Annotated in this window: 52 protein-coding genes, 2 pseudogenes and 1 riboswitch (2 of these 55 running past the window's edge); of the genes and pseudogenes, 24 read left to right on the top strand and 30 right to left on the bottom strand. The window is 71.3% G+C overall.

Features of this window, described 5'->3' with window-relative positions:
• Nucleotides 1–561, bottom strand: partial view of a CehA/McbA family metallohydrolase gene (locus tag ADK52_RS24915; RefSeq protein WP_053692088.1) — the start only. 897 nt of this gene lie to the left of the window's left edge; 561 of the gene's 1458 nt are visible here — the first part of the coding sequence; the start codon lies at nt 559–561; its stop codon lies off the left edge, out of view.
• 472 nt (nt 562–1033) lie between these two features.
• Here ADK52_RS24915 and ADK52_RS44600 point away from each other — a divergent pair, with 472 nt between their 5' ends.
• Complete coding sequence (locus ADK52_RS44600; protein ID WP_063783933.1) at nt 1034–2068, top strand: helix-turn-helix transcriptional regulator; 1035 nt, start codon at nt 1034–1036, stop codon at nt 2066–2068.
• Here ADK52_RS44600 and ADK52_RS24905 read toward each other — a convergent pair.
• Nucleotides 2017–3072, bottom strand: coding sequence for a LysR family transcriptional regulator (locus tag ADK52_RS24905; RefSeq protein WP_234344218.1), 1056 nt, complete (start codon nt 3070–3072; stop codon nt 2017–2019). The genes ADK52_RS44600 and ADK52_RS24905 overlap by 52 nt on opposite strands.
• Before the next feature lie 63 nt (nt 3073–3135).
• Here ADK52_RS24905 and ADK52_RS24900 point away from each other — a divergent pair, with 63 nt between their 5' ends.
• The 3 genes from ADK52_RS24900 (at nt 3136) to ADK52_RS24890 (ending at nt 6383) form a co-directional block, all read left to right on the top strand.
• Entirely contained in the window at nt 3136–4419 is a 1284-nt protein-coding gene (locus tag ADK52_RS24900; RefSeq protein WP_053692062.1) for an MFS transporter, read from the top strand.
• Between the two features lie 179 nt (nt 4420–4598).
• Nucleotides 4599–5294, top strand: coding sequence for a L,D-transpeptidase family protein (locus ADK52_RS24895; RefSeq protein ID WP_107090169.1), 696 nt, complete (start codon nt 4599–4601; stop codon nt 5292–5294).
• Nucleotides 5295–5369: 75 nt separating this feature from the next.
• Nucleotides 5370–6383 (top strand): sigma-70 family RNA polymerase sigma factor, encoded by a 1014-nt coding sequence (locus ADK52_RS24890; RefSeq protein ID WP_053692061.1) that lies wholly within the window; start codon nt 5370–5372, stop codon nt 6381–6383.
• Here ADK52_RS24890 and ADK52_RS40470 read toward each other — a convergent pair.
• The 12 genes and pseudogenes from ADK52_RS40470 to ADK52_RS24835 all read right to left on the bottom strand — a co-directional run bounded on the left by ADK52_RS40470 (nt 6270) and on the right by ADK52_RS24835 (nt 20091).
• Entirely contained in the window at nt 6270–6596 is a 327-nt protein-coding gene (locus ADK52_RS40470) for an STAS domain-containing protein (protein ID WP_234344215.1), read from the bottom strand. The two genes, ADK52_RS24890 and ADK52_RS40470, sit on opposite strands and share 114 nt — an antisense overlap.
• Nucleotides 6597–6733: 137 nt before the next feature.
• On the bottom strand, nt 6734–8011 hold the full coding sequence (locus ADK52_RS24885; protein WP_053692060.1) for a thymidine phosphorylase: 1278 nt from the start codon (nt 8009–8011) through the stop codon (nt 6734–6736).
• Between the two features lie 101 nt (nt 8012–8112).
• Entirely contained in the window at nt 8113–8511 is a 399-nt protein-coding gene (locus ADK52_RS24880; RefSeq protein WP_078988578.1) for a cytidine deaminase, read from the bottom strand.
• Nucleotides 8508–9773 carry an ABC transporter permease gene (locus tag ADK52_RS24875; RefSeq protein ID WP_053692059.1) on the bottom strand — a complete coding sequence of 422 codons (1266 nt, stop codon included), beginning with the start codon at nt 9771–9773 and terminating at the stop codon, nt 8508–8510. The genes ADK52_RS24880 and ADK52_RS24875 overlap by 4 nt, the downstream gene beginning before the upstream one ends.
• A complete protein-coding gene (locus tag ADK52_RS24870) occupies nt 9770–10885 on the bottom strand; it encodes an ABC transporter permease (protein WP_053692058.1) in 1116 nt (371 codons plus the stop codon). Before ADK52_RS24870 ends, ADK52_RS24875 begins: the two co-directional genes overlap by 4 nt.
• Nucleotides 10882–12588: an ABC transporter ATP-binding protein gene (locus ADK52_RS24865; RefSeq protein WP_420714931.1), complete on the bottom strand. Its 1707-nt coding sequence runs from the start codon at nt 12586–12588 to the stop codon at nt 10882–10884. Before ADK52_RS24865 ends, ADK52_RS24870 begins: the two co-directional genes overlap by 4 nt.
• Nucleotides 12589–12798: 210 nt before the next feature.
• Nucleotides 12799–13866, bottom strand: coding sequence for a BMP family lipoprotein (locus ADK52_RS24860; protein WP_053692057.1), 1068 nt, complete (start codon nt 13864–13866; stop codon nt 12799–12801).
• A 229-nt stretch (nt 13867–14095) separates the two neighbouring features.
• Nucleotides 14096–15340 (bottom strand): amidohydrolase, encoded by a 1245-nt coding sequence (locus ADK52_RS24855; protein ID WP_053692056.1) that lies wholly within the window; start codon nt 15338–15340, stop codon nt 14096–14098.
• Nucleotides 15341–15477: 137 nt separating this feature from the next.
• The gene (locus ADK52_RS24850; protein WP_053692055.1) at nt 15478–16680 is read right to left on the bottom strand and encodes a hypothetical protein; all 1203 of its coding nucleotides are present in this window, start codon (nt 16678–16680) and stop codon (nt 15478–15480) included.
• Nucleotides 16681–16898: 218 nt separating this feature from the next.
• Nucleotides 16899–17810, bottom strand: coding sequence for an N-acetylneuraminate synthase family protein (locus tag ADK52_RS24845; protein WP_053692054.1), 912 nt, complete (start codon nt 17808–17810; stop codon nt 16899–16901).
• Nucleotides 17811–17839: 29 nt separating this feature from the next.
• Nucleotides 17840–18574 (bottom strand): annotated as a pseudogene (locus ADK52_RS24840) (cytidylyltransferase domain-containing protein); the annotation flags it as partial.
• Entirely contained in the window at nt 18571–20091 is a 1521-nt protein-coding gene (locus ADK52_RS24835) for a DUF6716 putative glycosyltransferase (protein WP_078988576.1), read from the bottom strand. The gene ADK52_RS24835 and the pseudogene ADK52_RS24840, both read right to left, overlap by 4 nt.
• Nucleotides 20092–20267: 176 nt before the next feature.
• Here ADK52_RS24835 and ADK52_RS24830 point away from each other — a divergent pair, with 176 nt between their 5' ends.
• The 3 genes from ADK52_RS24830 to ADK52_RS24820 all read left to right on the top strand — a co-directional run bounded on the left by ADK52_RS24830 (nt 20268) and on the right by ADK52_RS24820 (nt 23763).
• On the top strand, nt 20268–21245 hold the full coding sequence (locus ADK52_RS24830) for a glycosyltransferase family 2 protein (RefSeq protein WP_053692053.1): 978 nt from the start codon (nt 20268–20270) through the stop codon (nt 21243–21245).
• Nucleotides 21245–22633 (top strand): polysialyltransferase family glycosyltransferase, encoded by a 1389-nt coding sequence (locus ADK52_RS24825; protein WP_053692052.1) that lies wholly within the window; start codon nt 21245–21247, stop codon nt 22631–22633. Before ADK52_RS24830 ends, ADK52_RS24825 begins: the two co-directional genes overlap by 1 nt.
• Before the next feature lie 134 nt (nt 22634–22767).
• Entirely contained in the window at nt 22768–23763 is a 996-nt protein-coding gene (locus tag ADK52_RS24820) for an acyltransferase family protein (RefSeq protein WP_420714930.1), read from the top strand.
• Nucleotides 23764–23805: 42 nt separating this feature from the next.
• Here ADK52_RS24820 and leuE read toward each other — a convergent pair whose 3' ends face one another.
• Together leuE and ADK52_RS24810 are read right to left on the bottom strand one after the other, a co-directional pair.
• Nucleotides 23806–24468 carry a leucine efflux protein LeuE gene (gene leuE / locus ADK52_RS24815; protein WP_053692050.1) on the bottom strand — a complete coding sequence of 221 codons (663 nt, stop codon included), beginning with the start codon at nt 24466–24468 and terminating at the stop codon, nt 23806–23808.
• A 44-nt stretch (nt 24469–24512) separates the two neighbouring features.
• A complete protein-coding gene (locus tag ADK52_RS24810) occupies nt 24513–26093 on the bottom strand; it encodes an acyl-CoA mutase large subunit family protein (RefSeq protein ID WP_053692049.1) in 1581 nt (526 codons plus the stop codon).
• Between the two features lie 176 nt (nt 26094–26269).
• On the opposite strand from ADK52_RS24810, the gene ADK52_RS24800 reads away from it, so the two are divergent.
• Nucleotides 26270–27148, top strand: a complete 879-nt coding sequence (locus tag ADK52_RS24800) for a L,D-transpeptidase family protein (protein ID WP_078988575.1) — start codon at nt 26270–26272, stop codon at nt 27146–27148.
• A gap of 332 nt (nt 27149–27480) precedes the next feature.
• Here the strand turns inward: ADK52_RS24800 and ADK52_RS24795 are convergent, their stop codons facing one another.
• Complete coding sequence (locus tag ADK52_RS24795) at nt 27481–28527, bottom strand: hypothetical protein (protein WP_053692046.1); 1047 nt, start codon at nt 28525–28527, stop codon at nt 27481–27483.
• Complete coding sequence (locus ADK52_RS24790; protein ID WP_053692045.1) at nt 28527–29270, bottom strand: RNA polymerase sigma factor; 744 nt, start codon at nt 29268–29270, stop codon at nt 28527–28529. Before ADK52_RS24790 ends, ADK52_RS24795 begins: the two co-directional genes overlap by 1 nt.
• Before the next feature lie 333 nt (nt 29271–29603).
• On the opposite strand from ADK52_RS24790, the gene ADK52_RS24785 reads away from it, so the two are divergent.
• The 7 genes from ADK52_RS24785 (at nt 29604) to ADK52_RS24755 (ending at nt 35196) form a co-directional block, all read left to right on the top strand.
• Entirely contained in the window at nt 29604–30209 is a 606-nt protein-coding gene (locus ADK52_RS24785; protein ID WP_063783932.1) for a 2-oxo-4-hydroxy-4-carboxy-5-ureidoimidazoline decarboxylase, read from the top strand.
• Between the two features lie 152 nt (nt 30210–30361).
• Nucleotides 30362–30742, top strand: coding sequence for a succinate dehydrogenase, cytochrome b556 subunit (gene sdhC / locus ADK52_RS24780; protein WP_078988574.1), 381 nt, complete (start codon nt 30362–30364; stop codon nt 30740–30742).
• A 5-nt stretch (nt 30743–30747) separates the two neighbouring features.
• Nucleotides 30748–31230, top strand: coding sequence for a succinate dehydrogenase hydrophobic membrane anchor subunit (locus ADK52_RS24775; protein ID WP_053692043.1), 483 nt, complete (start codon nt 30748–30750; stop codon nt 31228–31230).
• A gap of 23 nt (nt 31231–31253) precedes the next feature.
• Nucleotides 31254–33008, top strand: coding sequence for a succinate dehydrogenase flavoprotein subunit (gene sdhA, locus ADK52_RS24770; RefSeq protein WP_030865239.1), 1755 nt, complete (start codon nt 31254–31256; stop codon nt 33006–33008).
• Entirely contained in the window at nt 33008–33766 is a 759-nt protein-coding gene (locus ADK52_RS24765; RefSeq protein ID WP_053692042.1) for a succinate dehydrogenase iron-sulfur subunit, read from the top strand. Before sdhA ends, ADK52_RS24765 begins: the two co-directional genes overlap by 1 nt.
• Nucleotides 33767–33970: 204 nt before the next feature.
• Nucleotides 33971–34576, top strand: a complete 606-nt coding sequence (locus ADK52_RS24760) for a Uma2 family endonuclease (RefSeq protein ID WP_053692041.1) — start codon at nt 33971–33973, stop codon at nt 34574–34576.
• Between the two features lie 56 nt (nt 34577–34632).
• Nucleotides 34633–35196: a hypothetical protein gene (locus tag ADK52_RS24755; RefSeq protein ID WP_053692040.1), complete on the top strand. Its 564-nt coding sequence runs from the start codon at nt 34633–34635 to the stop codon at nt 35194–35196.
• Here ADK52_RS24755 and ADK52_RS24750 read toward each other — a convergent pair.
• The 3 genes from ADK52_RS24750 to ADK52_RS24740 all read right to left on the bottom strand — a co-directional run bounded on the left by ADK52_RS24750 (nt 35172) and on the right by ADK52_RS24740 (nt 38927).
• A complete protein-coding gene (locus tag ADK52_RS24750) occupies nt 35172–37721 on the bottom strand; it encodes a DUF4132 domain-containing protein (RefSeq protein ID WP_053692039.1) in 2550 nt (849 codons plus the stop codon). The genes ADK52_RS24755 and ADK52_RS24750 overlap by 25 nt on opposite strands.
• Before the next feature lies 1 nt (nt 37722).
• Nucleotides 37723–38055, bottom strand: a complete 333-nt coding sequence (locus ADK52_RS24745; protein WP_053692038.1) for a hypothetical protein — start codon at nt 38053–38055, stop codon at nt 37723–37725.
• A gap of 260 nt (nt 38056–38315) precedes the next feature.
• The gene (locus ADK52_RS24740) at nt 38316–38927 is read right to left on the bottom strand and encodes a CAP domain-containing protein (RefSeq protein WP_234344212.1); all 612 of its coding nucleotides are present in this window, start codon (nt 38925–38927) and stop codon (nt 38316–38318) included.
• A gap of 244 nt (nt 38928–39171) precedes the next feature.
• On the opposite strand from ADK52_RS24740, the gene ADK52_RS24735 reads away from it, so the two are divergent.
• Nucleotides 39172–41172 (top strand): bifunctional metallophosphatase/5'-nucleotidase, encoded by a 2001-nt coding sequence (locus ADK52_RS24735; protein WP_053692037.1) that lies wholly within the window; start codon nt 39172–39174, stop codon nt 41170–41172.
• A 4-nt stretch (nt 41173–41176) separates the two neighbouring features.
• Here ADK52_RS24735 and ADK52_RS24730 read toward each other — a convergent pair whose 3' ends face one another.
• A complete protein-coding gene (locus ADK52_RS24730) occupies nt 41177–41470 on the bottom strand; it encodes a DUF397 domain-containing protein (RefSeq protein WP_053692036.1) in 294 nt (97 codons plus the stop codon).
• Between the two features lie 79 nt (nt 41471–41549).
• Between ADK52_RS24730 and ADK52_RS40465 the strand changes: the two genes are divergently transcribed.
• Together ADK52_RS40465 and ADK52_RS44595 are read left to right on the top strand one after the other, a co-directional pair.
• A protein-coding gene (locus tag ADK52_RS40465; protein WP_234344211.1) for an IS5 family transposase occupies nt 41550–42408 on the top strand; the annotation gives its coding sequence in 2 pieces (ribosomal slippage) (nt 41550–41902 and nt 41901–42408; 861 coding nt in all).
• A gap of 72 nt (nt 42409–42480) precedes the next feature.
• Nucleotides 42481–42696 (top strand): annotated as a pseudogene (locus ADK52_RS44595) (ribosomal protein L7/L12); the annotation flags it as partial.
• Nucleotides 42697–42739: 43 nt separating this feature from the next.
• Here the strand turns inward: ADK52_RS44595 and ADK52_RS43925 are convergent.
• Nucleotides 42740–43639 (bottom strand): helix-turn-helix domain-containing protein, encoded by a 900-nt coding sequence (locus tag ADK52_RS43925; RefSeq protein WP_267887288.1) that lies wholly within the window; start codon nt 43637–43639, stop codon nt 42740–42742.
• Between the two features lie 94 nt (nt 43640–43733).
• Here ADK52_RS43925 and ADK52_RS24715 point away from each other — a divergent pair, with 94 nt between their 5' ends.
• The 4 genes from ADK52_RS24715 (at nt 43734) to ADK52_RS24700 (ending at nt 45867) form a co-directional block, all read left to right on the top strand.
• A complete protein-coding gene (locus tag ADK52_RS24715; protein ID WP_053692033.1) occupies nt 43734–44150 on the top strand; it encodes a hypothetical protein in 417 nt (138 codons plus the stop codon).
• A 68-nt stretch (nt 44151–44218) separates the two neighbouring features.
• Nucleotides 44219–44623, top strand: a complete 405-nt coding sequence (locus ADK52_RS24710) for a hypothetical protein (RefSeq protein ID WP_030154882.1) — start codon at nt 44219–44221, stop codon at nt 44621–44623.
• Nucleotides 44624–44626: 3 nt separating this feature from the next.
• Nucleotides 44627–45076, top strand: coding sequence for a thiol-disulfide oxidoreductase DCC family protein (locus tag ADK52_RS24705; protein WP_053692032.1), 450 nt, complete (start codon nt 44627–44629; stop codon nt 45074–45076).
• A gap of 11 nt (nt 45077–45087) precedes the next feature.
• The gene (locus ADK52_RS24700; protein ID WP_078988571.1) at nt 45088–45867 is read left to right on the top strand and encodes a TetR/AcrR family transcriptional regulator; all 780 of its coding nucleotides are present in this window, start codon (nt 45088–45090) and stop codon (nt 45865–45867) included.
• A gap of 19 nt (nt 45868–45886) precedes the next feature.
• On the opposite strand, the gene ADK52_RS24695 is transcribed toward ADK52_RS24700, so the two are convergent.
• From ADK52_RS24695 to ADK52_RS24685, 3 genes are all read right to left on the bottom strand, one after another.
• Nucleotides 45887–47449 carry an ABC transporter substrate-binding protein gene (locus ADK52_RS24695; protein ID WP_053692031.1) on the bottom strand — a complete coding sequence of 521 codons (1563 nt, stop codon included), beginning with the start codon at nt 47447–47449 and terminating at the stop codon, nt 45887–45889.
• A gap of 140 nt (nt 47450–47589) precedes the next feature.
• Complete coding sequence (locus ADK52_RS24690) at nt 47590–49050, bottom strand: metallophosphoesterase (protein WP_053692080.1); 1461 nt, start codon at nt 49048–49050, stop codon at nt 47590–47592.
• Nucleotides 49051–49055: 5 nt separating this feature from the next.
• On the bottom strand, nt 49056–49316 hold the full coding sequence (locus ADK52_RS24685) for an SCO4848 family membrane protein (protein WP_053692030.1): 261 nt from the start codon (nt 49314–49316) through the stop codon (nt 49056–49058).
• A 121-nt stretch (nt 49317–49437) separates the two neighbouring features.
• Between ADK52_RS24685 and ADK52_RS24680 the strand changes: the two genes are divergently transcribed.
• Entirely contained in the window at nt 49438–50709 is a 1272-nt protein-coding gene (locus tag ADK52_RS24680; protein ID WP_063783931.1) for a D-alanyl-D-alanine carboxypeptidase family protein, read from the top strand.
• A 26-nt stretch (nt 50710–50735) separates the two neighbouring features.
• On the opposite strand, the gene ADK52_RS24675 is transcribed toward ADK52_RS24680, so the two are convergent.
• The 4 genes from ADK52_RS24675 to glyA form a co-directional block, all read right to left on the bottom strand.
• Nucleotides 50736–51692: a YihY/virulence factor BrkB family protein gene (locus ADK52_RS24675; RefSeq protein WP_053692029.1), complete on the bottom strand. Its 957-nt coding sequence runs from the start codon at nt 51690–51692 to the stop codon at nt 50736–50738.
• 166 nt (nt 51693–51858) lie between these two features.
• A complete protein-coding gene (locus ADK52_RS24670; RefSeq protein WP_053692028.1) occupies nt 51859–52479 on the bottom strand; it encodes a 2'-5' RNA ligase family protein in 621 nt (206 codons plus the stop codon).
• A gap of 98 nt (nt 52480–52577) precedes the next feature.
• Nucleotides 52578–53591 (bottom strand): tryptophan--tRNA ligase, encoded by a 1014-nt coding sequence (gene trpS, locus ADK52_RS24665; RefSeq protein WP_053692027.1) that lies wholly within the window; start codon nt 53589–53591, stop codon nt 52578–52580.
• Nucleotides 53592–53722: 131 nt separating this feature from the next.
• Nucleotides 53723–54991, bottom strand: a complete 1269-nt coding sequence (gene glyA, locus ADK52_RS24660; protein ID WP_053692026.1) for a serine hydroxymethyltransferase — start codon at nt 54989–54991, stop codon at nt 53723–53725.
• A gap of 35 nt (nt 54992–55026) precedes the next feature.
• A riboswitch (ZMP/ZTP riboswitch) is annotated at nt 55027–55117 on the bottom strand.
• Between the two features lie 159 nt (nt 55118–55276).
• On the opposite strand from glyA, the gene rocD reads away from it, so the two are divergent.
• Nucleotides 55277–56388 carry the 5' portion of an ornithine--oxo-acid transaminase gene (gene rocD / locus ADK52_RS24655; protein ID WP_053692025.1) on the top strand. It continues 91 nt past the right edge of the window, so 1112 of the gene's 1203 nt are visible here — the first part of the coding sequence; the start codon lies at nt 55277–55279; its stop codon lies off the right edge, out of view.

Genomic DNA, 56388 nt, shown 5'->3' with positions numbered 1-56388 from the left:
GGAGTGCACCGAGTGGATGTGGCAGTCGCCGCGGTACCAGGCCCGGCCGCGGCCCCGGGCGCGCTGGGGCGGGTAGAGCGGGCGCGGCGTGGGGCCCGGCTCGCCGAAGGCGAAGCGTGCGGTGATCTCGTACGGGAGCCCCTGCGGGGCGACGGTGTACGGGCCGAGCACGAGGTGCCAGCGGCCGGCGCCGATCGGGCCGGGCAGGTAGCCGGGGGTCGCCTCGTCGGCGCGCAGGAAGAACTCGCTGCGGGCCCCGCCGGACCAGCCGCGGAAGCCGCGGCCGCCGAGGGCGGTGCCGTGCTGGTCGAAGATGCCGATGTCGAGGGCGTTGCCGGGCGTGCCGGGCGGTACGGGTGGCTTGCCGTACGTGTACGCCACTCTTAACTCGCGTACGCCGCGCGGGACGTCGAGGGGTATCTCCACGAAGTCCGGGGCGCCCGGGGGGATCGTGCCGGTCAGGATCCGGGTGTCCGGCGAGGGCGCGGACAGGTGCGGGGTGGTGACTGCGGCGGCGCCGGACACACCGGTCGCCAGAACTTCACGCCTCGTGAGGGCCATGCCCCCACGGTGGCGGCGGTACGTGAATCCCGTGTGAATCCGGGGTGAGAGGTCCCGGTCTGCCGAGCGGGCCCGCGGCCCGGTCCAGGACGCGGGCCCGCCCGTGCCGGACGTCGGCCGGCCGACAGCGCCGACCGGGCGGCTGTGGTCGCGCCGGTCAGCCGGTACCCGCCGCTCCGCCCCCTCACGGTCGGACGGCACCGGCGGACCCGGCGCGACCACCACGGTGCGCGCGCCTGCCCGTCGGGCGGCGGCCACCACGGCGGGGCGCGGGCCCAGCAGGACCGCCATGGGCCCCCGCCCGGTCCCGCGTACCCGCTCCCGCTCCCCCGTCACCGCGTTTCCCCCTTCACCCGGTGTGACCACTGTGCCGGTTCGGCATATGTGCACGGCGCCCGATCGGGCGTCGTCTTGCCGCCTTGCGGGAACACGAGGGGTTTATAAACATCCGCAAGCCGGGACGAATATGCACATGCCAGCCGACGAAGCCGAACCGCCGTCCGGAGGCGACCTGAGCCGCGCCGCCCGGCGGCTGTACGCGTACGCCGTGGAGCGGCACTCGTTCGCCGAGGCCGAGGCGACCGGGGACCTCGGGGCGCGGGCGGCCGCGGCGATCACCGAGCTGGCGGCGGCGCACCTGCTCCAGCGGGCCCCCGGCAGCGGCCCGGACCGGTGGAGCGCGGTCGCGCCGCGGGCGGCGGCGGCCCGGGCGCTGGCCCCGCTGGCCCTGCTCGTACGGGAGACCCACGACGAGATGGACCGGCTGCGCGGGCGGCTGGAGGCGCTGGTCCCGGCGTACGAGGCGGGGGCGGCGCACCTCGAACGGAACGGGTCGGGGCGGGCGGAGCTGGAGCTGGTCACGGACCTGGGGGCGGCGCGGGGGCTGATCGCGGAGCTGGTCGCGGAGTGCGGGCGGGAGCTGCTGGCCTCGCAGCCGGGCGGGGCCCGGCCGTTGGAGACGCTGGAAGAGGCCATCGGGCGGGACGAGTCGCTGCTGACGCGCGGGGTGCGGATGCGCACGATCTACCAGCACACGGCGCGCTACTCGCGGCCCACGGCGGCCTACGTGGAGCGGGTGACGGCGCTGGGCGCGCAGGTGCGGACGCTGGGCGACGGGCTGATGCGGATGCTGGTCTTCGACGGGCACACGGGGCTGATGTCGGTGCCGGACCGCGCCGGGGCGGCGCTGGTGGTGCGGGAGCCGGCGGTGGTGCACTTCATGACGGCGGCGTTCGAGCGCTCGTGGGTGGCGGCGGAGCCCTTCCCGACGACGGTGGGCCCGGAGGCGGCGCGCTCGCTCTCGGACGAGCTGCGGCAGCTGATCGTACGGCTGCTCGCGGAGGGACTGGAGGACAAGGTGATCGCGCGCAGGCTGGGCATGTCGGAGCGCACCTGCCAGCGCCACATCGCCGAGATCATGCGGGCGGTGGGCGCCAAGTCCCGATTCCAGGCGGGCTACTTGCTCTCCCCGGCCCCGCCGGATCCCGAGGTCGGCGCCGGATCCTGAACGGGGCTCCCTGGGCTCCCGGGCGTCCCGAGGTGCCCACCGTGCAGCTCCGGGATGAGGCGGCCGCGGCGGGAGAGGAGGAAGCGCTTGAACTCGGCCACCGGGCGGGTGTCGGGGTGGCCGTCCAGCCAGGCGACTCCGATCTCGCGGACCGCCCGGGGGGCCGTCACCGTCAGCTCGACCACGCCGGGGCGGGCCACGGCCGGGGGCGGCAGCAGGGCCACGCCGAGACCCGCCGCGACCAGGCCGCGCAGGGTCTCGGCCTCCTCTCCCTCGAAGGCCACCCGCGGGGTGAACCCGGCCTCCGCGCAGAGGTCGTCGGTGATGCGGCGCAGGCCGTAGCCGGCCTCCAGGGTGACGAAGGTTTCCTCGGCCGCCTCGGCGAGGCGGATGCGCTTGCGGCCGGCGAGGCGGTGGTCGTCGGGGACGACGAGGCGCAGCCGCTGCTCGTCGAGGCGGCGGGCGACGAGGTCGGGCGCGTCCGGGAGCGGTGAGGTCAGGCAGAGGTCGAGCTCGCCGGCCCGCAGTTTCTCCAGCATGGCCTCGCCGTAGTTCTGCACCAGGGAGAAGCGCACGCGCGGGTGGTCGGCGCGGAAGGCGCGGATCAGGCCGGGTACGGTCTCGGGGCCGAGGGTGTGCAGGAAGCCGAACGCCACCTTGCCGAGGGCCGGATCGGCGTCCAGCTGCACCGACTCGGCGGCGCGGGCGATCTCGGCGAGGGCCCGCTCGGCCGAGGCGAGGAAGGTCCGGCCGGCCGTGGTGAGGGCGACGGTGCGGCCCTTGCGGGCGAACAGCGTGACGCCGAGGTCCTGTTCGAGCCGGACCATGGCCCGGGAGAGGGTGGACTGCGGGACGCCCAGCTCGTGCGCGGCGCGGGTGACGTGCTCGTGGCGGGCGACGGCGGCGAAGTACGCGAGGCGGGGTGCCAGCAAACCTGTCACTGCCATGTCTTCTTCGTAACGGTTCATTGACAGGCACCCTTCTGAGCTGCGGTCATGCACCAGTGGATTGATTATCGCGATTCTGTGCATTGGACGCATGAAACGGGGCGGGTCTACGGTCTTTGCATGCCTCCCGTTCATACCGGGGCACCTGTCACCACGGGTGCCTCCACCCCGTCGTCTCCTGCCGCACCGGAAGCCCACGCCCCCGGCCGCCCCGGCTACCGCCGCATGAGCCTCGCGCTCTTCGCCGCGGGCCTCGCGACCTTCGCCCTCCTCTACTCCACCCAGGCGCTGCTGCCCGCGATCTCCGACGGGTTCGGGGTGACGGCGGGTCAGGCCAGCTGGACCGTGTCCGCGGCCACCGGCGCCCTCGCCCTGTTCGTCCTGCCGCTCAGCGCGCTCTCCGAGCGCTTCGGGCGGACGCGGATGATGACGGTCTCGATGGTGGTCGCCGTCGGCGTCGGCCTGCTCGTACCGTTCGCGCCGAACCTGGAGTGGCTGGTGGCGCTGCGCGCCGTCCAGGGCGCGGCGATCGCCGGCATCCCGGCCTCCGCGATGGCGTACCTGGCGGAGGAGGTCAAGCCGAAGGCGCTGGTGGGCGCGATCGGCCTGTTCGTGGCGGGCAACTCCATCGGCGGCATGAGCGGCCGCCTCGTCACCGGCTGGGCGGCCCAGGCGTGGGGCTGGCGCGGCGGGCTGCTGGCCGTCGGGGTCATGGCGCTGGCCTGCGCGGCGGCGTTCCTCGTCCTGCTCCCCCGGGCCCGGTTCTTCCGCGCGGCCTCGCTGAACCCGCGCGCGGTCGGCCGCACCGTCGCCGGGCACCTGCGGGATCCGCTGCTGCTGCGCCTGTACGGGATCGGCGCGCTGTTCATGACCGTCTTCGGGGCCGTCTACACCGTCATCGGCTACCGGCTGGTCGACGAGCCGTTCTCCCTCGGGCAGGGCGTGATCGGGTCGATCTTCCTGATCTACCTGGTCGGTACGGTGTCCTCGGCGGCCGCCGGGCAGCTGGTGGCCCGGGCGGGGCGGCGCGGGGCGCTGTACCTGGCGGTGACCACGACCGCGCTGGGCCTGCTGCTGTCGCTGGCGGACTCGCTGGCCGCGATCCTCGTCGGACTGGTCCTGATCACCGCCGGCTTCTTCGCGGGCCACGCGGTGGCGTCCGCCGCGGTGAGCCGGACCGCGACGTCGGGCCGCGCGCAGGCCTCGGCGCTGTACCAGTCGGCGTACTACCTGGGTTCCAGCGCGGGCGGCACGCTCGGCGCGCTCGCCTACCACTCGGCGGGCTGGGCGGCGACGGTGGGCATCGCGCTGCTGGCCGTGCTCGGCGTCGTGTCGATCACCCTGTACGGCTCGCACGCGGCGCGCGCCGAGCGGCGTCACGGCTCGCTGGCCGCCGCACGCTGATACGGCGGTGTACGGATCGGTGCATACGGCATCGGTATGAGCGGAATTACGGAGCCCGGAGGCGCAAGCCGCCCCGGGCTCCGGCGCGTTGCCCCTCCCCGCCGGGAAGGAGTGGGGGTGGGAGGGAGTCCGACATGACATGGATGCGGATGCGTACGGGACGGATGCGTACGGGGTGGATGCGTACGGGACGACGTGCGGCGGCGGTGGTCGGCGGGGCGGTGGTGCTCGCGGTCCCGCTGGTGGTCGGCGGGGGCGGGGCGGCGCAGGCCGCCGGCTCGTGCAACGTGACCACGGGGCCGTACCAGCGGCAGGTGGAGCAGTTCCTGGGGCGGCCGGTCGACGGGACGCAGTCCGCGGCCGACTGCCAGGCGATCAAGGCGTTCCAGGCGCAGCACGGGATCACCCCGACCGCGGGGTACGCCGGGCCGCTCACCTGGCAGACGATGAGCACCATGCTGGCGCAGCGGGCGGCCGGCACGACCCCGAACAAGGACGGGAACTGCCCGGTGGACCTGGGCCGGATCGCCTGCGTCGACCTGACCCGCCAGCTGAGCTGGATCCAGGACGGCGCCGCCCTGAAGTACGGCCCGGTGCCGGTGCGCACGGGGAAGGACGGCACCGAGACCCGGACCGGCCTGAAGCGGATCTACTACCGCAGCATCGACCACTGGTCGACGATCTACGACGTGTCGATGCCGTACGCGCAGTTCTTCGACGGCGGGATCGCCTTCCACTCGGTGGACAAGAGCATGTGGAACCCGCCGGGGTCGGGCGGCTGCGTGAACATGCGGCTCGCGGACGCCAAGGCGTACTGGAACCTGCTGGCCAAGGGGGACGACGTGTACGTCTACGGCCGCAAGCCGGGTACGTAGCGGGCGGCGTCCGGCTGCCGTTGTCAGACCCCTCGGGTAGCTTCGGGATATCGGACCTACTGGGGGAAGACAGCCATGAGTGACGTCGCCACGCGTATCGAATCCGACCTGGACGCGGCGATGGACCGCTACCGGGTCGAGCTCACCGGCTACTGCTACCGCATGCTCGGCTCCTCCTTCGACGCCGAGGACGCGGTGCAGGACACGTACGTCCGTGCCTGGCGCAGCTTCGAGAAGTTCGAGGGCAGGTCCTCACTGCGCTCGTGGCTCTACCGGATCGCCACGAACGTCTGCCTGGACCTGCTGAGCGCGGGGAAGAAGCGGGCCCGCCCGATGGACCTCAGCGCCCCGCAGCACCAGGCGTCCGCGGTGCTCAACGAGCGGCCGGAGGTGACGTGGCTGGAGCCGGTGCCGGACGGGCGGGTGCTGCCGCAGACCGCCGATCCGGCGGAGATGGCGCTGGCGAAGGAGTCCGTACGGCTGGCGTTCGTGGCGGCGCTCCAGCACCTGCCGGCGAAGCAGCGGGCGGTGCTGATCCTGCGCGAGGTCCTGGCGTGGAAGGCGGACGAGGTCGCGACCCTGCTGGACACGACGGTGGCGTCGGTGAACAGCGCCCTCCAGCGGGCCCGCGCGACGCTCTCGGCGAGCCGGATGCGCGAGAGCGACGCGGCGGACCCGCTGGACGCGGAGCAGGTGAAGCTGCTGGAGCAGTACCTGTCCGCCTTCGAGGCCTACGACATCTCGCGGCTGACCACGCTGCTGCACGAGGACGCGGTGCTGTCGATGCCGCCGTTCGACCTGTGGCTCCAGGGGCCCGCGGACATCGCGGCCTGGCATCTGAACCAGGGCATCGGCTGCAAGGGCTCCCGCCTGGTCCCGACGACGGCGAACGGCCTGCCGGCCTTCGGCCAGTACCGGCCGCGGGAGGACGGGAAGCCGGGGCACGTGCCGTGGGCGCTCCAGGTCCTGGAGATCTCACAGGGGCGGATCACGGGGCTCAACGCCTTCCTGGACACCGCCCGGTGGTTCCCGCTCTTCGGCCTCCCCGAGCAGCTGGTGGAGTCCGACGAGTTCCAGCAGGGCGCGTAGCCCGGGCCCGGCCCCGGTCACCCGCAGCGGCCGCCCCCGAGCGGCGACCCGCAGCCGGGCCAGCACCTCGACGGCGCCGAGCCCGGGCGCGGTGACGGCGGCCGCGTCGCACTCCACGGCGGCGGCCCCGTCCTCGTACAGCTGCCCCAGGCGCACGCACAGCCCCTCCACGTCCCGCAAGGCCTCTTCGGCTCCGGGCAGCACGAGTCGCATGATCTCCACGAGGGGATGACTGCCGCGCCCGCCCGAACTCATCGGCGGCCCCGTCGACGGCTCGTCCGTCCGCATACGAAAAACGCCGGCGCGGCTCCGGACGGGGAGCCGCGCCGACGCGTTGAGGGGGCCGCAGGTCAGGCGATGCGGTCCAGGACGATCGGCGTGGCGGAGAACGCCGTGCCGGCCGGGGCGATGTCGTACGTGCCCTCCAGCGAGGCCAGGGCGTACTCGAACTTCTCCGGGGTGTCCGTGTGCAGGGTCATCAGCGGCTGGCCGGCGGCCACCGTGTCGCCCGGCTTGGCGTGGAGCTCGATGCCCGCGCCCGCCTGCACCGGGTCCTCCTTGCGCGCGCGGCCGGCGCCCAGGCGCCAGGCGCCCACGCCGACGCCGTACGCGTCCAGGCGGGTCAGGACGCCCGAGGAGGGGGCGGTGACCACGTGCTGCTCGCGGGCCACCGGGAGGGCGGCGTCCGGGTCGCCGCCCTGGGCGGAGATCATCCGGCGCCAGACGTCCATGGCGGAGCCGTCGGCCAGGGCCTTGGCCGGGTCGGCGTCCTTGATGCCCGCCGCGTCCAGCATCTCGCGGGCCAGCGCCAGGGTCAGCTCGACGACGTCGGAGGGGCCGCCTCCGGCCAGGACCTCGACCGACTCGCGGATCTCCAGCGCGTTGCCGGCCGTCAGGCCGAGCGGGGTGGACATGTCGGTGAGCAGGGCGATCGTCTTGACGCCGCTGTCCGTGCCGAGGGCGACCATCGTCGAGGCGAGCTCGCGCGCGTCCTCGATGTTCTTCATGAACGCGCCGGTGCCGACCTTCACGTCGAGGACGAGCGAGCCCGTGCCCTCGGCGATCTTCTTCGACATGATCGAGGAGGCGATCAGCGGGATGGCCTCGACCGTGCCCGTCACGTCGCGCAGCGCGTACAGCTTCTTGTCGGCGGGGGCCAGGCCGTCGCCCGCCGCGCAGATGACCGCGCCGGTGGTGTCGAGGACGTGCAGCATCTCCTCGTTGGAGAGCAGCGCGCGCCAGCCGGGGATGGACTCCAGCTTGTCCAGGGTGCCGCCGGTGTGGCCGAGGCCACGGCCCGACAGCTGCGGCACGGCCGCGCCGCAGGCGGCGACGAGCGGGGCCAGCGGCAGGGTGATCTTGTCGCCGACGCCGCCGGTGGAGTGCTTGTCCGCGGTCGGGCGGGACAGGGAGTCGAAGTTCATCCGCTCGCCCGAGGCGATCATCGCGGCGGTCCAGCGCTTGATCTCGGCCCGGTTCATGCCGTTCAGCAGGATGGCCATCGCCAGCGCAGACATCTGCTCGTCGGCGACGACACCGCGCGTGTACGCGTCGATGACCCAGTCGATCTGCTCGGGGCTCAGCTCGCCCCGGTCACGCTTCGTTCGGATGACGGAGATGACGTCCATGTGGTGCTTCCTTCTACGCGCATAGAGAGGGTGGAGAGAGAAGAGAAGGGGGGAATTGCGACGGCCCTTCGCCCGGCAGGGGCGAAGGGCCGTCGGCACGGCTATCTCAGGTGGTCCGGCCCGAAGGCCTGCGGCAGCATCTCGGCCAGCGGAAGGATCCCCTTCGGGGTCTCCACCAGCAGCTCCGGTCCACCGAACTCGAAGAGGAGCTGACGGCAGCGGCCGCACGGGACGAGGACGTCGCCCTTGCCGTCGACGCAGGTGAAGTGCGTCAGGCGGCCGCCTCCGGTGGCCTGCAAGGAGGAGACCAGCCCGCACTCGGCGCACAGGCTGAGCCCGTAGCTGGCGTTCTCCACGTTGCAGCCGACGACGATCCGGCCGTCGTCGACGAGGGCGGCGACCCCGACCGGGAAGTGCGAGTAGGGGGCGTACGCCCGGGACATGGCGTCCCGGGCAGCCTCCCGCAGGGCCTCCCAGTCGGGGTGGATCGCCGTCGTCACTTGCCCTGGCCCTTGCGGTACGGCATGCCGTCCGCCTTCGGCATCCGCAGCCGCTGCGCGGACAGCGCGAGCACCAGCAGCGTCGTCAGGTACGGCGCCGCGTCCACGAACTGGCTCGGGACCGCGTCGGTGAGCGCGTACCAGAGGAACAGGCCGCCGGCGATGACGCCCGAGAGGGCACCCTGGAAGTGCTTCTTCTTGTACAGCTGCCAGGCGCAGACCAGCACCAGCAGGATCGCGAGGAGCAGCAGCATCGCGTGGACGTTCTCGGCGCCACCGCGCAGCTTGAGGCTGTCGGTGAAGCCGAAGAGGCCGGCGCCCAGCGCCATGCCGCCCGGCATCCAGTTACCGAAGATCATCGCGGCGAGACCGATGTAGCCGCGGCCGCCGGTCTGGCCCTCCTGGTAGATGGGGCTGGCGACGATCGACAGGAACACGCCGCCGAGACCCGCCAGGGCGCCGGAGACGACCACGGCGATGTACTTGTACTTGTAGACGTTGACGCCGAGGGACTCGGCGGCGATGGGGTTCTCACCGCAGGAGCGCAGGCGCAGGCCGAAGGTGGTGCGCCACAGCACCCACCAGGTGCCCGGGATCAGCAGCAGGGCGACGACGGTCAGCAGCGAGAGCTCGGTCACCAGGCCGCCGACGACGCCGGCGAGGTCCGAGACGAAGAACCAGTGCTTGGCCTGGAGCGTGGCCATCCAGTCGGACAGCCCCGGCACGGTGATCTTGTAGATCTCCTCGACGCGCGGCGACTGCTTGGAGGAGCCGCCGGGCGCGTTCGCGAACGTGAAGTTCGACAGGTACTGGGTGAAGCCCAGCGCGAGGATGTTGACCGCCACACCGGAGACGATGTGGTTGACGTTGAACGTGACCGTGATGATCGCGTGCAGCAGGCCGCCGAGGGCACCGCCCAGGATGCCGACCGCGACGCCGGTCCACGGACCCCACTGGTAGCCGGCCCAGGCACCGAACCAGGTGCCGAGGATCATCATGCCTTCGAGGCCGATGTTGACGACGCCCGCGCGCTCGGCCCACAGGCCGCCGAGGCCGGCGAGGCCGATCGGCACCGCGAGCTGGAGGGCTCCGGAGACCTGGCCGATGGAGGTCAGGTCGTTGGCGCCGCTGATCACGCGGACCAGCGAGACGAGCGCGAGCCCGCCCGCGATGATCAGCATGATCCACGGCAGGGTGAGCTTCTTGCGGCCGCCCGCCTTCTTCGGGGCGGCGCTCGTCGCGGAGACGGTGCTGGTGCTCACGCCGCGACCTCCTTATCGGTCTTGATGGCGTGGCCTGCAGCCAGCTCCTCGCCGACCTTCTGCTGCTGGCGGCGGATGCCGTAGCGGCGGACGAGCTCGTACGAGACGACGACGGCGATCACGATCAGGCCCTTCATGATCGTGCCGATCTCCTTCGCGTACCCGGCCGTGTCGAGCGAGGCCGAGGCCTTGTCGATGAAGGCCATCAGGAAGGCGGCGAAGAAGATGCCGATCGGGCTGTTGCGCCCGAGCAGCGCGATGGTGATGCCGGTGAAGCCGACACCGACCGGGAAGGCCAGGCTGTACGTGTGGCTCTCGCCGAGCAGCACCGGCATGCCGGCGAGGCCGGCGACGGCGCCGGAGATGAGCATCGAGGTGATGATCATCTTCTTGGCGTCCACACCGGAGGCCTGGGCGGCGGACTCGCTGGCGCCGGTGGCGCGCAGGTCGAAGCCGAAGCGGGTCCGGTTGAGCACGAACCAGTAGACGATGCCCAGCGCGAACGCGAGGAAGGTGAAGCCGTAGATCTCCAGGCCCTCACCGAGGTCCACGGCCGGGAACCAGCCGGAGTCCGGGATGTCACCGGTGGTGAGGTCGTTGGAGCCGGCCGGCTGGACGCCGAGGTTCTTCGGCAGGATCAGCCAGGCGATCAGGCTGGTCGCGATGGCGTTCAGCATGATCGTGGACACGACCTCGCTGACGCCGCGCTTGGCCTTGAGGACGCCCGCGATACCGGCCCAGAACGCACCGACGCACATGGCGACGACGACGATCATCAGGATCTGCAGCGGGCCGGGCAGCGTGACGGCCGCGCCGACCACCGCGGACAGCATCGCCGCGAGGCGGTACTGGCCGTCGACACCGATGTTGAAGAGGTTCATCCGGAAGCCGATGGCCACGGCCAGGGCCGCCAGGTAGTACGTGCCGGCCTGGTTCACGATGAGGACCTGGACGTCCTCGTAGCTGGCGTTCTCCACCATCAGGCGCAGCGGCTCGATCGGGTCCACGCCCGTCGCGGCCAGCACGAGCATGGTCAGCAGGAACGCGGTGACCAGTGCGAGAGCGGGCCCGGCGAAGCCGAGGAGCAGCCGGTCCTTGTCGAATTTCTTCATCGGGCCTCGTCCTCCGGGGAGTCGGTACCAGCGTCGGTACCGGCGGCGGAGTGGTTGTCGGTGGCTTCCAGGGTCCCGGAGGCGGCGCCCGTCATGGCGGTGCCGAGCTCCTCGGGGGTCACGGTCGCGGGGTCGGCGTCCGCGACCAGGCGGCCGCGGTAGATCACGCGCAGGGTGTCGGACAGGCCGATCAGCTCGTCCAGGTCCGCGGAGATCAGCAGGACCGCCAGGCCGTCGCGGCGGGCGTCCCGGATGGCGTCCCAGATCTGCGCCTGCGCACCGACGTCCACACCACGGGTGGGGTGGGCGGCGATGAGGAACTTCGGGTTGTGGCTCATCTCGCGGCCGACGATCAGCTTCTGCTGGTTGCCGCCGGAGAGGGAGGACGCCGTGACCTCGATGCCGGGCGTGCGGACGTCGTACTCGCGCACGATCCGCTCGGTGTCCTTGCGGGCGGCCTTCGGGTCGATGATGCCGCGCTTGGAGTTGGGCGCCTCGGTGACGTGGCCGAGGATGCGGTTCTCCCACAGCGAGGATTCGAGCAGCAGGCCGTGGCGGTGGCGGTCCTCGGGGATGTACCCGATGCCGCCCTCGCGGCGCTTGCGCACCGGCGCCTTCGTGATGTCGGTGCCGTCCAGGGTGATGACACCCGAGTCCGGGCTGAGCATGCCCATGAGGGCTTCGATCAGCTCGGTCTGGCCGTTGCCCTCGACACCGGCGATGCCGAGGACCTCGCCCTTGTGGATCGTGAAGGTGATCCCGTCGAGGAGGAGGCGGCCGGCCTCGACGATCTCGGGCACGTTGGCGTCCGACAGGCCCGGCGTGCGGACGGTCTCCTCGGTGGCGACGGGCATGCCGTGCTCGGCGACGGTCAGCTTCTCGACCTGGAGCATCGGGGTGGTCGTCACCGTGGACTCGCGGGTCTCCGGCGAGGGCAGCTCCGCACCGACCATCAGCTCGGCGAGCTGCTTGGTGGTCGCGGTCTTCGGGTCGGCGGTGCCGACGGTGGTGCCGCGGCGGATGACGGTGATGTCGTCGGCGACCTTCAGCACCTCGCCCAGCTTGTGCGAGATGAAGATGACGGTCAGGCCCTCGGCCTTGAGCTCGCGCAGGTTGTCGAAGAGCGCGTCCACTTCCTGCGGCACGAGCACCGCGGTGGGCTCGTCGAGGATGAGGGTGCGGGCACCGCGGTACAGGACCTTGAGGATCTCCACGCGCTGGCGGTCGGCGACGCCGAGGTCCTCGACCAGGGCGTCGGGGCGCACGCCGAGGCCGTACGCGTCCGAGATCTCCAGGATCTTCCTGCGGGCCTTGGCTCCGATGCCGTGGAGCTTCTCGCCGCCGAGAACCACGTTCTCCAGGACGGTGAGGTTGTCGGCGAGCATGAAGTGCTGGTGCACCATGCCGATGCCGCGGGCGATGGCGTCGCCGGGGTTGGTGAAGGTGACCTGCTCCCCGTCGATGGCGATGGTGCCCTCGTCCGGCTTCTGCATGCCGTAGAGGATCTTCATCAGGGTCGACTTGCCGGCACCGTTCTCACCGATGAGGGCGTGGACCGTGCCCTTGCGGACGGTGATCGCGATGTCCTTGTTGGCGACGACGCCGGGGAAGCGCTTGGTGATGCCGTGAAGTTCTACGGCGGGGGGCGGGCTGGACGCGTTGATGACGCACTCTCCTTGGCGCGGAAGGAGCTGGAAAGCCAAGTTGGCAGGGGGCAGGGCGAGGATCGGCCGGGCGGGTGGGCGGGAGGAGGACGGTATCGCGTCCACGATGCCTCTACGCGCGTAGCACTGTCGAAAGTGAAAACTTGCGGCCAAGTGGCCACAAGCGACACGGAACAGGGGCGGGGCCCGGGAGCGGTAGAGACCGCTTCCCGGACCCCGGAGACCACTTATCGCACGTCAGACGATGCCTTACGGCGCGGTCTTGACGGTGATCTTCTTCGCGATGATGTCGGCCTTCGCCTTCTCCACGGCGGCGGTGAGGTCGGTCATCTTCTTGTACTCGGGGTTGGAGTCGGCCAGGCCGACGCCGTTCTTGTCCAGGCCGTAGCGGATCTCACCGGTGGTCGGCTTGCCGTCCTGGACCGACTTGATCTCGTTGAAGACCGCGTCGGAGACGTCCTTGGTGACCGAGGTCAGGATGTGGTCCTTGTACTTCGACAGACCGGCCTGGTTGTACTGGTCGGAGTCGACGCCGATGGCCCACTTGCCCTTGCCGGCGGTGGCCTCGATGGCGCCCGAGCCCGCGAGACCGGCAGCGGCGTAGATCACGTCGGCGCCGGCGTCGAGCTGGCCCTGGGCCGCGGCCTTGCCGAGGTCGGGCTTGGAGAAGCCGTCGAAGTTCGGCGGCTGGGTCAGGTACTGGCTCAGCACCTTGGCGTTCGGGTTGGTGTCCTTGACGCCCTGGGTGAAGCCCGCCTCGAACTTCTTGATCAGCGGAACCTCGACACCGCCGATGAAGCCGACCGTGCCGGTCTTGGAGGCCTTGGCCGCGGCGACGCCGGCCAGGTAGGAGCCCTGCTCCTCGTTGAACACCAGGTTGGCGATGTTCGGGCCGGTGACGGAGGTGTCGTCGATGATGCCGAACGTGGTGTTCGGGAACTTCGGCGCGACCTTCTTGATGGCCGGGGCGTAGGAGAAACCGACGCCGATGACCGGGTTGTTGCCCTTGCGGGCCAGCTCGGTGAGGCGCTGGACCTTGTCGGCCTCGCCCTCGCCCTCGGTGGGCTCGGCCTCGCTGCCCTTGACGCCCAGTTCCTTCTCGGCCTTCTGCAGACCGGCGTAGGCGGCGTCGTTGAACGACTGGTCGCCACGGCCGCCGATGTCGTACGCGATGGCGATCGACTTCGCGGAAGAAGCGGAGGAGGAGGACGGGGAGGACGAGGTGTCCGAGGACTTCTTTCCGCCACAGGCGGTGGCCGAGAGGGCCAGCGCCGCGGACGCGATGCCCACGGTGGCGATCCTGGTGATCCGGCGCAAGGGGAGGCTCCTTCAAAACCTGACCGAAGCGCCACGACCGGCGCTGGTTTCGCGGCGATCGTAACGCGCGTAGATGTCAGTTAAAGGGCCGTTCATGAGTCGTTATCGGATCGTCGTGAATCGGACAGTGACCGATCGGTAACTCCCCGGGCGTCCAGCCCTTGCGTACCAAGGGCTGGACAGGTGTGACGGGAGGCGCTCAGATGTTGTACAAATTTTTGCCCGATCTCTATCCGATCGGCCTGGTACGCCGTCCGTCGAGCAGCGCGGCGGCCGTGAAGAACTCCACGCCGACCCCGATCGCGGACTCGTCCACGTCGAAGTCGCCCCGGTGCAGGTCCCTCTTGGCGGTGGCGCCCGGAGTGTGCACGCCGAGCCGGGCCATGGCTCCGGGCACGTGCTCCAGGTACCAGGAGAAGTCCTCGCCGCCGAGGCTCTGCTCGGTGTCCTCGATCGACTCCTTGCCGAGCCGGGCCGCCATCGCCTCCCGCAGCAGCTCGGTGACCACCGGGTCGTTGACGACCGGCGGCACCCCGCGGACGTACGTGATCTCCGACTTGGCCCGGTGCATCCCGGCGATCTCGTCGATCGCGGCGTGGATCTGATCGGGCGCCTCGTGCCAGGCGTTGATGTCCAGGCAGCGGATCGTCCCGGAGAGCTCGGCGTGCATCGGGATGACGTTGCAGGCGTGCCCGGCCTCGATCCGGCCCCAGGTGATCGACATGCCCGAGCGGGCGTCCATCCGGCGCGACAGTACGGCCGGCAGGTCGACGGCGACCCGGGCGGCGGCGGTCACCAGGTCGGTGGTCAGGTGCGGCCGGGCGGTGTGTCCGCCGGGCCCGGCCAGCGAGATCTCCAGCCGGTCGCAGGCCGAGGTGATGGGACCGGTGCGCAGTCCGATCTTCCCGGCGTCGACCCGCGGGTCGCAGTGGACCGCGATGATCCGGCCGACGCCGTCCAGGACGCCGGATTCGATGGCGTCGGTGGCTCCGCCGGGAAGCACCTCCTCGGCGGGCTGGAACAGCAGCCGTACCGGGCGGGGCAGCAGGCCCTGCCGGTCGAGGTCGGCGAGGACCAGGCCGGCGCCGAGGACGACGGCGGTGTGCACGTCGTGGCCGCAGGCGTGGGCGCGGTCGGGGAAGGTCGAGCGGTACGCCACGTGGGTCTTGGCGTCCGGAATGGGCAGGGCGTCGATGTCCGCGCGCAGCGCCAGCATCGGCCGGCCCCCGTCCCAGGTGCCCACGTCACAGATCAGGCCGGTTCCGGACTTCAGTACGCGGGGCCGCAGTCCCGCTTTCTCCAGCCGGGCCTTGATCGCCGCCGTGGTGCGGAACTCCTGGTGTCCTAGCTCGGGGTGCATGTGCAAGTCCCGGCGGAACTCGATCAGTTCGGCACGCAGGTGGTCCGGAATCTTGCCGGGCAGCTCGGGCCGGTCAGGCGTGCCGGGCAGGGCGGTCTGGGACTCGCGGGACATCAACTGGTTCACCCGTTGAAGGGTAGGCGCACGAATGGCCCAACTGGCTGTGGATCACCAAAAGTTCATGCCGTTAGGGGAAAAAAACCAGACCTCTGGACGCATGACCGGATGCACCCGGGGGTAAACTCGCGCGCTCATCCGGCCGCGGAGGCCGTCTGGGCAGGCAGTCTGTGCACATCACGGGCGGTCTCGGTGACCCCGGCGAGGAAGCTGCGGGCCCGCGGCGAGGCGGAGCCGGTGAGCCAGGCCGGGTCGACATCGCATACGGCGACGGTCACACCGGTTCCGGTCAGTGCGTACGGCAGGGTGTGGACGACGGTGGACGGAAAGCTGACGATCGTCCGGCCGACCGGTCCGCGCCGGGCGATCAGCTCCAGCGGCAGGTCAGGACGGACGATCTCCAGCCCGGTCGCCTCGCTGAGCGTGCGCAGCTTCTCCGGGGACTCGCGGCGGTGCGCGAAGTAGCGGGTGGCGCCGTGCTCCAGGGTCAGGGCGCGTACGGCCTCCAGGTAGCGGGCCGGGTCGACCACGCCGGTCTCCACGAGGGAGGTGCCGACGAGGTCGGTGCCCTTGGTCAGGCGCGGCGGACCGAAGCGGGCGCGGGTCCACGCGAACTCGTTGACCCGCAGCGTCATCGCGCCGTGGACGGTGACGGGCATCGAGCTGAACACCTCGACGCGCCGCCCCGTGCCCGCGGCCGGGGTGAAACGGCGCCGGGCGGTGGCCGAGACCGGCGCGTAGGCCAGCTCGCGGACGCGGCCGGGCAGGCCGCCGCCGCCGACCCGGTGCCAGCGTACGAGGCGCTCGCCGCGGGCCGTCTGGGCGACGAACTCCATGGTGGCGGTGCCGTCGTCGACGACGACGAGCTCTTCGGCCCGTACGAGGGTGAGCAGGAGCTGCACGTACCGGGAGAAGGGGTCGCCGACGACGACCCGGCGGGCCGCGCGCACGTCCTTGGCGAGCGCGGCGAGCGCCTTGAGCGGGGCGAGCCGGCCGCCGCGGGCCTCCTGCCAGACGACCTCGTACCCCTCGTCCCGGGCCAGCCCCGCCATCCGGCGCAGCTGACCGCGGGACATGGGGTCGGTGGGCGGCAGTACGACGATCCGCAGCCAGGACGCCGCTCCGGACGGGCGGCCGGCCGGGTCCGGGCCGGCGGCCGCCGGAGCGGCCCCGGACGCCGGGCCGCGGACGGCGGCGCGGCTGGGCTGGCTGGGGACGGCGTCGAGCAGCGGGGCACCGCCCGGTGCGGACGCGGCTTCGGCGTGCGCCCACTCCAGCACGTTCAGGAGCTGGACCGGACTCTCGACGAAAGCCAGGCTGGAGGCAGAGGGGGTCACCACGTACTCCTCGTCAGGGGCGGGGCGGGGCGTCGTACCGGACGGAGAAAGCGGACGGAGAAGACGGACGGGCCGCGGGGTCGGACCGCGGCCCGGACCGGGGGTCGGACCGGGTGTTGACCGGGGGACGGACCGGGGGACGGCCGGGGCCGGACCGAGGGGCGGACCGGGGACGGACCGAGGGGCGGACCGGGGACGGACCGAGGGGCGGACCGGGGTCAGACCGAGGCGAGCTCGCCCTGGACCCGGCGGAGCTTCTTCATGGGGCCGAGCTCGGAGTCGTAGACGCGCTTGATGCCGTCGCCGAGGGCCGTCTCGATGGTGCGGATGTCGCGGACCAGGCGGGCGAGGCCGCCGGGCTCCACGGAGGCGGCCTGGTCGGAGCCCCACATGGCGCGGTCGAGGGTGATGTGGCGCTCGACGAAGGTGGCGCCGAGGGCGACGGCCGCGAGGGTGGTCTGCAGGCCCGTCTCGTGGCCGGAGTAGCCGATCGGGACGTTGGGGTACTCCTCCTGAAGGGTGTTGATCACCCGCAGGTTGAGCTCCTCCGCCTTGGCCGGGTACGTCGAAGTGGCGTGGCAGAGAAGGATGTTGTCGCTGCCGAGCACCTCCACCGCGTGGCGGATCTGCTTCGGGGTGGACATGCCGGTGGAGAGGACGACGGTGCGGCCGGTGGCGCGCAGGGCGCGCAGCAGCTCGTCGTCGGTGAGGGAGGCGGAGGCCACCTTGTGGGCGGGGACGTCGAACTTCTCCAGGAAGGCGACGGCCTCGGTGTCCCACGGAGAGGCGAACCAGTCGATGCCCCGCTTGGCGCAGTGCTCGTCGATGGAGCGGTACTCGGCCTCGCCGAACTCGACGCGGTGGCGGTAGTCGATGTACGTCATCCGGCCCCAGGGGGTGTCGCGCTCGATGTCCCACTGGTCGCGCGGGGTGCAGATCTCCGGGGTGCGCTTCTGGAACTTCACCGCGTCGCAGCCCGCTTCGGCGGCGGCGTCGATGAGGGCGAACGCGTTGCCCAGGTCGCCGTTGTGGTTGATGCCGATCTCACCGACGACGTACACGGGGCGGCCGGGGCCGGCGGTGCGGGTGCCGAAGGTGCGCAGGCGGGAGTTGGGGGTGACGGCGGTCATGGCAGCTGAGGTCCTTCGTTCGGTGCGTGGGGGTGCTGAGGGGAGGTGAACAGGGGGGCGAGGAGGCGGGCGCGCGCGAGGTCGTGCGGGTCGTCGATCTCCAGGACCCGTGCGGGGTCGGTGGCGACGGGGAGGGTGCGCCCGAAGAAGCGGTGCCGCGCGCCGCGGAAGCCGGCGGCGTCCATGGCGTAGGCGGCGCCGGTCTCCAGCAGGTCCTGGGGCCGGTCCTGGCGGCGGGGGCGGACGGCCTTGTCGTGGTTGACGCCGGCCCCGGCGCCGTCGGCCGCCTCCCGCCACAGGAAGCCGTGGAACGGGGCGACGGTCAGGGCCGAGTCGGCCGTGCCGGTGGCGACGGCGGCGGCGACCGACTCGACGTCTCGGGAGGTCAGGAAGGGGCTGGTGCACTGGACGAGGAGGACGACGTCCACGGTGAGGGAGTGCAGTTCCTCGAAGGCGTCGAGCGCGTGCAGTACGGCGGCCTCGCTGCTCGCGGTGTCCCCGGAGATCGCCGCGGGGCGGCGGATCGCGTCGGCCCCGGCGGCGCGGGCGGCTTCGGCGATGGGGTCGGCGTCGGTGGAGACCACGACGTCGGTGACGGTGTCCGCGCCCCGGCAGGCCTGGACGGCCCGTACGACGAGCGGTACTCCGGCCACTTCGGCGAGGTTCTTCCCCGGGACTCCCTTGGAGCCGCCGCGGGCCGGGATCACGGCCAGTACGCGGGGGCGGGCGGCCTGACGGGGGACGGAGTTCGCGGCCGGGTTCACAGCTCCCCCATCCGGCGGATCATCGGGGCCACGCGCTGGACGCCGTGCCGGTACGCCCCCCGGGCGGCCTCGCGCAGGTGCGAGCGGAGCCAGCGGCGCAGCCGGGACTCCCCGCCGCCCTCGCGGACGGCGCCGGGCAGCGGGGTCCCGTCGGGGGCGAGGTGGTGGCGGGCCAGGATGCCGGGCAGGTATCCGGGCGCGGTGACCTGCGTGTAGTAGGGGGCGACGGCGGGGAGCACCGGGCGGTCCAGCAGTTCGCCGAGCCGGGCCCGGGCGGCGGCGAAGGGGTCGCCGGGGGCTGCGGCGTCGGCGGCGGCCGTGCCGGCTGCGGCGGCGACAGCGGCGGCTGCGTCGGCGACAGCAGCGGCTGCGTCGGCGACAGCAGCGGCTGCGTCGGCGACAGCAGCGGCGGCGACAGCTGCGGCGGCGACAGCAGCGGCGGCGACAGCGGCGGCGTCGGCTCCGTCGGCGGCCCCGGCGCCGATCACGCCCTGGTCGGCCAGCCAGTGCGGGTCGCCCTGCGGCAGCAGGCCCGCGTCGAGCTGGTCCCAGGAGGCCAGGCAGCCCGAGCCGAGGAAGTGGTGGTTGCCGAGCACCTCGCGGATGCCGAGGTCGGTGAGGACCGCCGTCGGGATCCCGCGGTGCAGGGACTCCAGGGCGGCCGTGGAGGAGACGGTGACCAGCAGGTCCGTACCGTCCAGGACCTCGCCCATGTTCCCGTACACCAGGCGGCAGTTGGCGGGCAGACCGCCCGGGATCCGCTCGGCGAGCCGCTGGTACGGCTGCTCCTCCAGGTGCGTGGTGTGCTCCCCGGGCCGGCTGCGCAGCTTGATCAGCACCTCGCGCTCCGGGTGCAGCCGGGCGTGCCGGGCGGCCCGCTCCAGCAGGTAGGCGCGGTCGGCCCGGCTCTCGGGGACGGAGGGCTGGACGGCGAAGACCACGGTGTGCGCGCCGGCGCCGGCCTTCTCGTACGCCGCTCCGTCCAGGAACGGCAGCGCCGTCTCCGTGACGGCTGCGGCGTCCGCGCCGACGCCCTCGTAGACCGCGCGGAAGCGTCCGGCGTCGTACCGGGAGTTGGCGAGGACGAGGTCGGCCCCGTGGCGCAGCAGCAGCCCGTCGGCGAGCTTCTCGTATACGACGCCGACGTACCCGGTGACGAGCACGGGGCGCTCGGCCGGCTCGGGCCACAGCGCGCGGACCCCGTGCAGGACGGCCTGGACGGCCCCGCCGACGAGGGCGAGGACGACGACGTCGTACTTCTCGCGCTCGATCTCCGCGAGGAACTGTGCGCAGGTCACCTCGGAGAGCCGGTCCGCCCGGACGCCCACTTCGCCGAGCTGGCGGGCGGTCGGGGTGGCCCGGCCGCGGAGCAGGAATCCGGTGAGGTGCGGCTCCGTCGCCAGGCGGCGGGCGGTGAGTGCGCCCCATTTCCATCGCGTATCGGAATCGGCGAGTACGGCGACGCGGAGGGCGGTCCGGGGATGACTACGAGATGCTGCGCGATTACTGGCTGGCACCCGGCAGAAGCTATTCCGCAATTTCGGTGATCGGCCCAACGAACGCACAACAGCGGGTTAACAACCCGTCTACGTCATGCGAAACCGCACCGGTTAACGCGCCCGCCCCGCTTCGTTCACATGGAATCCGCGTACGGGCCATGGTGAATGCCGACCAACGCCTTAATGTCTCGCGGGTGCTCAAGCTCTCTGTTGTCGTGCCGTTCTACAACGTGCAGACATACGCACCGGATGCCCTGAAAAGCCTCGAACTGAACGCCCGGGACGATTTCGAGTTCCTGCTCGTCGACGACCGCTCGACGGACGGCACGCCCGAACTCCTGGAGCGGGCGGCGCGCGAGCTGCCGGGGGCGGTGCTCCTCAGACACGAACGGAACGGCGGCCTGGCCACCGCCCGGAACACCGGCCTGGACGCGGCCCGCGGCGAGTACGTCACGTTCCTGGACGGCGACGACTGGCTGGCGCCCGGCCACCTGGCCCGCACCTTGGCCGTCATAGAGGCCCTGAACTGCGATTTCGTCCGCAACGACCATGTCCAGGTGACCGGCCGCACCCGCAGCGTGCAGCGCGTCCCGTACGGTCCGCAGCTGGTCGTCGGCGATCCGCGCGCCGGGATCCTGCCCTCGTCCCGGGCCACCTCGGTCGACTACCCGTACGCCTGGGCCGGCATGTACCACCGGCGGCTGCTGGACCGCGGACTGCTGCACTTCACCGACGGGCTGCGGACGGCGGAGGACCGGCCGTGGATCTGGCGCCTGCACCGGGGGGCCGAGTCGTTCGCCGCGGTCGGACTGCCGGGGATCTTCTACCGGCGCGGGGTCGCGACCTCGCTCACGCAGATCAAGGACGAGCGCCAGCTCGATTTCATCAAGGCTTTCGACCAGGTCCTGGCCGATACGGCCGAAGACCGGGAAAGTGATCTTCTGCTCCCGAAAGCCGTACGAACATATTGTGCAATTATCGCGCACCATATCGGGTCCATCGAAAGGTATGAACCGGCCGTGGCCAAGAAACTCCGTTCGATGAGCACGGCCGCACTCGGACGCATGCCCCAGGACGTATTGGACCAGGCCCTGAACGCGATGGACACCGACCGCGCCGGAGTACTGCGCCGCCTGCGCCGCCGACCCGCACGAGCGGGAGCCGCGCTCTGATGGCCGCTCAGCGCACCCCGACGGCGACGCGGAACTCCGTCCCCTGCACGCAGATCTTCCTGGCCTCCACCCTCTACGGGATGGCCACGCTCGCCGCCGGCATCGACGCGGGCAGCTTCCCGCCCGCCGGCCGCCGCATCCTGCTCACCAGCAACCACGCCCTCACCGCCGAGGTCTCCCCCGGCCTCGCCGACATGCCGGGCTTCGCCGCGCTGAGCACCCGCTTCGACGAGGTACTCGACTGGAACACCGTCATCGCCCCGCAGCACCCGAGCGCCTGGGCCCCGCGCGCCGAGGACGTCCCGCTGTGGGAGCGGCAGCTCCGGGCGATCTGGGGACTGGGCGAGGACCGCGTCGAGATCATCGTCGAGTCGATCCAGGTCCCGCCCGCCCGGACCCTGTGCACGCTGTTCCCCGGCGCCGCCGTCGACGTCTACGCCGACGGGCTGATGAGCTACGGACCCACCCGCTTCCGCCTCGACCCGCAGCTCGGCATGCGCGTGCGCCGCGTCCTGCACCTGGACCTGGTGCCGGGTCTGGAACCGCTGCTGCTCACCGAGTTCGACGTACGGCCGGAACTGGTCCCGACCCCCGAGTTCCTGAAGGTGCTCGCCGAACTCCCCTCCTACGGGCCCGAGCTGGACGGGGTCGGCGAGGCCCCGGCGCTGCTGCTCGGCCAGTACCTCTCCGCGCTCGAACTCCTCTCCCCGCAGGAAGAGGAGGAGCTCCACGTGGAGATGGTCCGGGGCGCGCACGCCCTCGGCCACCGCGAGCTCGTCTTCAAACCGCACCCCAGCGCCCCCGCCGCGTACTCGCGCCGCGCCGAGGCCGAGGCCGAGCGGCTCGGCGCCCGGCTCACCGTCATGGCCACCCCGGTCCTGGCCGAAACCCTCTACCAGCGGCTGCGCCCCGCCCTGGTCGTCGGCTGCTTCTCCACCGGGCTGCTGACCGCCGCCACCCTGTACGGGCTGCCCGTGGCGCGCACCGGGACCGAGGCCATACTGGCCCGCCTCACCCCGTACCAGAACAGCAACCGGATCCCGCTGACGGTGGTGGACGCGGTTCTGCCCGCCCTCGCGGACGCCGAGGCCGTCGCCGGCCGGACCGCGCCGGGCCCCGACGAGAACGCGGACCGGCTGACCGGGCTGCTCACCGCCGTCGGGTTCACCATGCAGCCGCAGATCCTGGCCGCGCGCCGCACCGAGGCCGAGCGCTACCTCGCCGCGCATCTGGACGACCGGACCTGGCGCTACTTCAAGCGCCGCCGGCTGACCACCCTCGGGCTGCCCGGCGGCATCCCGGCCCAGCTGTCCTTCCTGCCGCACAACCCGGCCGTCCGCCGCGTGGTCCGCCGGCTGAAGCGGCTGCGCGCGGCCCGGCCGCGGTGACCGCGACCGCCGACGCGGCCCCGGTTCCCGCCCCCCGGGCCCGGGATCGGGCCGCGGGGGCGGCGGCTGAGGCGGGGGCTGGGGCGGCCGGGCGGCTGCGGGCGCTCGACGGATTACGGCTGCTCGCCGCCCTGATGGTCGCCGGGTACCACTACGGCGGCCGCGGCGGGCAGATCTCCGACGCCTGGGGCGCCTCGCCGCGGCAGCTGTTCCCCGCCGCCGCGCCCTGGCTGGCGTACGGCTGCCTCGGGGTGCAGATCTTCTTCGTGATCAGCGGCTTCGTGATCTGCCTGAGCGCCGAGGGGCGTTCGGTGCGCGCCTTCGCCGCCTCGCGCGCGGCCCGGCTGTACCCCGCGTACTGGGGGGCGCTGGTCCTGGTCGCGGTGGCCGCCCGGGCCGTGCCGCCGTCGGACTTCCTGGTCAACCTGACGATGCTCCAGCAGCCGCTGGGGGCCGAGCGGGTCCTCGGGGTGTGCTGGACGCTCTGGGCGGAGCTGCGGTTCTACGTGCTCTTCGCGCTCTGCGTCGTCCTGCCGGGCGGGGGCCGCCGCCGGACCCTCCTGTTCTGCGCCGGCTGGATGCTGGCGGCGGTCCTCGCGGACGCGGCCGACCCGGGCGGGAAGGGGTTCCTCGCCCAGGCGCTGATGCCGCAGTACGCGCCGTTCTTCATCGGCGGCATCGGCCTCTACCTGGTGCACCGCGATCCGCGGGACCGGCTCGCCTGGGCCGTGGCCCTGGCCGGCTGGCTGCTCGGGCAGCACTACGCGGTGGCGGGGCTGTGGCACGCGCCGGACCCGCGGTTCTTCTCGTACCGCAGTGCGGTGGTGATCGTCGCGGTGGTCACGGCCGGGTTCGCGGCGGTGGCCCTGGTGGCCCTCGGCCGGGCAGGTGGCCGGGCCGGGTGGCCCGGGTGGCGGTGGCTGACCCTGGCCGGGGCGCTGACGTACCCCTTCTACCTGGTCCACGAGCACCTGGGCTGGGTGGTCATCGCCGCCCTGCACCGCCGGGCGGGGCTGCCGCCCGGGGCGGTGTTCGCGCTGACGGTGGCAGCCATGCTGGCGCTGGCCTGGGCGGTCCACCGCGGGGTGGAACGCCCGCTGGGCCCGCGCCTGCGCAGAGCGCTCGGCTGACCGGACGGCCGACCGGACGGCCGACCGCCGGCTGACGGCCGGCTAGCTGACGGCCAGCTTCGCGGCGAAGCCGAGGAAGAGCACGCCCGCCGCCGAGGTGGCCCCGGCCGAGAGCCGCCTGCGGCGCCGGAAGGCGGCGGACAGCCGGGTCCCGCCGAAGATCAGCAGGGTCATGTACAGGAAGCTGCCGAGCTGGAGCAGCGTGCCCAGCAGCAGGAACGAGAGCGCCGGGTAGGCGTACGAGGGATCCACGAACTGCACGAAGAAGGAGAGGAGGAACAGGATCGCCTTGGGGTTGAACACGCTGATCAGCAGTGCCCGGCGGTACGGCCGCTCGCCCTCCGCGGTCTCGCCCGCGGCCGCCGCCCCGGCCGCCTCGTCCCGCTCGGCCCGCTCGGCCCGCGAGCGCCACAGCGCCCACGCCCCGCGCATCATCCCGACGGCGAGCCAGGTCAGGTACCCGGCGCCGAGCAGCTTGACGATGCCGAAGGCCACCGGACTGGCCTGGAGCAGCGCCCCGGCCCCGGCGGCGGCGAGCACCATCAGGACGGCGTCGCCGGTGAACACCCCGGCGGCGGCCTTGTACCCGGTCCGCACCCCGCGGCGCGCCGCGACGGACAGCACGTAGAGCGAGTTCGGCCCCGGCAGCAAAATGATCAATATGAGCCCGACGAGATAGGTCGGCAGATCGGTGACACCCAGCATGAGCAGGAGTGTCCCACGAGTACGCACCTGTCGTCGCTCGTGTTTCACCATACGGAATCGACCGGCTGGTACGTCCCCCACACCTCCCGCAGCGCGTTGCAGACCTCGCCCACCGTGGCGCGGGCGCGCAGGGCCTCCTTCATGGGGTAGAGCACGTTCGCCGTGCCCGCCGCCGCCTCGCGCAGGGCGCTCAGCGCCGCCGCCACCGCCTCGCCGTCGCGCTCCGCGCGCAGGGCCGCCAGTGCCCGCCGCTGCCGGTTCTCGATCTCCGGGTCGACGCGCAGCGGCTCGTACCGCTCCTCCTGCTCCAGCGCGAAGCGGTTGACCCCCACCACCACGCGCTCGCCGCCGTCCGTCTCCCGCGCGATGCGGTACGCGTTCCGCTCGATCTCCCCCTTCTGGAAGCCGGCCTCGATGGCGGACACCGCCCCGCCCAGGTCCTCGACCCGCCGCATCAGCGCGAGCGCCGCCTCCTCGACCTCGTCCGTCATCCGCTCCACCGCGTACGAGCCCGCGAAGGGGTCGACGGTGTGCGGCACGTCCGTCTCGTACGCGAGCACCTGCTGGGTCCGCAGCGCCAGGCGCGCCGATTTCTCCGTCGGCAGGGCGATCGCCTCGTCGAAGGAGTTGGTGTGCAGCGACTGGGTGCCGCCCAGCACCGCCGCCAGTGCCTGCACGGCCACCCGTACGAGGTTCAGCTCGGGCTGCTGCGCCGTCAGCTGGACCCCTGCCGTCTGGGTGTGGAAGCGCAGCATCAGCGACTTCGGGTTCCGGGCCCCGAACTCCTCGCGCATGACCCGGGCCCAGATCCGGCGCGCGGCCCGGAACTTCGCGACCTCCTCCAGCAGCGTGGTGCGGGCGACGAAGAAGAAGGAGAGGCGCGGGGCGAACTCGTCGACCTCCATCCCGGCGGCCAGCGCGGTGCGTACGTACGCGATCCCGTCCGCCAGCGTGAAGGCGATCTCCTGCGCGGGCGAGGCCCCGGCCTCGGCCATGTGGTAGCCGGAGATGGAGATGGTGTTCCAGCGGGGGATCTCGGCCTTGCAGTACCGGAAGGTGTCGGCGGTCAGCCGGAGCGAGGGCTCGGGCGGGAAGATGTACGTGCCCCGCGCGATGTACTCCTTGAGCACGTCGTTCTGCACGGTTCCGGTCAGCTGCGCGCCCGCGATCCCGTGCTCCTCGGCGACGAGCTGGTACATGAGGAGCAGGAGTGCCGCCGGGGCGTTGATCGTCATGGACGTGGAGACCCGGTCGAGCGGGATCCCGTCGAAGAGCACCCGCATGTCGTCGACGGAGTCGATGGCGACGCCGACCTTGCCGACCTCACCGTGCGCGAGGGGCGCGTCGGAGTCGTGCCCCATCTGCGTCGGGAGGTCGAAGGCGACGGACAGTCCGGTGCCGCCGCCGGCGATGAGCTGCCGGTACCGGGCGTTGGACTCGGCCGCCGTCCCGAACCCGGCGTACTGCCGCATGGTCCACGGCTTGCCGGTGTACATGGTCGGGTAGACACCTCGGGTGTACGGATACGCCCCCGGTTCACCCAGTTTGACCCCTGGATCCCACTCCGTCAGATCCCCCGGCCCGTACACAGGTTCGATCGGGATCCCGCTCTCGGTACTGGCCATGTGACCAAACCCTCCATGGAGCAAATGGGCTCGGGGCTGATACAACTCCCCGCGGCGGCTCCGGCTGTCGTCTGACGGCCGCTGGTCACAATGGCGCAACATCCCTGGATCGTCTGCAACTGTCCACGCCCGCCAGGCATCACCTACATACACGACGTAGAAATCGGGGGACTGCAATGCTTCGCCAGAGAGTCATAATCCGCACGCTCGGGGTGGCCACCGCCGTCGCGCTCGCCGCGACCGCCTGCGGGCCCCAGAAGACGGAGCCGGCCGGCTCCGCTTCCAAGGTTCCGTCCGCGTCCGCGGCGGGTTCGACCCCCGAGAGTTCCCCGTCGACGGACAACAAGCCCGCCGACGCCTCCCCCTCGCCCTCGGCGTCCGCCTCGGAGTCGGCCTCGCCGTCCGCGTCCCCCTCGCCGACGGTCAAGGCCATCATGGCGAACGGCGACGAGAGCGAGCAGGTGCGCGAGCTCCAGGCCCGCCTGAAGCAGCTCAAGTACATGACGGTCGCCCCGACCGGCTTCTACGGCTCGAAGACGACCGCCGCGGTCAAGTCCTTCCAGTCGAAGAACGGCCTGACGGCCTCGGGCGCGGTCGACGACGCCACCTGGAAGAAGATCCAGAGCGTCAGCAAGAAGCCCTCCGCCGAAGAGCTGCGCCCGCCGACCGTCAACGAGGTCGACGCCCCGGACCCGCGCTGTATGACGGGCCGCGTCATGTGCATCAGCAAGGAGAGCCGCACGCTCGCCTGGATGATCGACGGCAAGGTCGTCTCCACCATGGACGTCCGCTTCGGCTCCGAGAACACCCCGACCCGCGAGGGCCAGTTCAAGGTGGAGTGGAAGGCCAAGGACTGGACGTCGACGATCTACCACACGCCGATGCCGTACTCGATGTTCTTCAGCCAGGGCCAGGCGGTGCACTACTCGGCCGACTTCGCGGCCCGCGGTTACGCCGGCGCCTCGCACGGCTGCGTGAACGTCCGCGACAAGGGCAAGCTCGCGTCGCTGTTCGAGCAGGTGCAGGTCGGCGACAAGGTCGTCGTCTACTGGTGATCCCCGCCGGCCGGGCGGTGCCGGCGATCCCGGTGAGTGACTCCGGCGATCCCGGTGCTCCGGCGATCCCGTGACTCCGGTGATCCGGTCGGTGAAGTAGAGGGCGCGGGCAGGGCCGGGGGAACGAACCCCGCCCGCGCCAGGTGCGCAGAGCCCAGGGGTACGGGGGGAACCCCGGCTCATGCGCGGCCGATGACCAGTCGGCTCGATATGTACTGCGCCGCAGGTTCGAAAAGTGTTACAGCCCGTTCATGCCGCCGGTGTGAACCTGCACGGTGAGCCCGTACGGACCGCCCGAAGACCACCCGAAGGATGGCCGGAAACAGCCGCTTTCAGCGCGACGGCAGGCGGGCGGGCGAGGACGCGCCCGGGTTGACCGGGGTGGGCGTCGGCGCCTTGAGCACGTCGCCCCCGATCTCCGAACCGCGCGGAACGATCGGGGTGGTGCTCCTGGCCGGCCCGTCGAGCAGCTCCTCGCAGAAGCGCGGGATGCGGGTCAGCCCCTTCGCCAGCTTCGAGAGCTTGTCGCGGCGGTCCGAGGTCATCTGCCCCGACCGGTAGGCCTCGCACAGGTCCACCGCCTTGAGGCGGGTCTGCTTGTCCGCGTCCTTCAGCGAGGTGGTCCCGCCCGCGAGCGTCTCCTTGTCGTCCTTCGTGACCTTGCCGTCCCCGCCGTCCCGGTCGGTGCCGCCGCCGGACGCCGGGCCGGTTCCCGTTCCGAATCCCTCCAGCGCGCCCGAGTCCAGGCCGCCGGGCGTCGCCCCGCCGCCCGGGGTGGGCTGCACTCCGTCGGCGCCCCGGAACGGGGTGGGCCGCAGCTGCGGGCCGGGGGTCGGGCCCCCGGTGTCGCCTGGCGGCGTCGGGTTCTCGTCGGCGCTGAGGGACACCGCCGGTACGGGACCCGCCGAGTCGTGCGTGCTCCGGTCCAGCAGGCCGGCCCCCGCGGCGACCGCCAGGCTTCCGACGGCGACGCCCGCCAGCGCGGCGACGAGCCCGAACCGCACCGGGCGGCTGCGCCGGGCCGTGGAAGCGGGGGCGGCGAGCGGGAGGATCCTGCCGATTTCCACGAGGGGGGAGGTGTCGCCGTCGGCCTCCGCGGACGTCCCGGGCACCGCCGGCACCGCGGACAGCACCGAAGTCCCGGACGGCGCCGGAGCCTCGGCCCCGGCGCGCGCCGCGCGGAAGGCGGCCACCGCGGCGGCCTCGCCGGGCAGTTCCGCCCCGGCGCACGGCTGCGGCCCGGTCAGCATGTCGAGGGCGGCTCTGAGCCGGGCCTCCGCTTCGCGGGCGCTCCGGTCGCCGCCAGGTACGGCCGGGGCGCCGCGCAGCACTCGTTCCGCCGCGGCCCGGTCCAGCCACCTGTTGCGCTCGTCGGCCATCACATGTCCTTCTGCGTCCGCCAACGTGAATGCGTCACACCGGTTTGCTGTACGAGACCACCACCCCGGCCGCGCTGAGCGGGTACGGCGTCGAGATCCCTCCCGCCCCCGCCGTCCCGCGCCTGGCCACCGGCATTATGGCCGACCGGTCCCGCCGGGTCCGAGCCAGGCTCCGGCTCCGGCGCGAAGCCGCCGTCCGCACCGAGCAGCTCGGCCAGTTTCTTCAGGCCCCGATGGGCCGCCGTGCGTACGGCTCCGGGCCGCTTGCCCAGGGTCTCGGCCGCGCTCTTCGCGTCGAGGCCGACGACGACCCGGAGCACCACGGCCTCGGCCTGGTCCTGCGGAAGCTGGGCGATCAGCGCCATGGTCCGGCCGGTCGACAGGGCCTCCATCGCCTCGCCGGCGGTGTCGCTGTCGGCGGCCCGGCCCGTCAGCTCGGTCTCGTCGCCGCCGATGGCGGGACGGCGTCCGCGCATGCGGATGTGGTCGAGGGCCCGGTTGCGGCCGATGCGGGCGGCCCAGCCGCGGAAGCGGTCGGCGTCGCCGGTGAAGGAGTCGAGGTCGCGGGCGATCTGCAGCCAGGCCTCCGAGGTCACGTCCTCCGCGTCGCCGTCACCGACGAGCGTGCGTACGTAACCGAGCAGGCGCGGGTGCACGGCGCGGTACACAGTACGGAAAGCGCTCTCGTCGCCGCCCTGTGCCGCGAGCACCGCGGCGGTCAGCTCCGCGTCGTCCCCCAGCAAAGTCCCCAACCGTTTCACTGTCCTGTACCTGTGGCGCAAATCAGCACGTTACGGCTTTCAAGTACCTTCGTCCACGAGTTGTACGGGGAGCAACCAATCGTGCGCGAAGCGGGGTGTGACACAAAACGCACTCGCGGCGCTGACAGGGGTACGGGCTTGTCGCACGAGCCCGTACGGACGGCGACCGGGGCCTCTCCTGTGGGGGGTGGCGGCCTCGGTCGTCTTCCTCACTCCCCCACCAGGCTGCTTCCCCGCCACGCCCGTCATCCTTTCGGCTCACTTCCGGGTGAAAACCTCGGATCGGTACGACACACCCGGCCCCGCGTCGCTAGCGTGGCGGTACACCCGCGCCACGCCCCGAGGAGCCCCCCGCTGTCCAGCCACCTTCCGGCACAGGCCCGCGGCAGCTCCGATCCCTCCCCCGGCTCCGGACTGGCGCGGTTCAACGCCCTCTCCCGCGAAGCCGCCGAGGCCGTGCTGCTGCACTGCTGCGGGAGCCGGCGCTGGGCGCAGCGGGTGGCCGTGCACCGCCCGTACCCGGATCCGGGCGCGCTACTCGCCGCCGCCGACGAGGCCTCGTACGACCTCTCCCAGGCGGACCTGAGCGAGGCGCTGGCCTCGGAGTTCCCGGTGGAGCTGGACCACGGGGCCTCGTACGCCGCGCTCCTGGCGCTCGACGCCGCGCACGCGGAGTACGAGCGCAAGTTCGGCCACGCCTTCGTGATCTGTCTGGACGGGCACCCGCCGGAGGAGCAGGCGGACCAGCTGCTGGCCGCGATCCGGCGCCGCATGGAGCTGGAGGCGGACGAGGAGCGGTCGATCTCGGCGGACGAGCTGCGCCGCCTCGCCCAGGTGCGGCTCGCCGACCTGACACACTGGCTGACCTCCCCAGACGGTGTATCCGCTGCGAATTCCGGGCTATTCGCCCCTGTGGGATAGCCCGTCCGTGCCTGTTTGATCACACCGATGGACCCGGCGCGAGGGAACCGACAAAGCGTCGCTACGATGTCCGGGGCCGGAGGACCGTACCCGGCCGGGCCCGACCGACAAAGAAGCCGGCTGGCCCCCGCCCCGCTTCCGGAGGGTTTTCCGTGCCGGCTGGAACGTTGTACCGCGGCCGGGAAGGAATGTGGTCCTGGGTGGCTCATCGAGTCACCGGCGTCCTCATCTTCTTCTTCCTGTTCGTACACGTCCTCGACACCGCTCTCGTCCGCGTCTCCCCCGAGGCGTACGACGATGTCGTGGCTACCTACAAGACTCCGATCGTCGCGCTGCTGGAGTACGGCCTCGTGGCCGCCATCCTCTTCCACGCGCTCAACGGTCTCCGTGTGATCGCCGTGGACTTCTGGTCCAAGGGCCCCCGTCTCCAGAAGCAGATGCTCTGGGGCGTCATGATCGTCTGGATCATCCTGATGATCGGGGCCCTGTACCCCGTCCTGGGCCACGCAGCTGCCGAACTGTTCGGGAAGTGACACTCATGTCTTCTGACACTTCTTCCGCCAAGGCCATCGGCGACGTGGAGGGCGTAAGCCTCTACGACGTCGACAACCCGGCGCCGTACATCGAGGCCCCGCGCAAGCGCACGGGCAAGACTCCGCGCTCGACCCGCGGCAACTTCGAGATGGCCGCGTGGCTGTTCATGCGCCTCTCGGGCATCGTCCTCGTCGTGCTCGTGCTCGGCCACCTGCTGATCCAGCTGGTGCTGGACGGCGGCGTCTCCAAGATCGGCTTCGCCTTCGTGGCCGGCCGCTGGGCGTCCCCGTTCTGGCAGGTCTGGGACCTGCTGATGCTGTGGCTCGCCATGCTGCACGGCGCCAACGGTCTGCGTACCGTCATCAACGACTACGCGGAGCGCGCCAACACGCGGCTGTGGCTGAAGGGCCTGCTCTACACCGCCACGGTGTTCACCATTCTTCTGGGCACGCTGGTGATCTTCACCTTCGACCCGAACATCCGCTAGGCAACGGGGCTGAGGCGAAAAAGATGAAGATCCACAAGTACGACACCGTCATCGTCGGCGCAGGTGGCGCGGGCATGCGTGCCGCCATCGAGTCGACGAAGCGCAGCCGCACCGCCGTGCTGACGAAGCTCTACCCCACCCGCTCCCACACGGGCGCCGCGCAGGGCGGCATGGCCGCCGCGCTGGCGAACGTGGAGGAGGACAACTGGGAGTGGCACACCTTCGACACGGTCAAGGGCGGTGACTACCTGGTCGACCAGGACGCCGCCGAGATCCTGGCGAAGGAGGCCATCGACGCCGTCCTCGACCTGGAGAAGATGGGCCTGCCGTTCAACCGCACGCCGGACGGCACCATCGACCAGCGCCGCTTCGGCGGCCACTCGCGCAACCACGGCGAGGCCCCGGTCCGCCGGTCCTGCTACGCCGCGGACCGCACCGGCCACATGATCCTCCAGACGCTGTACCAGAACTGCGTCAAGGAGGGCGTGGAGTTCTTCAACGAGTTCTACGTCCTGGACCAGCTCCTCGTCGAGGAGGACGGCGTCAAGAAGTCGGCCGGTGTGGTCGCGTACGAGCTCGCCACCGGCGAGATCCACGTGTTCCAGGCCAAGGCCGTCATCTACGCCTCCGGCGGCACCGGCAAGTTCTTCAAGGTGACCTCGAACGCGCACACCCTCACGGGTGACGGCCAGGCGGCCTGCTACCGCCGCGGCCTGCCGCTGGAGGACATGGAGTTCTTCCAGTTCCACCCGACGGGCATCTGGCGCATGGGCATCCTGCTGACGGAGGGCGCCCGCGGTGAGGGCGGCATCCTCCGCAACAAGGACGGCGAGCGCTTCATGGAGAAGTACGCGCCGGTCATGAAGGACCTCGCGTCCCGTGACGTCGTCTCGCGCTCCATCTACACCGAGATCCGCGAGGGCCGCGGCTGCGGTCCGGCCGGTGACCACGTGTACCTGGACCTGACGCACCTGCCGCCGGAGCAGCTCGACGCGAAGCTCCCGGACATCACCGAGTTCGCGCGTACGTACCTGGGCATCGAGCCGTACACGGACCCGATCCCGATCCAGCCCACCGCGCACTACGCCATGGGCGGCATCCCGACGAACGTCGAGGGTGAGGTCCTCAGCGACAACACCACCGTCGTCCCGGGCCTGTACGCGGCCGGCGAGGTCGCCTGCGTCTCCGTGCACGGCGCCAACCGCCTCGGCACCAACTCGCTGCTGGACATCAACGTGTTCGGCAAGCGTTCCGGCATCGCCGCGGCGAAGTACTCGCAGGAGAACGACTACGTCGAGCTCCCCGAGAACCCGGCGCAGCAGGTCGTCGACCTGGTCGAGCACCTGCGCAACTCCACGGGCAAGGAGCGGGTCGCCGACCTGCGCCTGGAGCTCCAGGAGACGATGGACGCCTGCGTGATGGTGTTCCGTACGGAGCAGACCATCAAGACCGCGGTCGAGAAGATCGCGGAACTGCGCGAGCGCTACAAGAACGTGTCCGTCCAGGACAAGGGCAAGCGCTTCAACACGGACCTGCTGGAGGCCATCGAGCTGGGCAACCTGCTCGACCTGGCCGAGGTCATGGCCGTGTCCGCGCTCGCGCGCAAGGAGTCCCGCGGCGGTCACTACCGCGAGGACTACCCGAACCGCGACGACGTCAACTTCATGCGCCACACCATGGCGTACCGCGAGGTCGGAGCCGACGGCTCGGACTCGGTCCGGCTCGACTACAAGCCGGTCGTGACGACCCGCTACCAGCCGATGGAGCGTAAGTACTGATGGCTACCCCCACCCTGGAAAAGATGGAAGAGGCGGCCGCGGCCTCCCCGTACATCACGGTCACCTTCCGGATCCGCCGCTACAACCCCGAGATCTCGGACGAGGCCCAGTGGCAGGACTTCCAGATCGAGATCGACCCGAAGGAGCGCGTGCTCGACGGTCTCCACAAGATCAAGTGGGAGCTCGACGGCACGCTGACGTTCCGCCGGTCGTGCGCGCACGGCATCTGCGGTTCCGACGCGATGCGGATCAACGGCAAGAACAGGCTCGCCTGCAAGACGCTGATCAAGGACATCAACCCGGAGAAGCCGATCACCGTCGAGGCCATCAAGGGCCTCACGGTGATGAAGGACCTTGTCGTCGACATGGAGCCCTTCTTCCAGGCGTACCGCGACGTCATGCCGTTCCTCGTCACCAACGGGAACGAGCCGACGCGCGAGCGTCTGCAGTCGGCGGAGGACCGCGAGCGGTTCGACGACACCACCAAGTGCATCCTGTGCGCGGCGTGCACCTCGTCGTGCCCGGTGTTCTGGAACGACGGGCAGTACTTCGGCCCGGCGGCGATCGTCAACGCCCACCGCTTCATCTTCGACTCGCGTGACGAGGCCGGCGAGCAGCGGCTGGAGATCCTGAACGACAAGGACGGCGTGTGGCGCTGCCGCACGACCTTCAACTGCACCGACGCGTGCCCCCGCGGCATCGAGGTCACGAAGGCGATCCAGGAAGTCAAGCGCGCGCTGATCACGCGCCGCTTCTGACCGCTTCGCGGTCGCCTGTACGAGGGCCCCGCCCCCGGTTTCACACCGGGGGCGGGGCCCTCGCGGCGTTCACTCCCAGGAGTGGAGATCGTCCGGATGAACCTTTCATCGGGCAGGCCGACTGCTCTGAAAGCAGTACGGTCACCAGCGTCGCTTGTACCCGAGCGTTGTCCGCACCCACACTGAGAGAAGGAGGTGCTTTCCATGCCCGCTCTCGCTCATGAGACCCCGTGCGACCCGGGACTCGATGAGGTCCTCTGGCAGGCCTGGAAGGCGATGGACCTTCCGGAGGGCTACCGGGCCGAGATCATCGAAGGGTCCATCGAGGTGTCTCCCACCGGCCGGCGCCGCCACGGCGTACTCACCAACCGCCTGCGCTGGATCTTGGAATCGCACCTCGCCGGCAGCGGGCTCAAGGTCTTCCAGGACATCAACGTCATCCGGGGCCGGAAGGTCTGCATCCCCGACCTCTTCGTGGGACCCGAGGACCTGGACGAGATCCCCGACGAGGAAGGGCTCGGTGTGGACGCCACCCGCGTCCCCCTGGTCGCCGAGATCGTCTCACCCGGCAAGGACGCCCACCGGCGGGACCGAATCCGCAAGCAGCGGTGGTACGCCCAAGCAGGCATCCCCGTCTACGTCGTCATCGACGACTTCGACGACGAGGGCACGGTGACCGTGTTCAGCGCCCCGGATCCCGAAAAGGGCACCTACGCCACCAAGACCAGCGTCGGCTACGGCACTTCCGTCGTCATCCCCGACGGGCCCGCCAAGGGCCTCACGATCGGCGAAGAGCTGACCCGGGCCTGACTGGGGCATCGGGGTACGGGAGCGGCAGTGGCTGTGACTGTGGAAAGATCGAGCGCATGAGCGAGCAGCAGCCGAATCCGTACTCAGGTGACAACGGGGCCCCAGGCGGCCCGGGTTATGGATATCCGCAGGGATATCCGGCGACTCCGGGGACTCCCGGGTACGGGTACCCGGCCACACCGCCCGCGCCCGGTTACCAGCCGACCGTCGGCGGCGCCGGCGTTCCCGCCCCCGGACAGCCCCCGATGATGCCGCCCGGGCAGCCCGCGGGCTACGGCGGCTCCGGGCTGGCGCTCGGCGACATCACCATCGCCGGGGACCAGATCATGACCCCCTCGGGCCCGATGCCGCTCAAGGGCGCCATGTGGAACGCCTCGGACCTCTCCCGCACCGAGACGAAGATCCCGGCGCACGCCATCGTGCTCGCGGTCATCTTCTTCCTGTTCTGCCTGCTCGGCCTGCTCTTCCTCCTCATGAAGGAGAAGACCACCACCGGCTACATCCAGGTCACCGTCACCAGCGGCGGCCGCCACCACTCCACGATGATCCCGGCGGTCGACGCGAGCACCTACCCGTGGGTGATGCAGCAGATCAACTACGCCCGCTCGCTCAGTATCTGACGGGTGATCGACGGATCGGTGATGCCGGTGTCGTCCGCCAGCATCATCGCCTTGCTGAGGATCAGCGCGAGCGTCCGGTCCCCCTCGAAGGGCAGGTACCCGGTCTCCGGCCCGGAGGCCGTGCGCCCCGCCGGGACGATGCACAGGTACTGGTCGCCCGGGTCCATGAGGATGTTCCCCGACCCGAGGTGGATCCGGTACCCGCGCAGCTCGCCCCGTACGTGCAGGAACCGGCCCTCGATCCGGCACCGGTCGGCGATGGCGAGCCTCGGGACCAGCCGCTCCAGCAGGAGCCGGCGGGTCTCGGCGCTCTGGCTGAGCTCGCCGAAGCCGTACGAGGTCCAGTAGTCGTGGAAGCGGCCCCCGGGGCCGCCGTCCTGCCACGTCGGGTCGTTGCCGACGCTGGCCACTCCGACGAACAGGTCGACGTCGCGCAGGACTTCGCTGAGCACGAGCGCGGGGACCTCGGCCAGCGGCACCGGATCGACAGGGGCCTCGCCGTCCCGGAGCCACATCGTGTACTCGCCGCCGCAGGCGTGCGCCAGGTTCTCCGGGGCGCCGATCGGGTAGAAGCGCACCTGGTCCGTGCGCAGTCGCAGGAAGCTGCCCGAGTCGGTGATGTCGAGGTCGTCGTGGTCCCCGCCGTCGCCCTCGATCCAGTACTCGGCGCGCAGCCCCCACTGCGGCAGTTCACGGACGGCGGGCGGCGCGCTGTCGTCCACGGCGAGACGCAGCTTGTTGCGCCAGCCCCGGAGGGCGGCCAGCGAGTGGAACTGGTGCTGGCGCAGGTAGTGCGCGGCGAAGCGGTTCGAGTACGTGCCGGTGCGGAGCTCGGCGTCCGTCAGCGGGTACACCTCGCGGTGGGCCTGCTTGAACGGCTGGGTGATGCCGTGCCGTTCGAGCCAGTCCCGCCAGGCGGCGGCCTCGGCCGGCTCGCGGTCGATGGGGTGCCAGAGGGTCACCTCGGCGCCCTCGGTGACCTCGGTGGCCTCGGCGACCGGGGTGTCGGCGAGGGTGCGCAGCTCGCCGTCGGCGAAGCCGACCGGGGTGCCGTCCACCACCCACAGCAGGCGGCGGGCCAGCGTCCCGACCAGGGGGTGGTCGACGTACCGCTCGCGCCACTTCCCGTACGACCAGGTGCGCCGGGCGAGGAACTGCCGGTCCAGCCGCTCGGCCTGTGCCCCGAGCATCTTGTCGATGTCCTTGACGGCGGCCTTGAGCTCCTTGAGCTCCTCGGCGTGGTCGCGGCGCACGGCGGCCGGCACGCTCTTGACCGCCTTGCCGGCTGAGCTGCGCCAGGACAGCACCGCCTTGGCCCCGCGGACCTCCACGAGGGCGGTGGTCCCGCCCAGCTCGTACGCGGCCCGGCCGACGGAGGTGAGTCCGTACGCGGGCACCGCGAGCTCCTCGATCTCCTCCCGGCTCAGCCCGAGCGCGACGGCCCGCGCTTCCAGGGCCGAGTCCAGCATCTTGAGGGTGCCTTTGAAGGTCACGCGGGTGGCCAGCCGGGCCAGTTCGGCCAGGGAGGCTTCGCCGTCGATGCGGGAGAGGGCGGTGACGGCGGCGTTGGCCACCTTGGGGCACCGCGGGCCGAGTCCCGCGACGTTGCGCAGCGAGGTCTCGGCGAGCGCGCCGAGCGTCCGCGCGGTGTCCGGGTGCGGGGGCAGGAAGGACAGCAGCCAGGCCAGGCCGCGCAGGGCGTTGGCGTTGTACGCGTCGAACTCGTCGTTCGGGTTCGGCCCGTACTGCTCCCCCTGCAGGGCGAGGGTGCGGGGCGCGCCGACGAGCCGGAACCAGCCGAGCAGCCGCTCGCGTACGGCGTCTTCCCCGGCTCCCTCGCCGGATCCCGCCGCGGATCCCGCCGCGGATCCCACCGCGGCCTCCTCGATCAGGGCCCGCCCGGTCTTCTCCCACTTGCCGGTGGGCTTGGCGGCCGTCGCCGTCGCCGCGTGCGCGAGGAGGGCGTGCCAGCGCTCGCCGTCCGCCATCGCCCGGTCCGCCCAGGCCTCGCCGACGTTGAGGACGGGCTCCGTCAGGCGGGGGGCGAGCGCGACGACCGGCTGGTAGCCGTAGGCGACGAGGGCGCTGCGGCGCAGGGTGGCGACGACGGCCGGCGGGACCGTACGGCCCGCGTCGAGCTCGGCGAGGACCAGCTCCGGCACCCATCCGCAGTAGTGGACCGCGCCCTTGCGGCCGATCTCGTCGAGCTTCTCGCGGCGCACGGCGTCGAGCGGTTCGCCCCAGGTCAGGCCCCGCCCCACGGCGGCGGTGATGCCCAGCGCGTTCGCCGGGGCCGGGGAGTCGTCCGCGAGCGGGGCGAGGGCGTCGGCGAGCGCGTCCACGAGCCGCTGCCGGAACTCGGCGGGCCGGGCGTTCACGGCGGTCAGGAGTGCCGCCGCGTCCTTGTTGGTCCGCCAGTGGCCGCTGTAGTGGATGGCCGCCTTCAGCAGCGCGGTGGCGAGCTCCGAGGCGTTCTCGTCCTCCAGGGCCCGGTACGCGGCGTCGGAGTAGGTCCGGTTGGCCATGTCAGCCACCCACCAGGGCGACGAGCTTCAGGAAGGTGACCTCGGTGCCGAGCGGCAGGTCGAGAACCTCGTCGAGATCGGTGACCTGACGGTCCCCGACGAGCACGAGGAACCCGTTGCGCCGGAAGGCGGTGAGCGCGATCTCGGCCTGCTGCTCGGCATCCGCCTGTTCGGGCAGTTTCACCAGACCGGCGGCGCGCCGCTCGGCCACTTCCCGGAAGACCCTGCGCCGGATCAACTCGCGCAGCGCGAGCCGCTCCTCGGCCACCTCGAACTCCCAGCCGTCGGCCCGGCCGTCGGAGGTCGTCTCGTCGACGAACGTCACCATTCCCATGCCCAGAAGCCTAGGACCCGCCGCTGACAACGCCCCCGGCCCCGGCCTTGCTCCACCCCTCGGTCGGCGACCGCCACATGGGGGGCCGCAAGTGGCGACCGAGATCTTCGTCGCCCCCGCCGCACCCGATCCGGTGAACCGTCCGGACAGCCCCTGAGACGGTCACGCCGCCCTCCGATGAAGCTCTCGACCCAGCCCACGGGAGGCCCGAGATGTCGTCCTCGAAGTGACGTCCAGCAAGCCCGCGCCGGAGCAGCGGGTCACTGCTGGCAGCGGCCGAACGTCACGACGTACGTTCCGGCCTGGCTCGCTCCGGCTCCCGCGCGGTCCGCCGCGCCCGGCTGGGCCCAGGCTCCGATCTCCCGCAGCGAGGGGTCCAGGACGATCTGGCGGTGGCCGTACGTGCTGACGTTCACCCACCAGTTGACCGCGGCCATCGGGGTCCCCGAGCCGCCCCAGCCCGTGTACGTGATCTCGGCGACGGCCCACGACCTGGGGTTCGGGCAGTAGCCCGCGGCCTTGATACGGCTCTGCGGTGTGGAGCCGGTCTGCGGGTTGGTGTGCGAGTCCTTGCCCGGACCCCACCACTTCAGCTGCACGGCGGCGGCCGAATGCTGCTGCGCCGCCGTCGTCAGGGCCTGGTTCACGGTGAGGGCGGGCAGGCCCCGCTGGGTGCGCTGGGCGTTGATGAGGCAGATCAGCGCGTTGCGCACGGCGGTGTCGTTGCTGCTGCTCGGGGCCCGGGTACTGGCCGCGGCGTCGCAGGTGACGGCCGCCGCAGGCGCCGCGGCCACCGGTACGAGCGCGGTCGACAGGGCGCCGGCCAGGGCGAGGCCCAGAGCGGTTCGGGTGAGCGAAGCGTGCCTGCTCAAGGAGATCCACCTCCCGCGAACACGGACAGTGCTTTCCAGGGGTTCCAGTGGTTTCAGGGGGTTCCGGTGGCGGCGGGGCCGGGCGGCAGCCGTACGTTTCGCCACGTGGCCCGGCCCCGGCGCGCCACGGCTTCTCCTCCAGGCTGCCACCCGGCCCGCCGGCCCGCCATCCGGACGCGGGCCCGGGTGCCGGCGCCCGGCACGGCGCGTCGACACCGGACCGGTCCCGCGGGACCATGCCCCCGTGACGAGGCTCGCCAAGACCGCTCATCCGGACCGGAGTTCACACCACCTCGGGCGGCGGGGTTTCCTCACCGCCCTGGGGACCGCCGCAGCCACCTTCGCCACCGGGGTCCCCGCCCACGCCACCGAGCACGCGCGCGACGCCGCCTCCGCCGCCGAGTACGTCGACGTCCAGCTCCTCAACATCACCGACCTGCACGGATACCTCCAGGCCGCCCCCGGCGCCAACGCCACCATCACCGGAAACGGGGGACGTACGTACACCGTCGGCGGCGTCGCCCACATGGGCGCCCACCTCGCCCGGCTGCGCGCCGACCGCGCCAACTCGTTCTTCTTCACCCCCGGAGACTCCTTCTCCGGCTGGGAGTTCGACGCCTCCGCCTTCGCCGACGAGCCCACCATCGAGGCCCTGAACCGCATGGGCCTCGACTTCGCGACCGCCGGGAACCACGAGTTCGACAAGTCCCCGGCCTTCCTCCAACGGCACATGGAGCAGGGCGTCCCCTTCCCCGTCGAGGGCCGCGACGCCACCTTCACCGACTCCTCCGGCGTCCGCTTCCACGGCGCCGGCTTCCGCTTCCACAGCGCCAACGTCGTCCGCTCCGCGGACCAGTCCGGCACCGTCCTGCCCCCGTACAACATCGAGACGGTACGGACGGCCGCGGGGCAGGAGTTGCGGATCGGGTTCATCCACCTCACCGCCCTCGGCGCCGAGCTCTTCCCCGGCTCCTACCAGCCCGGCCTGGCCACCCTCGACGAGGTCGCCACCGCCGACCGGTACGCGGCCCGGCTCAAGGCCCAGGGGGTCAACGCGATCGTCCTGAGCATGCACGACGGGGCCGTCGCGGGCGCCGACTTCAACAGCGGCACCGACCCCTCCGGTCCCGCCCTCGACCTGGCGCTGCGCGTCTCCCCCGACATCGACGCCATCGTCACCGGCCACTGGCACACCCGGTTCAACATGATGCTCCCGGACCCGAACGGCGTCCCCCGCCCCTTCGTCGAGGCGGGCTGTTACGGCCAGCTCATCAACGAGATCAACCTCCGCCTCGACCCCGCGACCGGGAAGGTGGTCCGCGAGCTGACGGTGTCGACGAACCACCCCAATACCAGGGACGTCACCCCCGACCCCGCCCTCAAGGAGGTCGTCGACTACTGGGCCGGCCAGGCCGCCGCCCGTGACGCCTCCGAGATCGGCAAGCAGACCGGATCGTTCGTCCGTACGCGCAACACCGCCGGCGAGAGCACGATGGGCGACCTCGTCGCCGACTGGGCCCTGTGGGCGGGCCGCCGCCCGACCGACGCCGAGAACGACGCCAACGTCCACCCCAACGTCCCCGCCCAGCTCGCCCTGGTCGCGGCGGCTCCGCGGGTCGGCCAGGCCGTGATCGCGGGCGATCTCGTACGGGACGCCGCCTCGGGCGGCGCCGTGACCTTCGGCCGCGCCTGGAGGGCCGTCGGCTTCGGGGACCCGATCGTCAGCGCGACGGTGACCGGGCAGCAGATCCACGACGCGCTGGAGCAGCAGTGGACGACGGCGGCCAGTGGTGAACTGCTCTTCGCGCCGCTGGCCGTCTCCAAGAACGTCCGCTACACCTTCAACACCCTGGGGAAGATCGGCGACCGCGTGAACCCTGCCGAGGTATTCATCGACGGCGCCCCGCTCAGCCTCACGGGCACCTACCGCCTCGCGGCCCCCTCGTACACCTTCCTGGCGAACGACGGCTACGGGGCGCTGACCGGCTTCGAGGCCCCGTACCGCCACCAACGCGACTTCGAGAGCTTCGTCGCGTACATCCGCGAGACCCAGACCCTCACCCCGGCCCCGCTGAACCGCGTCACCGCCGCCAACACCACCCGCCGCGGGGCCGACACGGGCCTCGTCCTGGACCGAGGCCCCCTCCTCTACCCCGACGGCACCCCGCTGCCCCGCCCCGAGTCCGCGATCCTCTCGGCCGACCGCCCCCACATGAGGAGGGACGAGCCGGTCCCGCCGTGCTGAACGGCTACAGGGAGGACGTGAAGGCTGCCCAGGCGGCTGTGGCGACGGTGAAGGCGGGGCGGGTGACGTCCTTGGAGTCGCGGACGTGGACGGCGGAGGCGCAGCCAGCGACTTCGACGCACTGGCCGCCATCCCCGCCGCTGTGGCTGCTCTTGCCCCAGGGCAGCGCCACCTCGACGCAATCACCGCCGGAGCCGCCGCTGTAGCTGCTCTTGCCCCAGGCGAGGGCGACCTCCACGCACTCGCCGCCGGAGCCGCCGCTGTAGCTGCTCTTGAACCACGCCAGTTCGGTGCTCATCGCTCCCCCAATAGCTGCTCGATTAGGGCGTGTCTCTTGTAGGGCGTGTCTCTTGGGTGGGTTGGTCAGTTGATCGGACATGTCTGTCCGATTAGTGATTACTGATGCGATGTGGGCTCGGATCGAGCCGTTGATGCCGGCCGATCCGGTCCGGGGGCGGCGGTGGGCTGACCACCGCCGCACTCTTGAGGCCATCGCGTGGAAGTACCGCACCTGCTCGCCTTGGCGAGACCTGCCGGACGAACTGGGATCGTTCCAGACAGCTCACAAGCGGCTGATCAGGTGGGCCGTCGACGGCACCTGGGAACGGATCTTCACCGCCGTTCTGACGGCGGCCGACGCTGGCGACGACATCGGCTGGACCGTGTCGGTGGACTCCACCGTCTGCCGGGCCCACCAGCATGCCGCCGGGGCCAGGAAAGGGGGCGCCCGGCCGGTCGGAACCCGACCATCATGCACTCGGACGCTCCCGCGGCGGCCTGAGTACGAAAGTTCATCTGGCCAGCGACAGCCGTGCCCGGCCACTGGGCTTCCACGTCACCGCAGGTCAGGCCGGTGATGCGCCAGCCTTCGAGGTCATCATGGCAAGGATCCGGGTCCCGCGGAGCGGCATCGGGAGACCCAGAACCCGACCGGTCGCTGTTCTTGCAGATCGCGCCTACTCGTCCCGCGCCATTCGCGGACATCTGCGTCGACGCGGCATCAAGGCGGTCATTCCCCAGCCCGCTGACCAGGTCGGTCACCGCCTGAAGCGGGGCCGTGCCGGAGGCAGGCCACCGGGTTTCGACGGTGAGACCTACAAGCAGCGGAACGCCGTTGAACGATGCATCAACCGGCTCAAGCAGTGGCGAGGTCTGGCCATGCGAACAGACAAGCTCGCCATGGCTTACCAAGCCGCCCTCCACCTCGCCGCCATCCTGATCTGGGTCCGGCGATAGCCTGCTGGGCCTACCGTCCACCCGCCCACGGCACTCAGCAGTTGCCGTGATGGTTCACTTGCCGGACAGCTCGTGGACGGCCGGGGAGGGTGTGTGGAAGAGCCAGGATTCCGGGTGCTGCTGACAGAAGCAGGAGACCGGAAAATGGAGGCAGTCCGTGCGATACGGACGGTCACCGGCCTCAGCCTTTGGAACAGCAAGCTTCTGCTTGCCGACGCACCCGTAGAGATCGAGGCAGCCGGCTGGTTCGAAGCCGCTGTCGAGGCGGCTCGGACCCTTGAGGACGCAGGCGCCCGCACCAGGCTGCTCTGCGATTGCTGCGGCCGCCCCATTAGACGGGGAGCCTGCAGTGCACGGACCCGCGGGCCCTGGAGATCTGCTGGGCAAGGGGCCTGCCCACTGCGATCTGAAATCGGCCCAGTTTGGTCTGAGAGACAAGCCCTAGGTGTGTCGACTCCCGTGGCGTGAGGGCCAACCCTCGGATGCTCGCATGGCGTTGAACCATCCCGCTGACCTCCTCGGGCTTCTGGATCAACCAGCTGTGCTCCTGCACCTCAACATAGCCAACCATTCGGTACTGAGGCACTTCCACGAGGGTCATCGAGCCATCCGAACCAACCGGCTCTTCGCAGTCCAGGGGCACCACCTGGATGCAGACGTGCGGGAGCCGACCAACCTCCAGCAGGTGGCGGATCTGGTCCCGCCATACGGATTCGCCGCCTGTCTTGCGGAGGAGCACTGACTGTTCGATCACGAAGCACAGTTCGGGTGCCGGATCCCGGTAGAGGAGCTTTTGCCTGCCCACTCGGTCGACTAACCGCTTTTCGATCTCCTCGGCGGGCACCGTCGGCCGATACGCCTCGAACAGCCTGCGCGCATAGGCCTCCGTCTGTAGGAGCCCGTGCAGCATGTGCGTGGAGTACACCCACAGGCTCACCGCTTTGGCCTCGATGGACGTGAAGTTGCTGTACTGCGGCGAGTGCCGCTCCTCCTCCAGGTACGGGACGACCGCTTTCAGTACGCCGTTGGCGGTGAGCAGCTCGTCAAGCTTTTCCAGGACCACCGGATCGATGGTCCGGTCACCGCGCTCGAACGCTCCGATCGCCGAGCCCGAGAAGTTGGTCCGGCCTCCCAGCTCGGTTCGGGACACTCCGCTCTTCTCGCGCAGGGTGCGGATCTGAGCTCCCAAGCCGCGTCGCAGCGCAGAAGGCAGGGGTTCACTCGGGTTCACAGGATCGGCCACTGGTTCACAGCCCTTCTCGCATCGCCGTCCGTGACGACTCAACTACTGTTCAACGCTACGGCTGAGCCATCAGCCTTGCGGCATGAACGAGGAAATCCCGCCACCCCCCTGGGCCCCCGACTGGGTGCCCGACTCCGGATTCCAGCTGCGGCTCGCCGGCGTGCACTTCGATGCCGTCCGGATCCAGGGGCAGCTCGGCGAAGAGGTCGCCAAGAGCCTCTGCCGGCTCACCGACCACGCCCCCGGGCCGATCGTCTACGAGCTCACCGGGTACCGGTGGATGTACTTCCTGCTCCCGCCCCACACCGCCCGCGTCCGGACCTGGCCGACGTACACGCAGCGCTACACCTCCCGCACCCGGAACGCCTCCGCGTACGTCGGCGTACCCGCCCTCTCCGGGACCACCTGGCCCCTCGCCTGGCGGTCGGTGCCGACGCGCGGGGCGCCGTACGTGGACCCGGACCTGCTGGAGAAAGTCACCGGCACCGAGAACGCTTGAACCTGTTCAAAAAGAGGTCTACAGTCAGTCCTGCCAACGAGTTGAACACGTTCAAGGGGGGCTGAGGCATGGACCTCACCGTCGTCGCATACGTCATCTACCTGCTCATCAGCATCGGGCTGACCGTCTGGGTCGCCCGTACGCTCAGCCGAAACGGCCGCATCTTCATCGCCGACGTCCTGCACGGGAACGAGAAGCTCGCGGACGCCGTGAACCACCTCCTGGTGGTGGGGTTCTACCTCGTCAACATCGGCTTCGTGACGCTCTACCTGCGCTCGGACGTCGGCATCGAAACGGCCCGCGAGCTCTTCGAGGCCCTGTCGGTCAAGATCGGCGTCGTCCTCCTCGTCCTCGGCGTCATGCACCTCGGCAACGTGTGGGTGCTGAACAAGATGCGCCGCCGCGGGATCATGGAGCGCCAGCAGACCCCGCCGGTCGCCCCGCAGGGGTGGACCGCTCCGGCCGGGGCCTGAGCGATGACCACGGCAACGGCAACGGCGGCGCAGGCGACCCGGTACCTGACCGTGCTGTACGACGCCAACTGCCCCCTCTGCGTGCACATCCGTCACTGGCTGCTCGGGCAGCGCTGGCTGGTGCCGCTGCGGCTGATCCCGGCCGGGTCCTTCGCGGCGCAGGGGAAGTTCCCGCAGCTCGACCACGCGTCGACGCTCCGCGAGATCACCGTCATCGGGGACGGGGGGCAGGTGTGGACCGGGACCGATGCCTTCATCGTGTGCCTGTGGGCGCTGGCGGAGCACCGGCCGAAGGCGAACTGGCTCGCCACCCCGGCGGGCCGGCCCTTCGCCCGGGCCGCCATGTACACGGCCTCCGCATGGCGCCAAGCCGTACGGACCGAGCCCGGGGCAGAGGGAGAAGTGGAGCCGGAGGCCCCGGCCTGTGGCGACCACTGCTCCGTACCCGGATAGGCTCGTACACCGTGACTGATCAGAAGGCTCCCAAGAGCGAGCAGACCCGCACGCTCATCCTCGAAACCGCGCTCCGTCTCTTCCAGGAGCGCGGCTTCGACAAGACGACCATGCGGGCCATCGCCAAGGAGGCAGGGGTCTCGGTCGGCAACGCCTACTACTACTTCGAGTCGAAGGAACACCTGGTCCAGGGGTTCTACGACCGGATCGGCGCCGCGCACCAGGCCGCGGTCCGGCCCATCCTCGACAGCGAGACCGATCTGCAGAAGCGGCTCGCGGGTGTGCTGACGAGCTGGCTCGACATCGCGGCGCCGTACCACGAGTTCGCCTCACAGTTCTTCAAGAACGCGGCGGACCCCGAGAGCCCGCTCAGCCCCTTCTCCCCCGAATCGGAACCCGCCCGCAAGGCGGCGATCGACATGCACCGCGAGGTGCTGGGCGGCGCGAAGACGAAGGTCCCGGCCGAACTGGCCGACGTACTGCCGGAGCTGATGTGGCTCTCGCAGATGGGGCTCGTCCTGTACTGGGTCTTCGACCGGTCCCCGAACAGCGAGAAGACGCGGCGGCTCGCGGAGCGCGGCGCCCAGCTGACGACGCGGGGCATCGTCCTGGCCCGGTTCCGGGTGCTGCGGCCGCTGGTGCGCGAGGTCCACGAGCTGTTCGCGGACTTCCTGCCGGGGATGGCGCAGACGGTGGTGTCGAAGAAGAAGCGGGCCTCCGACCCGGACGCCGACTTCGACCCCGAGGCCGGCACCGGCTCCGACACCGGCTCCGACGCCGGCCGCGGGTAGCGGCCGGCGGGCGCAGCGGCTACAGCCAGTTGAGCTCCCACAGGCGCCAGACCCCGGTGCCGTCGGAGAGGTACTGGGCGCCGGAGACGGAGTCGCGGGACATCACGTAGTCCTTCTTCTGCCAGATGGGCAGCATCGGGACCTGCTGGGAGACCAGCTTCTGGAGCTCGCGGAAGTCGGCGGCGGCCTGGCCGCGGTCCGAGAAGGACTGGGTCCGGGCGATGAGGCCGTCGACGGCCTTGTCGGAGAAGCCGTTGTTCATGCTGGAGTCGGCGCCGACGAGCGGGGCGAGGAAGTTGTCCGCGTCCGGGAAGTCGGCGATCCAGCCGATGGTGTACGCGTCGAACTCACCGGCCGCGTAGGCCTTCTGGAAGTCGGCCCACTGCTCGACGGCCTTGATCTTGATCTGGAAGAGCCCGGTGGCCGTGAGCTGCTTCGCGATCTCGTCGGCCTCCGCGACGTTCGGACCGCGCGTGTTCACGCCGAGGGTGAGGGAGACCGGGGCGGTGATCCCGGCGTCCTTGAGCAGCTTCTTCGCGGTGGCGCCGTTGGGCGCCGGGTACGTGTCGAAGAACGGGGTGCTGTGCGAGGAGATGCCGGCCGGGACGAGGGAGTAGAGCGGGGTCACCGTGCCGCGGTGGATCTCGGCGGCCACCTTGGAGCGGTCGATGACGGCGGCGATCGCCTGGCGTACGGCGAGCGGGGCGGCCGTGGAGCCGGGGCGGACGTTGAAGACCAGGCTGCGGGTCTCGGAACCGCCCGAGGCCTGGTACTTGGTGTCCTTCAGCCCCGGGTTGAGCCCGGCGAGCACCTCCGGCGGCATGTCGCGGTGGGCGACCTCGACCTGGTGGCCGGTCCAGGCCTGGTTCAGCTGGGCGGAGTCCTTGTAGTACCGGACGGTGACGGCCGTCTTGGCGGGCTGCTTGGACTGGCCGCGGTAGGCCGGGTTCGGCTTGAGCTCGGCGCTGGTGCCGGCCTCGTACGCGCCCAGGGTGAACGGGCCGGAGCCGTCGACCTTGCCGTCCTCGCGGAGGCTCTTCGCCGGGTACTTCTCCTTGTCGACGATCGAGGCGGCGCCCGTCGCGATCTTGAAGGGGAAGGTGGCGTCCGGCGTGGAGAGCGTGAAGGTGACGGTGAGGCCCTCGGCCTTGACCGACTGCAGCGTGTTGAACAGCGGCGCCGGACCCTGGTCGGAGTTGATCGCCTTGATCCGGTCGAAGGAGTGCTTGACGTCCTCGGCGGTGACGGAGCGCCCGCCGGCGAACTTCAGGTCGGGGCGGAGCTCGCACTGGTACGTGGTGAGCTGCGCGCCGGTGAACTTGCAGGCGGAGGCCGCGTCCGGGACGGGGGTGTCGGAGCCGGACTTGATGGACAGCAGCGACTGGTAGACGTTGCTGAAGAGGGCCCAGGAGCCGGCGTCGTACGCCCCGGCGGGGTCGAGGGACGAGACCACGTCGCTCGTCCCGACCCGCAGGGCGGTCCCGCTGCCGCGGCCCTCCTCCGGAAGCAGCTGCCAGGCGCCGACACCGGCCACGCCGATCACCAGCCCCGCCGCGATGACCTTCGAGCGGACAGACTTCACCCTTGACCCCACCCCACCCATGAAAATGCCATGGTTTGACTCGCCCACCGGATCCCCATGTCCGATTAACGGTCATCCCATCACGGAATTTCAGCCTCGGGAAGGCCGATTCACGGCGGGTCGTTACCGCTTGCGCCCGGTCAGGCCTGGTATGAGGCGAGTTCGACGACCGTGATGTCGGACGGGGCCCCGACCCGGACCGGCGGGCCCCAGGCGCCCGCGCCGCGCGAGACGTAGAGCTGGGTGTCGCCGTAGCGCTCCAGCCCGGCGACGGTGGGGTTGGCGAGTTCGGCGAGGTAGTTGCCGGGCCAGAGCTGGCCGCCGTGGGTGTGGCCGGAGAGCTGGAGGTCGACGCCGTGGCGGACGGCGTCGTGGATGACGACCGGCTGGTGGGCCATGAGTACGGCGGCGCGGGCCGGGTCGCGGTCGCCGAGCGCGGCCGTGAAGTCCGGACCGTGGCCCTCCGTCTCGCCCTGGACGTCGTTGACGCCGGCGAGGTCGAAGTACGGGAGGGCGCGGCGGGCGTTCTCCAGGGGGGTGAGGCCGAGCTCGCGGACGTGGTCGATCCACTGCTGGGCGCCGGAGAAGTACTCGTGGTTGCCGGTGACGAAGTACGAGCCGTGGCGGGCGGAGAGCCGGCGCAGGGGCTCGGCGGCGCTGCCGAGGTCCTGGACGCTGCCGTCCACGAGGTCGCCGACGATGGCGATGAGGTCGGGCTGGGTGCGGTTGACCGTCTCGACGATGCGGGTGGTGTGGGCGCGGCCGAGGATCGGGCCGAGGTGGATGTCGCTGACCACGGCGATGCGGAAGCCGTGCGCCGCGCGGGGCAGTTTGGCGAGGGGGACCCGGACGCGCTTGACGCGGGGGCCGCGGAGAACTCCGTACGTGCCGGTGGCCACGGTTCCGGTGGCCGCGAGGGCGGCGGCGCCGCCGACCGCTCGCGCGACGAACTGGCGGCGGGTGGCTCCGCCGGGGGCTTCGGCCGGGGCTTCGGCCGGCTCGGCCGCTGCGGCCGGGGCCTGCGCCGCCGGGGCTGCGGCCGAGGCCTGCGCCGGGGTGCCTGGGGCCTGCGTCGCCGGGGGCGCTCCGGCGGGGGCTTGCGTCGGCGGGGCCAGGGTGGCCGGGTCGGTGGCGGGGGCGCCCTGCGGGGCCGGTCCCCCACCCGCCCTTCCACCTCCCCCGGACCCGGGAAGGCCCGGGTGCTCTGCCCCCGGACCCTCCCCCTCGCTGCGCTGGGGGGACCCCCCGCGCCTCGAACGCCCGCGGGGCTGGACGTGGCCGGCGATGCCGGTAGGCGTCCGGCGGAGCAGGAACGCCCGGACGGGCTCCGCCACCAGCATCGCCAGGGACAGGTACAGGAGGACCGCCAGCCACATGTAACCCGGCCAGGCCACGGACTGTTGGAGCCAGAAGGGGGCGCCGGCGCGGCCCGAGGTGAGGGCGGCCAGCGAGAGGAGCGGCAGCGTGAAGGCGAGGGCCGTCCCGATGCGGCGCGCCGCGGCGCCCGGGCGCGTCGTATCGCGGACCAGCCGGACCCACAGCCAGCGGTGGACCAGCACCAGCAGGGCCAGGACCACCAGCGCGATCACCGCGAAGAGCAGGACCTTCACGCCTCCGGACCCCGGCGTGATTCACGCCGCAGCGCGAGGACTCCGCGCAACCCGATCACACCAACGGCCGTCCCCAGGAGAAAGGAGGCGATGGCCAAGAGAAGGTGTACCCAGAAGTAGGCCGTCGGCTCGCCCGCCGCGTCGAATGCCAGACCACTGGCGTCCTTCCACAGGTTCCGGACGAAAGTTGCCCAGATGAACCAGCTCCACACTCCGAAGGCGAGCAGGAACCAGGAGACGGCGCGGCTGAGTTTCATGCCCCCAGTATCGGTTCGGTCCCCAGGACGGACGCGTCGGGGTGGGCTGTACCGGCGGTGGTTCGGCCATGTTGGCCGGTCCCTGACTGCGGACAGCCGATCGGGATGTACTTTCACCTGCGTGTCTGCCAAGAAGACCGCGCTGACGGTCCTTTCCGCCGGGCTGCTGGTCCCCGCGATGCTCGTGGTGCCCGCGCACGCCGCGCCCGCTCCGCCGTCGGACGGGAAAGCGCAGCCGCCCAAGACCCCGGCCGCGGCCGCGCCGCCGGCGTCGATGTCCACCGTCGGCGGGGCCCTGCTCGGCAAGCCGGGGGTGCAGGTGAACCCCCTCGCCGGGGCGCCCGCGCTGCCGGCGAACCTGACGGGGCGTTCGTGGATCGTGGCCGACGCCGAGACCGGCGAGGTGCTGGCCGCCAACAACGCGCACTGGCGGCTGCCCCCGGCCTCCACCCTGAAGATGCTCTTCGCGGACACGGTGCTGCCGAGCCTCCCGAAGGACCAGGTCCACAAGGTCACCCAGCAGGAGATGGAGGGCGTCGGCGCGGGCTCCAGCCTCGTCGGGGTCAAGGAGGACCACGAGTACTCGGTGCACGACCTGTGGCTCGGGGTGTTCCTGCGGTCCGGGAACGACGCCGTGCACGTGCTGGCCGCCATGAACGGCGGCATCGACAAGACCGTCAAGGACATGCAGGCGCACGCCGAGGAGCTCCAGGCCCTCGACACGCACGTGGTGTCGCCGGACGGGTACGACGCCCCGGAGCAGGTGTCGAGCGCGTACGACCTCACCCTCATCGCCCGCTCCGGGCTGCAGAAGCAGGACTTCCGGGAGTACTGCGGGACGGCGGAGGCGAAGTTCCCGGGGCGGCAGGAGCCCGGGAAGCCGCGGGAGTACTTCGAGATCCAGAACACCAACCGGCTGATGACGGGCTCCGGCGGGCTCTCCCCGTACAAGGGCATCGCGGGGGTGAAGAACGGCAACACGACCATGGCCGGGTCGACCTTCACCGGCGCGGCGCAGCAGGGCAACAAGAAGCTGCTGGTCACGGTGATGAACCCGGCCTCGGGCGGGCTGAACTCGGTCTACGAGGAGACGGCCAACCTGTTCGACTGGGGGTTCGCGGCGATCGGCAAGGTCAAGCCGGTGGGCGAGCTGGTCCCGCCGAAGAGCGCGGACACCTCCTCGCTCGGCTCCCCCGCCCAGTCGCACGAGAACAACTCCTCGGCGGCCGGTGAGGGCGCGGGCGGCGGTGTCGGCACTGCGCTCGGGGTCGCGGGCGGGGCGCTGGCCGTGATCGCGGGCGGGGCGTACGCGGTCAACCGGCGCTGGCCGCGTGGGCCGCGCGGCCGCCGCGCCGGTGGCGGTGGTGGCGGCGGCGGCGGCGAGGTGTCGTAGGCCCGGCCTGATCCAAAGGACACGGCCTAGGTGTCCTGGGCCTTCCCGGCCGTCCCGCCCGCCCGCTTCTCCGGGTCCTCCGGGCCCACCGGCTCCTCCGGTTCCTCCGGGCTCTGCGCGCCGTCGCCGTCCGCGTCGGCGCGGGTGGCCGTCCAGGCGGAGCAGTACAGCAGCAGCTTCGCCATGAGGTTGATCCAGATCAGCAGGGCGACGGGCACGCCGAAGGCCCCGTACATGCTCTTCGCGGCGACCCCGCGCATATAGCCGCTGAGCAGCAGTTTCAGCAGTTCGAAGCCGGCCGCGCCGAGGAGGGCGGCCTGGATCAGGTGGCGGCGCGGCGGTTCCACGCCGGGCAGCAGGGTCAGCACGTACAGCAGGATCAGGAAGGCGGCGACGACGCCGACGAGGAAGGCGCCGGCGCGCAGGAGCGCGCCGCCCGCGCCGTGCTGCGGCACGCCCAGCCAGCCGCCGAACTTTCCGACCGCGCTGGAGCCCAGGATCGAGGCCGCCGCCGAGGCCAGGCCCACTCCGCCGAGGCCGACGAGCACGAGCGCGTCCTTGCCCTTGCGGACGATGGGGTTCCCCAGGTCCTCGTCGTCCTTCTCCCACACCGCGCGCAGGCAGTCCCGCATCGAGCCGACCCACCCGATGCCGGTGACGAGCAGCAGGGCGGCGGCGACGAGCCCGACCGTGCCCGCGTTGGCGACGAGGCCGTTGATGTCGAGCTGGTCGGAGATGCCGGGGACCTGCTCGGTGAGGTTCTTCTGAAGCCGGTCCAGCTGCTCCTGGCTGAGCAGTGCGACGCCGATGACGGCGGCCACGGTGATCAGCGGGAAGAGCGCGATGAAGCTGATGAAGGTGATCGCGGCGGCGAGCCGGCTCCAGTGGACCCGGTCGAGGCGCTCGTAGGCGCGCCAGGCGTGGGTCCTCATCAACCGGACCACGAGCGGGCCGATCACCGGGAGTTTCGTCAGCCAGTCCATGGAGTCACGGTAAATGAGCCGACGGAAATAGCCGGGATTATCCGGTCCGGGCGCTACGGTCGTCGATTGTGACTTTTCGCGAAGCGCTTCCGACGGGCTGTTCCTTCCCCACCCTGCTCCTGCGTACGCTCCGCTTCCACGCCCGCCAGACCCTCAGGCCGCTGCGTCAGGAGCGCCGTACGGCCGTCTCGCCCGCGGGGCCCGCGGCCTGCGCCGCCTCATCGACCGGTGAGCCCAGCTGCGCCGGGACCCCGGCGATCGGGCCCGTGCCGAAAGGGTATTCGCGCAGCTTGCGCCAGACCCCGTCCGAGCCCTGCTCGTAGAGCGCGAAGCCGGTGCACGTCCACTGCGCCGCGTAGTCGGCGAGGGTGGCGAACGCCAGGTCCATCGCCTCCTCGGAGATGCCGTGGGCGACCGTGACGTGCGGGTGGTACGGGAACGCCAGCTCGCGGCTGAGCGGCCCGTCCGGGTCGCGGACCAGGCCCTGGAGCCGGGTGCAGCCCGTACCGCCCTCGACGACCTGGACGAAGACGACCGGAGAGAGCGGGCGGAACGTTCCGGTGCCCGCCAGGCGCATCCCGAAGGGGCCGAAGGCGGACGCGACCTCGGCCAGGTGGGCCCTGATCTCCGGCAGCCGGTCCGCCTCCACCTCGGTGGGCGGGACGAGGGTGACATGCGTGGGGATGCCGTGCGCGGCAACGTCCCCGAAGCCGGCGCGCAGCTGCTGGAGCTGGCTGCCGTACGGCTCCGGGACCGCGATCGAAACGCCGAGCGTTACGGTCCCCACGTATGTCTCCTCCGTCGTCTGGTGTGTACGGGTTGCGTACGGGTCCTGCCGACCCAGTGTGGGGCCAGCACCCCCCGGATTGCCAGGGCCTCCGGCGGTCAGTGCTTCGCGGGCACCAGACCGAGGCGGTCGTAGGCCTGCGCCAGGGTCTCGGCGGCGACCGCGCGGGCCTTCTCCGCGCCCTTGGCCAGGATGGAATCCAGGGTCTCCGGGTCGTCCAGGTACTCCTGGGTGCGCTGCTTGAACGGTGTGACGAAATCGACCATCACGCCGGCCAGGTCCGTCTTGAGCGCGCCGTAGCCCTTGCCCTCGTAGCGGGCCTCCAGGGCCGGGATCGACTCCCCCGTGAGGGTGGAGTAGATCGTGAGCAGGTTGCTGACGCCGGGCTTGTTCTCGGTGTCGAAGCGGACCTCGGCCTCGGTGTCGGTGACCGCGCTCTTGATCTTCTTCTCGGTGACCTTGGGCTCGTCGAGGAGGTTGATCAGGCCCTTGGGGGAGGACGCCGACTTCGACATCTTGATCGAGGGGTCCTGGAGGTCGTAGATCTTCGCGACCTCCTTGACGATGTGCGCGGCCGGGAGCGTGAAGGTCGGGCCGAAGCGCTGGTTGAAGCGCTCGGCCAGGTCGCGGGTCAGCTCGATGTGCTGGCGCTGGTCCTCGCCGACGGGCACCGCGTTGGCCTGGTACAGCAGGATGTCGGCGACCTGGAGGATCGGGTACGTGAACAGGCCGACGGTGGCGTTGTTGACGCCGCCCTTGGCGGACTTGTCCTTGAACTGGGTCATCCGGCTGGCCTCGCCGAAGCCGGTGATGCAGTTCATGACCCAGCCGAGCTGTGCGTGCTCGGGGACGTGGCTCTGGATGAAGAGCGTGCAGCGGTCCGGGTCGAGACCTGCGGCGAGCAGCTGCGCGGCGGAGAGCCGGGTGTTGGCGCGCAGGTCCTTCGGATCCTGCGGCACGGTGATCGCGTGCAGGTCGACGACCATGTAGAACGCGTCGTGCGTCTCCTGCAAGGCGACGTACTGGCGGATGGCTCCGAGGTAGTTCCCGAGGTGGAACGAGCCGGAGGTGGGCTGGATGCCGGAGAGCGCGCGAGGACGATCAGAAGCCATGGCTTCATTCTCTCAGGTGCGGCGGCCGCGGCGGTCCGCACCTGTCCGAAACCCCCGGGGCGGAGCCCCGGGGGTGGGACGGGTCGGAAGACGGTTCGGGGGGCCGGTCGGGAGACCGGTCGGGGGGCCGGTCAGGACAGCGGCAGGCCCGGGGCCGGGTAGGCCGACATCAGGTCCGCCACCTCGGTGCGGATGGCCGCCAGGGCCGGTTCGTCCTGCTTCGCCGCGGCGTCCACGGCTCGGGAGATCCAGTCCGCCACCAGCGGCATGTGGTCCGTCCCCAGGCCCCGCGAGGTCAGCGACGGGGTGCCGATGCGGATGCCGGACGGGTCGAACGGCTTGCGGGGGTCGAACGGGACCGTGTTGTAGTTCACGACGATCCCGGCGCGGTCCAGCGCCTTGGCCGCCACCTTGCCCGGCACCCCCCGCGAGGTCAGGTCCATCAGGATCAGGTGGTTGTCGGTACCGCCCGACACCAGGTCGAAGCCCAGGGCCAGCAGCGCCTCCGCCAGCGCCTTCGCGTTGGCGACCACCGCGTGCGCGTACGTCACGAACGACGGCTGCGCCGCCTCGTGCAGGGCCACCGCGATGCCCGCCGTCGTCTGGTTGTGCGGGCCGCCCTGGAGGCCCGGGAAGACCGCCTTGTCGATGGCCTTCGCGTGCTCCTCGCGGCACATCAGCATCGCGCCCCGCGGCCCGCGCAGCGTCTTGTGCGTGGTCGTGGAGACCACGTCCACGTGCCCGACCGGCGACGGGTGTGCCCCGCCCGCGATCAGGCCCGCGATGTGGGCCACGTCGGCGACGAGGACCGAGCCGGCCTCCTGGGCGATCGAGGCGAACGCCTCGAAGTCGATCGTGCGCGGGAGCGCCGTACCGCCACAGAAGATGATCTTCGGGCGCTCGGCCAGCGCGAGTTCGCGCACGGCGTCGTAGTCGATCAGCCCCGTCCCGGCGGACACCCCGTACTGCACGCCGCGGAACCAGGACCCCGTCGCCGAGACCCCCCAGCCGTGCGTCAGGTGGCCGCCCATCGGCAGGGCCATGCCCATCACCGTGTCGCCCGGCTTCGCGAAGGCCAGGTACACCGCGAGGTTCGCCGGAGAGCCGGAGTACGGCTGGACGTTGGCGTGGTCCACCCCGAACAGGCCCTTCGCCCGCTCGACGGCCAGCGCCTCGACGCGGTCGATGTTCTGCTGGCCCTCGTAGTAGCGGCGGCCCGGGTAACCCTCGCTGTACTTGTTCTGCAGCACCGTGCCGGAGGCTTCGAGCACGGCGGCGGACACGTAGTTCTCGCTCGGGATCAGGCGCAGTGTCTCCGCCTGAAGCGTTTCCTCGGCGGCGACGAAGGACGCCAGCTCGGGGTCGGCGGCGGTCAGGGCGGGGTGGCGGCTCGCGCTCATGGCGGCTCCTCCGGGGTCGATGTCAGATCTCGTCCCCGCGAGGCCCAGGCGAGCGGCCCTGTATGCGGTCGTGCGCGCACGACTCCCCCGGAGTTGGTTCTCCGTACGCCAGTCGCCGTGCGTACCGCTCACCTTAGCGGGCGGTCCACAAGAAAGGTTTCCCCGTCCGGTATACGAGCGACGTATAGCCGTATACAAGGTGACGTGACGCAGGTGACGACACCCCCGTCGCCTCCATCAGCCCCGTCACCTCCATCACGCCCGCCCCCGACGATCGGAGACCCCGTGTCGACAACTGCTGAAGCCCTGCGCTCCGCCGAGGCGCACAGCGCGCACAACTACCACCCGCTGCCCGTCGTCGTGGCGTCCGCGGAAGGCGCGTGGATGACGGACGTGGAAGGCCGCCGGTTCCTGGACATGCTCGCGGGCTACTCGGCGCTCAACTTCGGCCACGGCAACCGCCGTCTGCTCGATGCGGCCAAGGCGCAGCTGGAGCGGGTCACCCTCACCTCGCGGGCCTTCCACCACGACCGGTTCGCCGATTTCTGCAGCGAGCTCGCCGCGCTGTGCGGCAAGGAGATGGTGCTGCCGATGAACACGGGCGCGGAGGCCGTGGAGACGGCGGTGAAGACCGCCCGCAAGTGGGGTTACGAGGTCAAGGGCGTCCCGGACGGGCAGGCCAAGATCGTGGTCGCGGCCAACAACTTCCACGGCCGTACGACGACCATCGTGAGCTTCTCGACGGACCACGAGGCGCGCGACCACTACGGGCCCTACACCCCCGGGTTCGAGATCGTTCCGTACGGGGACCTCACCGCGCTGGCGGCGGCCGTCACGGCGAACACCGTGGCCGTGCTGCTGGAGCCGATCCAGGGCGAGGCCGGGGTACTGGTGCCGCCCGCCGGCTACCTCCAGGGCGTACGGGAGCTCACGCGCGAGCGGAACGTCCTGTTCATGGCGGACGAGATCCAGTCGGGTCTGGGCCGGACCGGCAAGACCTTCGCATGCGAGCACGAGGACGTCGTACCGGACGTGTACATCCTCGGCAAGGCGCTGGGCGGCGGCGTGGTCCCGGTCTCGGCCGTCATCGCCGACCGGGACGTGCTCGGGGTGTTCCGGCCCGGCGAGCACGGCTCCACCTTCGGCGGCAACCCGCTGGCCTGCGCGGTCGCCCTGGAGGTGATCGCGATGCTGCGCTCCGGCGAGCACCAGCAGCGCGCCGCCGAGCTCGGCGACCACCTGCACCGGGAGCTGAACCTGCTGGTCGGCGGCTCGGTGACCGCCGTACGCGGGCGCGGGCTGTGGGCGGGTGTCGACATCGACCCGGCGCACGGCACGGGCCGGGAGATCTCCGAGCGGCTGATGGAGCGGGGTGTGCTCGTCAAGGACACCCACGG

Source organism: Streptomyces sp. WM6372 (assembly GCF_001279655.1).
Classification (GTDB): Bacteria; Actinomycetota; Actinomycetes; order Streptomycetales; family Streptomycetaceae; genus Streptomyces.
This window is presented reverse-complemented; position numbering and strand designations above follow the sequence as displayed.

What these genes read in the sequence shown, in the direction of transcription:
- ADK52_RS44600 (WP_063783933.1), top strand. Translation starts at nt 1,034, where the DNA reads ATGCCAGCCGACGAAGCCGAACCGCCGTCCGGAGGCGACCTGAGCCGC.
- ADK52_RS24900 (WP_053692062.1), top strand. Translation starts at nt 3,136, where the DNA reads ATGCCTCCCGTTCATACCGGGGCACCTGTCACCACGGGTGCCTCCACC.
- ADK52_RS24895 (WP_107090169.1), top strand. Translation starts at nt 4,599, where the DNA reads ATGCGTACGGGACGACGTGCGGCGGCGGTGGTCGGCGGGGCGGTGGTG.
- ADK52_RS24890 (WP_053692061.1), top strand. Translation starts at nt 5,370, where the DNA reads ATGAGTGACGTCGCCACGCGTATCGAATCCGACCTGGACGCGGCGATG.
- ADK52_RS40470 (WP_234344215.1), bottom strand. Translation starts at nt 6,596, where the DNA reads ATGCGACTCGTGCTGCCCGGAGCCGAAGAGGCCTTGCGGGACGTGGAG.
- ADK52_RS24885 (WP_053692060.1), bottom strand. Translation starts at nt 8,011, where the DNA reads ATGGACGTCATCTCCGTCATCCGAACGAAGCGTGACCGGGGCGAGCTG.
- ADK52_RS24870 (WP_053692058.1), bottom strand. Translation starts at nt 10,885, where the DNA reads ATGAAGAAATTCGACAAGGACCGGCTGCTCCTCGGCTTCGCCGGGCCC.
- ADK52_RS24855 (WP_053692056.1), bottom strand. Translation starts at nt 15,340, where the DNA reads ATGTCCCGCGAGTCCCAGACCGCCCTGCCCGGCACGCCTGACCGGCCC.
- ADK52_RS24845 (WP_053692054.1), bottom strand. Translation starts at nt 17,810, where the DNA reads ATGACCGCCGTCACCCCCAACTCCCGCCTGCGCACCTTCGGCACCCGC.
- ADK52_RS24825 (WP_053692052.1), top strand. Translation starts at nt 21,245, where the DNA reads ATGGCCGCTCAGCGCACCCCGACGGCGACGCGGAACTCCGTCCCCTGC.
- ADK52_RS24820 (WP_420714930.1), top strand. Translation starts at nt 22,768, where the DNA reads ATGGTCGCCGGGTACCACTACGGCGGCCGCGGCGGGCAGATCTCCGAC.
- leuE (WP_053692050.1), bottom strand. Translation starts at nt 24,468, where the DNA reads ATGCTGGGTGTCACCGATCTGCCGACCTATCTCGTCGGGCTCATATTG.
- ADK52_RS24810 (WP_053692049.1), bottom strand. Translation starts at nt 26,093, where the DNA reads ATGGCCAGTACCGAGAGCGGGATCCCGATCGAACCTGTGTACGGGCCG.
- ADK52_RS24800 (WP_078988575.1), top strand. Translation starts at nt 26,270, where the DNA reads ATGCTTCGCCAGAGAGTCATAATCCGCACGCTCGGGGTGGCCACCGCC.
- ADK52_RS24795 (WP_053692046.1), bottom strand. Translation starts at nt 28,527, where the DNA reads ATGGCCGACGAGCGCAACAGGTGGCTGGACCGGGCCGCGGCGGAACGA.
- ADK52_RS24775 (WP_053692043.1), top strand. Translation starts at nt 30,748, where the DNA reads ATGTCTTCTGACACTTCTTCCGCCAAGGCCATCGGCGACGTGGAGGGC.
- sdhA (WP_030865239.1), top strand. Translation starts at nt 31,254, where the DNA reads ATGAAGATCCACAAGTACGACACCGTCATCGTCGGCGCAGGTGGCGCG.
- ADK52_RS24765 (WP_053692042.1), top strand. Translation starts at nt 33,008, where the DNA reads ATGGCTACCCCCACCCTGGAAAAGATGGAAGAGGCGGCCGCGGCCTCC.
- ADK52_RS24760 (WP_053692041.1), top strand. Translation starts at nt 33,971, where the DNA reads ATGCCCGCTCTCGCTCATGAGACCCCGTGCGACCCGGGACTCGATGAG.
- ADK52_RS24755 (WP_053692040.1), top strand. Translation starts at nt 34,633, where the DNA reads ATGAGCGAGCAGCAGCCGAATCCGTACTCAGGTGACAACGGGGCCCCA.
- ADK52_RS24750 (WP_053692039.1), bottom strand. Translation starts at nt 37,721, where the DNA reads ATGGCCAACCGGACCTACTCCGACGCCGCGTACCGGGCCCTGGAGGAC.
- ADK52_RS24745 (WP_053692038.1), bottom strand. Translation starts at nt 38,055, where the DNA reads ATGGGAATGGTGACGTTCGTCGACGAGACGACCTCCGACGGCCGGGCC.
- ADK52_RS24730 (WP_053692036.1), bottom strand. Translation starts at nt 41,470, where the DNA reads ATGAGCACCGAACTGGCGTGGTTCAAGAGCAGCTACAGCGGCGGCTCC.
- ADK52_RS24715 (WP_053692033.1), top strand. Translation starts at nt 43,734, where the DNA reads ATGAACGAGGAAATCCCGCCACCCCCCTGGGCCCCCGACTGGGTGCCC.
- ADK52_RS24710 (WP_030154882.1), top strand. Translation starts at nt 44,219, where the DNA reads ATGGACCTCACCGTCGTCGCATACGTCATCTACCTGCTCATCAGCATC.
- ADK52_RS24705 (WP_053692032.1), top strand. Translation starts at nt 44,627, where the DNA reads ATGACCACGGCAACGGCAACGGCGGCGCAGGCGACCCGGTACCTGACC.
- ADK52_RS24685 (WP_053692030.1), bottom strand. Translation starts at nt 49,316, where the DNA reads ATGAAACTCAGCCGCGCCGTCTCCTGGTTCCTGCTCGCCTTCGGAGTG.
- ADK52_RS24675 (WP_053692029.1), bottom strand. Translation starts at nt 51,692, where the DNA reads ATGGACTGGCTGACGAAACTCCCGGTGATCGGCCCGCTCGTGGTCCGG.
- trpS (WP_053692027.1), bottom strand. Translation starts at nt 53,591, where the DNA reads ATGGCTTCTGATCGTCCTCGCGCGCTCTCCGGCATCCAGCCCACCTCC.
- glyA (WP_053692026.1), bottom strand. Translation starts at nt 54,991, where the DNA reads ATGAGCGCGAGCCGCCACCCCGCCCTGACCGCCGCCGACCCCGAGCTG.